Origin of the sequence: Bifidobacterium apri (genome assembly GCF_009299485.1) — a bacterium.
GTDB lineage: Bacteria > Actinomycetota > Actinomycetes > Actinomycetales > Bifidobacteriaceae > Bifidobacterium > Bifidobacterium apri.
The window spans coordinates 57,672-115,342 of record NZ_WBSO01000005.1 but is presented as its reverse complement, the minus strand read 5'-3'; the positions used below and the strand labels follow the sequence as shown (position 1 = coordinate 115,342).

The following is a 57,671-nucleotide window of genomic DNA, read 5'->3' as shown; positions in this document are numbered from 1 at the left end:
GCCCCAAAAGTATACAGGAATCATGTCAGAAACGTTGGAAACAAACACATCAGTGACGAGCTTGCCAAGAGCATCAAGCATGTACGACGCTACGAAGAAGGTGCACAAGCATGACACATGGCCAACAAGACGACCCCATCGCAAGAAGGAGCGTCACGCACTCAGGACATGACACCGGCACTGCACCACGTTCCAGCAATGGGATGCGCCCAGCGGCCTTCATCAGAGTAGGCTGAAACCATGAGCGAACTCCATACGAACACCATCGGCACCGCCGGTGACAGCCCAAACCACACGGCTTACGGCGCACCCAGCACACCCATGACATCAGGCACAGCATCAGGCGTCACACCAACATCAGATACCGCATCCGCGGCACCATCGGCCATCGAACAGTTCCCTGAACGCAAAGCCCGAAGCTTGCGTTTTACATGCGGAGCACCACGTTCGGCGACCGTCATCGCAGACGGCTCCCGAGCATTATTCCTGCGCTCCGACGGTCCGGAAGACACAGTCACCTCACTATGGTTGAGCACATTCGACACCGCCACCGGCAAGCACGAAGAAATCCTGCTCGCCGATCCACGCAAGCTGCTCCCCAACGCCGACGCCGAAGAGGTTCCCGCCGAAGAACGAGCACGCCGCGAACGAGCACGCGAAGGCGGGCAAGGCATTGTGTCGTATTCGGTTGATGCGGCAGGCGAGCGCGTCGTATTCACCATCAACAGCCAGCTGTTCCTCACGCAAATCGACAAGGACGGCCATGGGTCGCGCACACGCCAGCTTGCCGTTGACGCCTTGGCCGCGCCATCGGATGACACCGATATCACGGAGATCGATTCCGCTCACGGCCTGCATACTTGTGCGGACGAGGACGACGAAGACAGCCTCGCACCGAACGCCAATCCGGACGACCTGGTACCGGTACTCAACCCCCGCATCTCGCCGGACGGCCGACACGTGCTGTACACCACCGGCGAGCATCTGGTCATGGTGGATATCGCGGATTGGCCGCAAACCGGCGAATCCGACGGAAGCGGCAAATCTTCCCTCCACGACGGCATCCATGCGATCTGGGGCGTGCACAACGGTCCCGACCCCGCCCAACGCACGTGGACCATCGGATTGGCGGAATTCGCCGCAGGGGAGGAGATGAACCGGTACGACGGATTCTGGTGGTCGCCCGACTCCAATGCCGTCATTTTTGAAACCTTCGACAGTTCCGCGGAACCGACGTGGCATATCAGCGACCCGGCGAACCCCGATCGCGACGCAACCGCGCGCCGGTATCCGCAAGCGTTGACCCGCAACGCGGACGTATTCCTCACGTTGGTTGACCTTGAATTCGACGGCAACGGCCGTTACAGCGGCATGGACGCCCGACGCATCGCTTGGGATCGCAAGGCTTACGAGTATCTCGCCGTCGTGCGTTGGGAGGCAGGGCATCGCCCGCTGCTGCTCGTACAGAACCGTCTGCAAAACCACGATCAGGTGCTCCAAGTCGAACACAACGGCACCACCACCGTACTCGAAGAGCACACGAATCCCCAATGGCTCGACCTGATCGCCGGAACACCGGCATTCACCCCGAATGGGCGACTGGTATGCGCATTCAACGACATGGACACAGACACCAATCGACTCACTGTTGACGGCAAGGCATTCACCCCGGTCGGATGGCAGGTGCGCACGGTTCTGGACGCCGGCGATACCGACGTTCTCGCCGTAGTGCAGCGCACGCCTGACAACCCGCAAGCAGCCGACGTACCGGATATGTGGGCCAATCAAGCGGACCTTCATGACGCCCGCAGCTTCGACGTGGTGCGGCTCGGCTTCGACGGTTCAATCACGCCGGTCACCATATCGCCCGGCGTATGGACCGCTTCACGAAGCGGTCGAGGAATCGTCATGTCCGGCAGGGATATGGATCATGCGCAATCAAGGATGGTCCACTTGTTCGCGCTCGATGCCGATGGCAATCCCGCAACCGCAGACCGGTTCCCCTCCCTAGATGACCATCTGCGCGCTGACATCGCCAATCATGCGGCCACACCGGGATTCACGCCGAATACCCGGTTCGTCAGGTTGGGCGAACACCAGCTGTATACCGCAATCACCCGGCCGAGCCTCGACAGCCCATATGCGAGCGCGGAACGTCTGCCCGTCCTGCTCAAACCATACGGCGGTCCGGGCCACCAGGAAGTCACGCTCAGCCAATCCGCATATTGGGACGCGCAATGGTGGGCGGATCAAGGATTCCTCGTCGTCACCGCCGACGGACGCGGTACGACCGGTCGCGGTCCACGCTGGGACAGGGAGATCTTCCACGACATGAAGCGGGTCACGCTCGCCGATCAAGTCGAAGCCGTGCACGCCTTGCAGCAAGCCGCTCCGGAAGCGGACACCGACCGCGTGGCGATGATCGGCTGGTCGTATGGCGGGTTCCTGTCAGCGCTGTCGGTACTTGACGCGCCGGAAACCGTCCACGCGGCATGCGCTGGCGCCCCGCCCACCGACTGGACCCTGTACGACACGCATTACACCGAACGGTATCTCGGTCTCGACCCGGAAACCTATCGCGCCAACAGCATTATCGAAGACGCGCCTGGTCTGGATCGCCCGCTCATGCTGATTCACGGTTTCGCGGACGACAATGTGAGCATCGCCAACTCGCTGCGCCTGTCCCAGGCTCTTATGGCAGCCGGCAAGCCACATACGTTCCTGCCGCTCACGGGCATCACCCATATGACCAATGACCCAACGGTCGCCCGCAACTTGTTGATATTGCAACGCGATTTTCTGATTCAGGCATTAGGAATGACGCCGAGGGTATCAGACCGGGCATAGCGAACGGACATAGAGGAACGCATAGGGCGCACATCGGGCAACCTGCCAGCGAACAACCCGACATACAGCCGGCATACCGGCGTATTGGTCATTCGGCATCGATTTGGCCAATATGCCGGTATCGCCGGTTCGACTACAGTAGATGCCATGACCATTCCGCTAATTGACGAGAGCCATTATCAGGCGCAGATGGATACCGTAGTCATGCCCGCATTGAAGCAGTGCAGCACCGAGGGGTGGATGGATCCCGCACAAGCGCCTAGGCTCGGCAAGCCGGCGAAAGAAGGCAAACTCCATTACGTCTGCTACGACGCCAAAGCCTTCGACAAGCTCAACGTCGAAGGCGCCACGGCGATGTTCAATGGTGCAATCGTCATTTCGCACGGTTTTACTGAATTCGCGACCAAATACAGTGAAATGATCTGGTATTTCCTCCTTGCCGGATATTCCGTGTGCTTCTTGGAACACCGCGGACATGGCCGTTCTGTACGAGACATTGACAATCCGTCCCTTGTTTGGATTGACGATTGGCATCGATATGTCGCCGATCTCAACAAATTCGCCTTTGAAGTGGGCCGGGAATACGCGGGAGGACGGCCGCTGTTCCTGTACAGCCATTCGATGGGCGGCGGTATCGGCGCCGCATTGCTTGAAACGTATCCGGACACCTTCGACCGTGCCGTGCTGTCCAGCCCGATGATCGCCCCACAGACGGGAATGCCGAATTGGATTGCGTACCTTGCCGCGAGCCTGATGTGCACCTTCGGCTTGGGCAAGCATATCGTGTTCGGACAAAGCGAGTTCACTCCCGAATTGAATATGAACGACTATCCGGGGGCGTGTGAATCGCGAGTACGCTGGTATCAGCAGCAACGAATCGGCGACGTGCATAATCAGACGTATGCAGCGACATTCGAATGGGTGCGTCAATCGCTCAAACTGTCGCACGCCGTACAGAAGCCACAGTCGTGCGCGAATATTGATACTCCGCTGCTCCTGTTCCAGGCGGGGCGCGACCAATGGGTGCTGAACGAAGCGCAAAACCGGTTCATCCACTGGGTGAACAATGCCGGGGGGAATGCGAAGCTCGTGCGTGTTCCCGACGCATTGCATGAAATCTTCAGCATGCCGAATGAGATTCTCGGACCGTATCTTCAGCAGATTTTCGCGTTCTATGCGGATGCGGACGAACTGGCCCACGATTGATGCTCCGGGGCTTTGCCCGGATTCGCAATGCCGATGAGGTCTGACATGTCTCGCATATCAGCGCATCGGGCATGTCGGGTGTGCTCGGTGCGTCCGACATGCCCGGCGTGTCCGACATGCCCGCAAACCTAGCGAGCCCGGACACCCGGTACGTACTGCGGTGTGCCGACCGAGGTATCTGCTTGTGCTGCGACAGGATTGTCGCACGGCAGACGAATAGGTCGGTCGGCCATCAATCAATCAACCGACCGACCAATCAATCGCTCACTCGTCGTCGTTGCTGTCAAGAATCGACTTGAACGGTGCATCCGGCAGAAATCCGTCATACGAATGCCAACGACGTTCAAGCTCCTTGTTCACCTCATCATGCTCACGTTGACCGCGCTTCGCGTACTCCCGCAACTCGTTCGGCCCCATCATCTTCACATCTGCCATGTCTTCCATGCTAGCCGCAACAAGACCGGCGATATGCCGCCGACAGCGAACGCAGGCAGCGCACGGCCGCACCTGACGTCAGCGGTCAGACGGCAGATGCCAGACGGCAAACGTCAGACATCAGAAGATTCGAACCATCCCGAACACGGTACACACACGTACACGCACACGCATCTCAGAACACGTATTCGCGCAGTCGTCGGATCGCCTCACGCACACGGATTTCCGGCAGCGCCACATTCATCCGAATGGTGTCAGGCATGCCGAACATCACGCCATCCTGCCATGCGACACCCACATCCCAACCGCGCTTCTCAAGCTGTCCGATGGTCACGCCATGCTCCCGACACCAACGCGAGCAATCCACATACAGCATGTACGTGCCTTCCGGCCGGGCGACCTCCACACCGTCAACCGACGACAGATAGTCGAACATCAGCCCCACGTTGCGCGTCAACACGACAAGCAACTCATCAAGCCATTGCCGTCCCTCTTGCGTGTAGGCGCCGATCAACGTGTGCATGGCCAGCACATTCGCCTCGTTGTAGTGCGATTTCGACGCCTGCGCCTCGACCCGGTCACGCAGATACCCATCATAGATGATGTGATATCCACCGACGAGGCCGGACACGTTGAAGGTCTTGCAGGGCGCATACAGGGCGACCGTGCGTCGCTTCGCATCCTCACTGACCGCCTGCGTAGGGATATGCCGATGACCATCAAGCACGATATCCGACCAGATTTCATCGGAGATGACGATGCAGTCGTTCCGACGGAACACCTCCATCGCCTCTTCGATCTCCCAACGCTCCCATACGCGGCCGCAAGGATTGTGCGGACTGCAGAACACCGCCACATGGATGTGATGCTCCTTGAGACGGCGATCCATATCGTCGAAATCCATACGCCACACGCCATGCTCATCAAGCCTGAGCGGACTGTGCTCAATGGCGTATCCCGCATTGTCCAGAGCCATGGTGAATCCCACGTAGGTGGGGCTGTGCAGCAGAATCTTGTCACCCGGAGCCGCAAACGCCGCGACCGCGGACATCAGGCCGCCGAGCACGCCGTTCTCATATCCAATCGCCTCACGCGGAATGTCGGTGACGCCATTGCGGTCGCGCTGCCAGCCGGCAATCGCGTCGAAATATGCGTCGCTCATCTGGAAATAGCCGAAAGCCGGGTGCTTCGCACGCTCGATAATCGCCTGCGGGATGGTGGGAACTGTGGGAAAGTTCATGTCGGCAATCCACATCGGAATGACATCGAAGCCAGGTTTTGGCGGGTCTGGAGTAAATCCGGGCTGAGACCCCAGACCATCGATAGCGAGAGCGTCCTTGCCGTGCCGTTCCATCAGCGAAGTGAAATCATAAATCATGCAAATTCTCCTTGGGTATCGTTTAGGTATCGCTTGGGGTGTGAGGGGCATGCACGTACCTGAGCTCTAGCTGTAGTGCTGCAGTAAGCAAGTATCATGTCATGCGCATTGCCGACATGTCACACGGCCGCGCGGTGCCGCGCGCAAAACGACACGAGCCGTAGGCACGTCACAGGAATGTCACAGGCATGCCGCGAGCGTGCCAACCGCATAGCGCTGTGTCTACCATGCCGGAGTGGCATATGCACGACTGTACGCTGCGGATGCGCCGCCATCCGGACACATACCTGTATGATGTGGCCGTCGATTGAATGGCGGGAGCCACAACACCGCCACGGCGCAACGGCACACGAGGCTTGGAAGTACGACGGTTGATACGACGGTTGATACACGGAAGTAAGCAACGGTACCTAGATTCGAGACGGTTACCGTAACACGACACCATGTACGCCGACCGAAACCAATCGGCGCACGTGCTCAGTCGTCAACCTTCGCGCGGTAGAAATTGATATACGAGCGCGATGGGGTCGGTCCGCGCTGTCCCTGATAATGCGAGCCCGTGCCTTTGGATCCGTATGGATGTTCCGCGGGGGAGCTCAACTGGAAGAAGCACATCTGACCGATTTTCATGCCCGGCCACAGTTTGACCGGAAGCGTGCTCACGTTCGACAGTTCAAGCGTGATATGCCCTTCAAAGCCGGGATCGATGAAGCCGGCCGTGGAATGGGTCAGGATGCCCAAGCGGCCGAGCGAGCTTTTCCCTTCCAAACGGGCTGCGATGGTCGGGTCAAGCTTCACGTACTCCCAAGTGGAGGCGAGTGCAAACTCGCCCGGATGAAGAATCCATGGCTCATCAGGCTGAACCTCGAACTGCTCGGTCAGCGCCCCTTGGTTTTCCGCCGGATCTACGTAGGTGTATGCGTGATTGTTGAACAGGCGGAAGAAACGGTCCAGACGCACGTCGATGGAAGCGGGCTGCACCATCTCGGGCGTCCACGGGTCGAGCGAGATATGACCGTCGGCCTGCGCGGCGAGGATGTCACGGTCGGACAGCAGCATAAGATTCTCCTTGACAATTGATGCTCTCATCACGGTCATCACGTGTAGGCGTGGCCGTTCATTCACTGTATGTCAGTGTACGCGGCGGCGCGGCCATCACGGATTGCGTCCGCTTCGGTACGATTGCGACGCTTATACAAGCCTGCCCAGCCGTCTGGATCCGATCTCGCTCGGCCGCACCAGCATCAGCACGATTTCGACACGGTATTGGCAGAATACTTTCAGGAAAACTTCGAGACGCACACAGCATCGTGGACTCTAATAGAACATGTCAGCAAACAACTGATCAGGAACATGAGTTCCCGATAATTCAACCCTTTTCTTCTTCTCTCTCCTTTCTCTCCTCCCCGGCGGCACCCACCGCCGGGGTTCTTTTTGGGTGATGCAGGAGATTGTCGTGGAGTCGTATAGGTCAACACATGTTCCGGCACCGGCGCTCCTGTAGATCGCAAACCGTGCATCACACCTTCTACCGATGCTGAGGGACGTCTCAGTGTCGGTAGAAGCAGACCAATAACCTTCTGCCGACGCTTAGGAACTCCTCAGCGTCGGCAGAAGCAGGCCGTCGGCAAGACATCTCCGTTTTCGGGGCGTCGTGTCCGAGAAATCACGACATCGGAATCACAGCATCGCGAGACTGAGAGCTCAACGCGAACACGCCTCACACGTCATACCGCCAGCTTTTATCGGTGAGCACACGCGCCATCACCAGTCCAATCGGCAGGCAGATAATCACCATGAACGCGCGGAACGCCCAATCCAGCGCGTGTAACGTGTCGAAAGCCCCGAGATAGAACATCGCGCGATACATATACATACCGGGCACCATGATCACAATGGACGGCACAGTCATGCAGATGCGCGGATATCCCAAGTGCGGCGGCAGCAGTCCACGCCGAACCGAAGACCTCCACGCGGAGGCGAGCAGACCTGCAAGCAGCGCGCCGATGAACGCCCCAGCCTCGGCAGGCACACCCATATCCACGATTTCGAGACGCAAAGTGTCGGTGATCATGCCGATGACGGCGGCGACCAAGCACATGCGTTGCGGCGAGTTGAACATCACCGAGAAGCCCCACACACCAATGAACGCGAACACCATGCGCAGCAGGCAGTTGACCACCGGGTTGAGACCCAACGGCTCGAATCCCTGAGGATTGAGATGCACGATCGACGCGACCATCCAGCCGGCGAGTGTGGCGATCAGCACGATGCACAGCACATACGCCACCCGTTGAATGCCGGAAGGGAAGTCGATTTTCGCCATATCCAGCCCGCCCGTAATCATCGGGAATCCAGGAATGACGAACAGCATCGCCCCGATATACGCCGTGTCATGCTGCAAGGCGACAGGGTCAAACAGGCCGATCAGACGCAACATGCCCGTGCAAGCCAGCGCCGCCACGCTCACACACACGAAAGTTACGAAGAATTGATTGAGATGGTGGACGAACAGCCGCCGGCGCAGCCAATGGCCGAGACCGGCACCTACGAACGCACCGATCATGTCGTAGGGACCGCCGCCGAGCAGAAACACGAAGGCCGCGCACGCGCACGCCGAGGCGAGCCCTGCGAACGCCGGAGAATACAAGGGTTTGCGATGCTCAATCATGTCAAGCCGCTCGTGCGCCTGACGTACGGTAACCCCACGCCGGTGTTCCGGACGTTGGCCGACATGGTCGAAATGGCTTGCGTACTCGCCTTTCGGTGGATGCTGGGTGCGTTCGAGACGACGGGCGATACGACGTTCCCGGACTTCATCGCAACGCTCACGGCGAGACGGCGCGTTGTGCTCGCGTTCGGCGCAGTATTCGGCGCGGTATTCGGCCTTGCGCTCTTCCTGGCTGTTGTGTTCATGTTCCGCACGATTGATGTCGCGCATATCCAGCGGTGCCGCCGTCTGAGCATGCTCGCTGCCGGAACGGGCCCGTTCGGCTTGTTCGAGCGCGTCAAGCACGGGATCGTCATCGGCTTCGGCAGCCTGATCCCACATGTCGTGCCGACTCTTGTTTTCCTTGCGTTCTTTGCGCAGCTGTTTGGACAGATCGGCGGACACCTGGGATGCGTCGCGCTGGTCGAGATGCTGCATCAGCCCTTCGGAAACTTCAGTGCGGCTGTGGTACATTGATCCGCTGCCGAGATTCACATTGAACCAGTCGGCGAAATGCTCAAGCAGCCAGATTCGCTCAGTATTGACACCGGTAGTGGGCAGATCCACCACTTCGGTGATTCGATCATGCCCGTCCGTGCAAGCGGCCTCGATATCGGTAAGATTCACGTCTGCACGCACGTGCACGCCCAAGGGGTATGCAATGCGATGCATCATCTCACGAACGCGGAAACTTCCGGTGCCCGCCCCCAAATCCAGCATGCCGACACGCACAATGACGCTGGCTTTCGCCGCGATTCCCGCTTCTGTGATCGGCTTGTCCCAGTCTCGCTCAATATCTTCCATATCAAGCGGAATGGAGTGCGTATGGTATTTCCTCACCGCAGCCGCGGCGTTTTCGATACCGCTTGTCTGCGCGTTGTCCCGCAGTCCAGTTTGTGGATTTCCTTGCTGTTGTGAAGGCTGTTGTGAAGTCACGGTTCCATTACTATCGCAAGCCGTACCCGTTCGCTTGCATTGCAGGCACGGTCTCGCGCGATGGAATTGGGGAGCGATTGCGCGAAAAACCGCCGATCCAGTGTCATGTCCACCATATGGTCAAATCGCGGACAGATTTCGGACATGTAACATAACCGTCGAATACGCGGCCGTATAATGCCACTGCAACCGCTGAACCGACGGCTTTGGGTTCGCAACGGCCGGCACCACAACCGTGGAGGAGCCACGGAAGACCGGCAGACCGAACAACCGAAGGTTTGGAAAAGGAGGTTCAATGACAACAGAAAATCAGCAAATCACGCCAGCCGACGCCGCTATCGTGACGTCCGGCACGGGCACCAAAGGCCCGGAAGAGCGTGCTCTCCCTGATTCGCTGAAGCACGACATGGATCTGTGTCTGCAGATCGTGCGCGAAGTGCTCGGCGAATTCGATCCCAAACTGCTCGAGACATTCGATACCGTCCGCCAATACGTGGCCGACGCCAGTGCCGAGCATTTCACCAACGTTCACTCAGATCCGAGCGAAGGACAGCGTGAACTGGACAAGGCAGTCGAAACCATCGACGCGATGAATCTGCACGATGCACAACTGCTCGCCCGCGCGTTCACCACTTACTTCCATCTGGCGAACCTGTGCGAAGAGAACTACCGCGTATCCGTGCTGCACAAGCGCGAAGCCGCAGTCGTCGGGAATGAAGCCGTCGATCCGGTCAACGAGATGACCAACGCCTATCACAAGCTCATCGTCGAGATGGGCCCGGCAAAAGCGAAGGAACTCCTCAACAAGCTCGAGTTCCACCCTGTGTTCACCGCGCACCCGACCGAAGCCCGCCGCAAGGCAGTCGAAGGCAAGATTCGTCGTATCGCCCAGCTGCTTGAAACCAACAAGCTGCTCGGCGGCTCCGACAAGAAGGAAAACTACCGTCGCCTGTACAACGAGATCGACGCGCTGTTCCGCACCTCGCCGATCGCGTTGAAGAAGCCGACGCCTGTCGAGGAAGCCGACACCATCCTCGATATCTTCGACAACACGCTGTTCGAGACGATTCCGCTCGTCTATCGTCGTTTCGACGATTGGATTCTCGGCGACAAGGCCGGGCTTGTCCCGCCGGTATGCCCCGCGTTCTTCCATCCAGGCAGCTGGATCGGTTCCGATCGCGATGGCAACCCGAACGTCACCGCGAAGGTCAGCCGTCAGGTCGCACGCAAGTTCAGCGATCACGTGATTGCCGCCCTTGAGGAAGCCTGCCGCACTGTCGGCCGCAACCTCACCATGGAAGCGGGAACCACGCCGCCGAGCGCCGAATTGAAGAACCTGTGGAACCACCAGAAGGAAATGAGCGAACGGCTCACATCCAAGGCGGCGCTGATTTCCACCAAGGAATTGCACCGCGCCGTGATGCTGGTGATGGCCGATCGTCTGCATTACACGATCGAGCGTGACGCCGACCTCATGTACAAGTCCTGCGACGATTTCATCGCGGATCTGCAGGTCGTGCAACGTTCCCTCGCCGCCGCAGGCGACCCGCGTGCAGCCTATGGCCCGCTGCAGGATCTCATCTGGCAGGCGCAAACCTTCGGATTCCACATGGTGGAGATGGAGTTCCGCCAGCATTCAGTCGTGCATTCGCGCGCGCTCGAGGACATCCGCGAGCATGGTTTGCACGGCGAACGCGGCGAATTGCAGCCGATGACCCATGAGGTGCTCGACACCTTCCGCGCGCTGGGTTCCATCCAGAAGCGCAACGGCATCAAGGCCGCCCGCCGCTACATCATCTCCTTCACGAAGTCCGCGCAAAACGTGCGTGACGTGTACGAGCTCAACCGTCTCGCCTTCGCCCATCCGGAGGACGTGCCGACCATCGACGTGATCCCGCTGTTCGAACAGCTTGAGGATCTGGAGAACTCGGTGGACGTGCTCGACGAGATCATCAAGATCCCGGAGGTGCAGGCACGCCTGAAAGCCACCGGCGGCAAGATGGAGGTCATGCTCGGCTACTCGGATTCCTCCAAGGACGCCGGCCCGACCACATCCATCCTCGCGCTGCATGAGACCGAAGGCCGTATCGCCAAGTGGGCCAAGGAACACGATATCGATCTGACGCTGTTCCACGGTCGTGGCGGCGCTGTCGGTCGTGGCGGCGGCCCGGCGAACCGTGCGGTGCTCGCGCAACCTGCCGGCTCGGTCAATTGCCGTTTCAAGCTCACTGAACAGGGCGAGGTCATCTTCGCCCGCTATGGCAACCCGGTGCTCGGCATCCGCCACATCGAGTCTGTCGCCGCGGCAACGCTTCTGCAGTCCGCTCCGAGCATCGACAAGATCAACACGGAGATGACCGCGAAGTACAAGTCGATGGCTGATGAGCTCAACGAGACCTCGCACGAGCGCTTCCTCGATCTGCTGCACACGCCGGACTTCGCCGAATGGTTCTCGACCGTCACCCCGCTTGCCGAGGTCGGTCTGCTGCCTATCGGCTCCCGTCCTGCCAAGCGCGGCCTGGGCGCCAAGTCGCTGGACGATTTGCGCACCATCCCGTGGGTGTTCGCATGGTCGCAGGCGCGCATCAACCTCGCCGCATGGTACGGCCTGGGCACAGCGTGCGAGAAGTTCGGCGACCTCGATACCCTGCGCAAGGCGTATGAGGAATGGCCGCTGTTCTCCACCTTCATCGACAATATCGAAATGTCGATTGCAAAGACCGATGAGCGTATCGCCAAGATGTATCTGGCACTCGGCGATCGCGATGATCTGCGCGACAAGGTGCTCGACGAGATGCGTCTGACCCGCAAGTGGGTGCTGCGCATTGTCGGCGACGCTTGGCCGCTTCAGCACCGTCACGTGCTTGGTCAGGCCATCAGGGTGCGTTCCCCGTACGTGGACGCCCTGTCCGTCACCCAGGTGCTGGCGCTGCGTTCGCTGCGTCGCAAGGTGGACAAGGAAGAACTCAGCCAAAGCCAACAGGCAGAGTTCATCTACCTGATTCTGTGCACCGTTTCGGGTGTCGCTGCAGGCCTGCAGAACACGGGCTGATTCCGATTTCCGACCAGTGCAAACGAGAAGGTCTCGTACCCTGTGGGGTGCGGGACCTTCTCGCGTATTCGGTGCTTTTGCGTGTGGCTGGCGGGCGACTGGCGCGTGACTGGCGCGTGACTGGGGACGATTGGCGGCGATTGGTCGGCGATGGTCGAGCGCGATTGGCGCGTGATGGTCGGCTGCATGGTCTGGATTCCGTCTGCTGCACGATTCGCATCCAACGACATACACAACACTTCAGAAACCCTGACCAAGCAGCGCTGACAACCACAACAACCGTGTTGCGATTGTGACGGCATACACAACACCCTCCAAAAACCCTGATCAAGCAGCGCCAACAACCATCAAAACCATGTCACGCATACGACGACATACGCAACACGCCAGATCCGTCGCAGTTTTGCCCGCAGCCGCACAAGCGCCCTAGCACATCATCGGATACCGTCTATTCCCCGGCATCGATATGGGATTTCTCACGCGATGTGCGATTCGGCTCATAATCTCCCATCGGGCTGATGAGGGGTGCTCCGTCATTCCAACGTTTTTCTTGGCGGATTATCACCGAATCCGGCTCTCACAGATAATCTCCCGGGAGATTATCCGCCGCAGCGCAATCATCGACAAAAGTCCCGCCATCACCATCGAAAACCGACCGCCGCTCGCTAAACAATCGCGCCCGTCGTATGGGATGATACCCACACGACGGGCGCGATTCGGCGTATAGGAAAAAACGTGGTGCTTTAGACTTCGTTTTTGGCTATCCGACGTGTCCTTTGCGGATGTGGAATCCAGTCTCGACGGCGGGGTCGTCCCTGTTGTACGACTGGATGCCGTTGTCGTAGTTGCTCCCGGTTTTGGGTTCGTCCTGCACGGCCGGTGCGTCCGTTCTTCTTCATCGGCGTGCCGCAGACAGGGCACCTGCGTGCTTTTCTTGATTTCGTCCTAATGCGATATATGCAACGACGACGGGCGGCACGACATCCCCGATAGGCGGGGATTAATAAGCGAATGATTAATCACCTCGCGACACACTTACTCCTGCAAAGGCTCGACCGCATCATTAGCACCACGTTTTTTCCTATACGCCCGCGATTCAGATGGGTGCGATGCCAACCCAACATCTGCACGAAAGAAATCAGGCTCCCAGCAGATCAAGCATCTGCGGCACCGACTTCTTGCCGAACTCGATGGTCGGCGAACCCGCGGCATCAGCATCAGCACCGGCACCATGCCGAGTGATGACCATGCATGGCACGCTCATCACATTGAACTTGTCCTTCAGCTCAGGGAAATGCGCGATATCGTATGCTTCCGCCCGCACATTCGGGTTCGCCGCAGCGATCCGCTGGGTCGCGAGCACGGTTTCCGGGCACATCGTGCAGGTGAGCGAAACCAGCAGCATGACGTCAACCGGCGTGCTGATGGAAGCAATCCGCTCAGCGGTGTCTTGATCAAGCGCCTGCCCAGGACCAGCCACATTGTACAAAGCAAGGACGAAGGAGTTGAACTCATGCCCGCTCGGAACACCATGGAAGGCGATACCGGTTTCCTGCGGCTCGCCGTTCGCTCCGACCGTGCACAACCGCACGTTCGGCCGCGCATCCGGCAGGGAGTCATCGAGTGACGTCTCACCAGCATCAGCCGAAGCCGTATCGACCACGGTACTCAGCTTGCCGCCGCTCAACGCCACCATTTCACCGATGAACGCTTGCAATTCTTTGGACAGCGGCGAATCATCAAGCTCGAGCTTCAACACGAGCGGACGCGCCATCCGCGAGAATACGACCGCAAGCTGTTGACGGATCGCATCGTCGAAGAACGCATGATTACCGGCGCCCGATGCGGAAGAAGCACCGCCGGCACGCTGTGGCGCCGGAGCCGGAGCCGGAGATGTTCCCGACGCGCTGGCGGCCTTCGCGGCCTTCTCCTCCTGCTGCTCGTATGCGGATGTCGTCGGGCGCGGCGGCACCAGTCCGGTCTTCTCACTCAGCTGCTTCGCATAGCGTTCCAGCTCAACCGCGGCAATCGCGCCATCGGCAGTCGCCGTGACCACTTGGCGCAAGTTCTTGACCCGCAGATCGCCTGCCGCGTACACGCCAGGAACCGAGGTCTCCAAGTAGCCGTGCGTGACCACATATCCGTGGTCGTCAAGCTCAACAACACCGCGAACCAGCTCGGTCTGCGGCACATAGCCGGCGAACACGAACACGCCGAATGTCCCACCATCCGCAGGCTTCCATACGGTGGTTTCGCCGGTTTGCGTATCGCGCAGTGTCGCCTCGGTCAGCCCGCCAGAACCGGCGGCGACCCCTTCGAGCTGCGTATGGTACCGCACTTCGATCTTGGGATGGTTCTTGGCTTCGGCTGCGACAGCAGCGTCACAGGTGAAATCGCCTTCACGCACGAGGATGGTGACTTTGCTGGCGTATTTTGTCAGGAATACGGATTCTTCTGCCGCCGCGAACCCGCCACCGACCACGATGACCTCACGGCCATTGAAGAATTCACCGTCGCACGTGGCACAATACGCCACGCCACGCCCGGCATACTCTTGTTCGCCGGTAAAACCGATTTTGCGCGGTGAAGCGCCGGTCGCGATAAGGATGCCGAAACAGCGGATATCCCCACGATTGGTGTGGACGACTTTGATGTCACCGTCCACGTCCAACCCTGTTGCTTCGGCGACTTTGAATTCCGCTCCGAAATTCTGCGCCTGCTTGCGCATGGTCGCAGTGAGTTTTCGGCCGTCAGTGCGTTCGACACCCGGATAGTTCACCACTTCGGATGTGATGGTGATCTGCCCGCCGAAATCCGCCTTTTCCAGTATCAGAACGCGATATCGTGCACGCGCCAAATACAGGCCTGCGGTCAGACCGGCAGGGCCGCCACCGATGACCACGACATCATACAAATCATCTTGCTGTTGCATTGTCAGCTCCTCGTATCGTACCGATTACGGGTTCATATGACGGGTGCCGCCGCCTGGCGCAGCCACAAACCTGACTGGTTGCAATGGCGCGACCGGCGACGGCACCCGGGGTAGGGATTTTCAGCTGATCGGCCGGATGTCACAGCTGGCCGACAAGGTCAAGCGACGGCGCGATGGTAGCCTCGCCCGGCTCCCACTTGGCGGGGCACACTTGATCGCCGTGCTCGTAGACGAACTGGGATGCCTGCACGCGGCGCAGCAGTTCTTCGGCGTTGCGTCCCACGTTGGAGGAAATCACCTCGTAAGCGACGACCTTGCCTTCCGGGTTGATGATGAAGTCGCCGCGTTCGGCCTGGCCGAGCTCCTCGTTGTAGGTGTCAAGGTCGCGTGCGAGCAGTGCGGTCGGGTCAGCGAGCATCGGATATTGGATTTTAGCGATTTTCTCGTTCGCGTCATGCCACGCCTTGTGCACGAAATGCGTGTCGTGGGAGACGGAGTAGATTTCGCAGCCGATCTTCTTGAACTCTTCGTAGTGGTCCGCGAGGTCTTCAAGCTCGGTCGGGCAGACGAAGGTGAAATCAGCCGGATAGAAGAAGAACAGGGACCAGTGGCCGAGCACGTCAGCCTTGGTCACTTCGTGGAAATCGTTGTCCTGGAACGCCTGGACAGTGAAGTCGGTCAGTTCATGTTGCAGTAGTGTCATGGTGCACCTCGTCGTCTCGTTGTTCGATGCTGACGGGCTTTGCGCACGGCCCGCCTGTGTACGGGCCCGGAGGTTCCGGCCCCGCGTGGCTCCCATGCTAGACCATGACCGATGGAAAAACTCGGATTTCTGCTGTGGCAATCATCACACTGTGTCGTGCTTGACATCCATGCGCTGCACAGCGATACTGTCGTATTTTCAAGCCGATGATGGCAAGAGTCTCGCCACCGTAACCGGTGGAGCGGTTGCCGGTTGCCGTCATCCCGCCGGATGCACACAGTTTGGACGCGTTGAATCTGCTCAGCCCACGGCATAGCCAAATCCGCGATACGATGGCAACGCACATCACAGGCAGGAGATTCCATGGCAGACCAGACACACAATGATGACGTCCAGCACGAACCGACCGCAACTTCGACGTGGAGCCGTCTGCTCGCCGGTAACCGGCGTTTCGCTCAAGGCAAGATGACACACGCCTGGCAGGATCGTGAAACCCGTGAATCATTGCTTGATTCTCAGCGTCCCGATGCGGCTGTGCTGTCTTGTTCGGACTCCCGGGTGCCGCCGGAGATTATCTTCGATGCCGGTCTCGGCGATATGTTCACGGTTCGGACAGCGGGGCAGATCATCGATGATAGTGTGCTTGCCTCGCTCGAATACGCTGTTGACAAGCTGCATATCAGTCTGCTGGTCATTCTCGGGCATCAGCACTGCGGTGCCATCCAGGCCGCGGAAACGCAGCTTGGAGCGCTGGCGACGCGTGTGAGGCATGGCGATGATTCGCTCGAAACCGCGCAATCGCTGGCATCCATCATCGATGAAATCGAAACGATGAATGACGCGCAAGCCGCAGAAAGCGCGCAAGATCAACTGGAAGAATCCTTGGAACATCTGGTCGCCGAAGCGCCTTCCCCGATTGTGCGGTCAGTCGGCCCGTCCGTCCTTCAGGCATATGAGGCGCAATTGCGCAATCACGAGGATATCGAACGCGTGCATATCGCCCATACCATCGAGGAACTGGTCGATCGTTCGCAACCGATTCAGCAAGCTCTGGCGGATGAGCGCCTGATGCTTGTCGGGGCACGCTACTGCATGGATTCCGGCCTGGTGGAAGTGTTGAGCTTCTAGCGACCCCACCCCGTAATTTCGGACGAAAGCTCCACGCCGACCATCTGGATTGCCACGGCGTTCCCACTCGCCAGCGTCTCACAGTCTCGCACGGCAGGATCGCCGCTTGACCGACGCTTCTTCTAGAGTGGAAGCCATGTCGTCACTGTGGTTGAATGTCCTGCTGATCTTCGTATTTCTCGTGCTCGGATCGGTGTTTTCAGGCACCGAGCTGGCTTTAGTGAGTCTGCGCGGGTCGCAGCTTGATCAGATGGAGCAGGAGGATGCCCGTGGGGCGCGTGTCGCACGAATCGCACGCGACCCCAACACCTTCCTGTCCACGGTGCAGCTCGGCGTCACCCTGTCTGGATTCCTCTCGGCGTCCTTCGGCGAATCGGCAATATCTCCAATGATCGTGCCTGTTGTGGTCGGCTGGGGTGTTCCGCAGCATATCGCCGCACCGCTGACCACCATCGTGTTGACGCTTATCATCTCCTACTGCTCAATCGTCATCTCGGAAATGGTGCCGAAACGTATCGCCATGCAGCGCACCGAACAAATCGCACGCGCGGTGGTGCCTGCAATCGACGTGTTCGCGACCATCTGCAAACCGATCAACTGGCTTATCGGCAAGAACACCAATGGTTTGGTCCGTCTTCTCGGCTTCGATCCGAACGAGACGGAGAGCGAGGTTTCCGACGAGGAGCTGCGTGTGCTGGTCAACACGAATACGCGACTCGGCAAGGATGAACGCACCATTCTGGACGACGTATTCGACGCGTCTGAAACGATTGTGGCCGAAGTGATGCGACCGCGCGCCGATGTCATCTTCCTCGAAGGCGACATGACCATTGAGGATGCCGCCGCATACGTGCGCGAAATGCCGTATTCCCGGTATCCGGTCACCGGCAAGGATTTCGATGACGTCCTTGGCTTCGTGCATGTGCGCGACCTGCTGGATGTGCGCGACCCCCATGCGAAAACCGTGGCGGATATCACACGCGAAGGCATCTCCCTGCCGGGCACGTCGAAGTTGCTGCCCAGCCTTGAACTACTGCGCAAACGCGGCATTCACCTTGCCGTGGTCATCGACGAATACGGCGGCACGGACGGCATTGTGACCCTCGAGGATATGACCGAGGAACTGGTCGGCGATATCCATGACGAGTATGATCTGCCGGAAACCAAGGACGGTAAAACTGCTCCAGATACGGCTTTCGTCAATGGTGTGGCGACGATCGACGGCGGCATGACCATCGAGGATTTCGCAGATTTGACCGGTATCGAGCTCGAAGATGGGCCGTATGAGACGGTCGCCGGGTATTTTCTCGCGCACACCGGCAAGATGGGCGCTGTGGGCGATATTCTGCACTCTGATGACGGCTATGACATGATTGTCACGAAGGTCGACGGACGTCGGATTGAGACCATCGAAGTGCGTAAAAGCGGTTCGCCCGACCATGTGGAGATCGCCGACAACGACAAATCCTCAAAGGCGGGCGAGCCAAGCGACAACATCGCAGGTTAGGCAGCACTCACGCACAGCCTTATAGCACGGCGTATTGGTTGAGTTCCCGACGCAGGTCACGCCATCCGGGCAGGAACCGGTCCATCAGCTGCTGGAACCTCGGTCCATGGCCGCCCACCCACAGGTGGGTCATTTCATGGACCAGCACATATTCCAGGAATCGCGGTTCCATCAGTCCCAGTTGCAGGTTCAGCCGGATTCGCCCTGTCGCGGGGGTGCACGACCCCCAGCGCGACCGCATGATGCGGAATGTGATGCGCGTCGGCGAGCGCCCGATTACGCGCGTCCAATGGTCCAGCAACGCGGGAAGCCGCTGTTCCAGCGTGTGCCGGGCATACCGTTGGACTTCATCGGTCCACACCGTGGCATCTGCGTGTCCGCTTCTTGGAAGCTGTCTGTCTGGATTGTGCTGTCCGTCGTCTCCCGAATGGCTTTCCCGCCCCGGCTGCCCGTCGGCTTGTGTCACTGTCTGGGTTTGGGATGGCAACCGTTCACCGGTTGCTATCCGCTTATCGTCTTCGTCCACGGCCTCGATCAAATGCCGCGTCTCGCGTTGCATGTACTGGATTTTTCGTTGCTGGGCGCGGATCCACTCCTGTCTTGCATGGACGAATGTCACGATTTGCCCGGCGGATATGCGTGCGGGGGCGGTCACCCGGATGTCGCCGTTTGGCGGCTGGACACGCAGATACATATTGCGGATCGGCTTGCGGATCACCGTGACTGTCATTCCGTCGATATCGATGGTGTCGGTCGAGATGACGCGCCTTGAGACGCGGCGTCGGTAGGTCACGGCATGGGTCCTTTCTGTTTTCCGGTTCCTCATACGGTATTCGTATGCGACCGGATGGTACGGTCCGCGGTCAGAAGCGCAACATCATGTCATCATACGGCTCGGTGAGTTCCGGACCGTCACCGTGCAACGGCGCGACACGGTGGCACGCCAGCAATGTCTGCGACAACGCCGCCCCGCGTGAGGATGCCGCGGGGAGAATATCATCTCCGGGAATGTCGCGATTGAGCCATTCCTGAGCGTGTTGCGTGTCGGTCAGCACTGGCATCCGATTGTGTACCTGCGCGGCGATGCCGACCGAGTCACGCGTCAGGATGGTTGCGGTGAGCAGCCACGTGGCATGTGCTTGTTCCCGGGGCTTCCACCAGGAATACAAGCCAAGCAGCAGCAATGGATGGTTGTCGTTCGCATGGAAGTAGTAGGGTTCGCGATCCGGCGTCCACTCGTAGTAGCCAGATACGGGGATGATGGCGCGATTATGTTTGGCAGCTTGTGCGAAGGTCGGTTTGTCAAGCGCCGATTCGATGCGCGCATTGAATGTGGGGTAGGGGAGTTTCTTTGATTCGGCGGCGGGCGGAATCAGCGACCAGTAAGCCGGGGCAAGGTGATTGACGCCATGCGCGTCTTGTCCGACGATTGCTATGGTTTGAGTGGGACTGATGTTCCATGACCGTTTCGGCAATCCGGCGGACGGTTGTGCGTGCAGCATCTGTGCAATTTCAGGGTAATCAAGCTCTGCCGCGAATCGTCCACACATGCCCATCAGCGTAGTCGATGCCGAAGAAGTGCCGGCGTCTAAGCATTGCATGCCGGGGTTCGCGCGGGCACCGTTAACGGTGCTTACCGCCCGATGTGCTGCAGGGATGCCCGTCATGACATCGATGCATCAGCATGTCCGTCAGGTGCGAATAATCAGACAACAACCGATCAGATCCAATCCCGACACGCCGGATGGACCCAGGTTGACGGAAGTCCCAAATATGGTATTATATCTGCTTGTGCGCTTTTAGCGTATGGATCGGGCCCGTAGCTCAGGTGGTTAGAGCGCATCCCTGATAAGGATGAGGTCGGAGGTTCAAGTCCTCCCGGGCCCACGTCGAAAAAATCAGCGGCCAGCGAGCCGCTCTTTTTTTCACACGGGGCTATAGCGCAGCTGGTAGCGCATCTGCTTTGCAAGCAGAGGGTCGCCGGTTCGAACCCGGCTAGCTCCACAACAGAAACCCCCGGAATCCTGAATTCAGCAGAGTTCCGGGGGTTATCGTATTTCCCACGTATTCCACCCACAAACCAGCTACGCACAACCGCCGCCTATCGAATTCCCAACCTTCTGCCGACACTGACAGGGCTCTCAGCGTCGGCAGAAGCAGGCGGGGACGACAGTTCCAGTACATCCCTGCCGCCCACCCCCACAAACCAGCTACGCAAACAGCCTCCCAAGCGTAGACAGTTTGGAATCTCTCACAAACCAGCCACGCTCAAGAGCCCTCCAACATCACCAGTTTGGAAACACCCACAAACCAGCCACGCTCAGGAACCCGCCAACATCACCAGTTTGGAAACACCCACAAACCAGCTACGCAAACGGGCACACAGGCGTAGACAGTTTGGGAAGGTCGGGGTTCAGGGTTCAGGGTTCGAGGTTCAGAGGTTCAGAGGTTCAGGGGTCAAGGTTCAGGGTTCGGGGTTCGGGTTTCGCGTGTCAGCGCACGCCAGACGGAATATCTGCGGCGGCTTCCCCATTCTGCTTGGCAAGCTGGTCACGGATCTCACGCAGCAACAGCACGGTCTCTTCGTCGTTGCTCAGCTTCTGTTCCTGCTCTTCTTCAGCCTTGGCGTCCGCTTCGCCTTTGGCCTTGGCAATCAACGCCTCCGACATATCCCGCAGCTTGTTGATCGGCACCAGAATGCAGAAGTACACAGCCGCCGCAACAATCAGGAAGTTCAGCAGCGCGCTGAGAATCGCGCCGAAGGACACGGTCGCACCATTGAAGGTGAAGGCGAGCAGCCCGTCCATATTGGGTTTGCCGAAGATCATGGCGATGAGCGGGTTGATCAGGTTGTTGACGATGGAGTTCACCACAGCGGTGACTGCAGCGCCCATCACTACACCGACGGCCATGTCGATCATGTTGCCACGGGCGATGAATTTCTTGAATCCGTCTATCATTGTTGTTCTCGATTCGTATGAATGTGACTGATGGTCATACTGGATGGTTCCAATGTTGTCCGTTTACCGGCATTCAGGACGACAATTCGTCAGGTGGTGCGCCGCCGGCGTCCGCCAAGGGAAATGCAGTCGACGTGGGCTGTGGATACAGCGCCTGGTTGCCATCGTACCGTCCGGCGGGCAGGGATTGGTGGCGCGACACGCCTGATGAAGCCAGACCTTCCCGTATTTGTGTACATTTCACCGTCTGTCTCATGTCCAAAGGGCGGAAATCGCCGCACATGCTCTTGCCGGCATATACGCCCGCGCTTAGAATAAAACCGTCTTATCAATAACCCGACCAATGAGGGGAGAGCTATGCTCACTGAAGAGTATGTCAAACGCGTGTATGCGCAAGTGGAACGTCGCGACGGCGATCAGCCTGAATTCCTGCAAGCTGTCCGTGAAGTGTTCGAAAGCTTGGAACCGGTCGTCGCCAAGCACCCTGAATATGAGCGTAACGGTGTGCTGGAACGGTTCGTCGAGCCGGAGCGTCTGGTGAAGTTCCGTGTCGCTTGGACGGACGACGAAGGCCATGTCCAGGTGAATCGCGGCTACCGCGTGCAATTCAACTCCGCCATTGGCCCGTATAAGGGCGGTTTGCGCTTCCACCCGACCGTGAACGAATCCGTAATCAAGTTCCTTGGTTTTGAACAGATTCTCAAGAATTCCCTGACCGGTCTGCCCATGGGCGGCGGCAAGGGCGGCTCTGATTTCAATCCGAAGGGCCGTTCCGACGGTGAGGTGATGCGCTTCTGCCAAGCGTTCATGACCGAGTTGCAGCGTCATATCGGCCAGTTCACCGATGTTCCCGCCGGCGACATCAATGTCGGCGCCCGCGAAATCGGCTACCTGTTCGGCCAATACAAGCGCATCCGCGACGAATACTCCGGCGTGCTCACCGGCAAAGGTTTGGAATTCGGCGGCTCGCTGGCACGCACCGAGGCGACCGGCTACGGGCTGTGCTACTACACGCAGGAAGCGCTGCGCGTCCTGCGCAACGATTCCTTCCGAGGCAAGACCGTCGTCGTCTCCGGTTCCGGCAATGTCGCGATTTTCGCGATTGAAAAGGCACAGCGTCTGGGCGCCAAAGTCGTCACATGCTCCGATTCGAACGGCTATGTCTATGATCCCAAGGGCATCGACCTGGATGTGGTCAAGGACATCAAGCTCGGTCACCGCGGGCGCATCAAGGAGTATGCGGAGCGTGTTCCCGGTTCCGAATATCACGATGATTGCCGTAATGTGTGGACCGTGCCGTGCGATATCGCACTGCCGTGCGCCACGCAGAACGAAATTGACGGTGAATCCGCCCGTGCACTTGTTGACAACGGTTGCACGGTCGTGTGCGAAGGCTCGAATATGCCCAGCACGCCGGAAGCCATCGCCGTATATCAGGGCGCAAAGCTGCTGTATGGCCCCGCAAAGGCCGCCAACGCGGGCGGTGTGGCCGTATCCGGCTTGGAGATGAGTCAGAACTCGTATCGACTGAGCTGGACCTTTGACGAGGTCGATGCCAAGCTCAAGCAGATCATGGAAGACATCGTGGCGAATTCCCTGAACGCCGCGAAGGAGTATGGTCACGAGGGCGATCTGATGCTCGGTGCGAATGCCGCCGGCTTCGTCAAGGTCGCGAACGCGATGGTCGCGCAGGGTATTTTCTGATCCTCTTCTGCTGCTGTCTACGCTGGCTGGCTGTTCAGCGTAGACAGCAGCAGACTGGGCTGTGTTTGCGGGGTTTCCGATTTGGTTCGGGAGCCCCGTTTTTGTTGCGTTTTGCGGGTTTTACTTGGTTTGTGATGGTTTGGTGTTCGTGTCTCGGTGGCTCTGTTTGTGTCGGTTTGCGCGCCTTGGGGTATCATCTGGGGGTATCGCCGGCCGTTGCGGGAAGGCTAGCCCCGTACGCAGGAGAAGAGGTTTGAGCAGACGGTTCGGTTCAGTGGTGAAGAGGAAGAACCGCAATGGCGTGCCCACGTATCTGTTGGCGCGGTATCCCAATCCGAAGGAGCCGGGCAAGAGGGGGGGCAGGAGGTTCCCTCTTGGCGCGGAGGCGTTGGCGTATGCCTAGCTGGATGGCTCTCGCGGCTCATCGAGGCAAGGGACAGGTCGATCTACAACTCCAGCAGCAGCCGCGACATCGAGGTCTACTACCTGTACGGGCAGACGGGCGTGGGCAAGACCTCCTATGTGATGAACAAATATGCGCCCGAGGACGTGTACCGCGTCAGCGACTACCAGCATCCCTTCGACGGCTACGAGAACCAGAAGGTGCTGCTGATGGACGAGTTCGCCGGCACGCTGCCGTTCGACCAGCTCTTGAACGTCACCGACCGGTGGCGCACCACTCTGGCCGCCCGCTACCACAACCGGATCGCCATGTACGATACCGTGTGGATCGTGAGCAACCTGCCCCTCAACGAACTGTATAGCGAGATCGAACGGCCCCAACGCAAGGCGATGTTCAGAAAGTTCCGCCAGGTCATCTACATGACCAGACAGGGCGGCATGCACCGCTACGACCCCAACGAGATCTCCGACTACCTCGGCGACCCCGAGCAAGCCCCGGCCGGGCGCTTCCATCTCATCGGACTCGACGACAGCCTGAGGGCCGAGGACATCATATGAGCGCACACCGCCCTCCGACGAATCCCGCCACCGTTCCGCTGGTTTTACCGTCGAACACCCACGTGCCCCACGTGTTCGCGGGAGCCTTCTTATTGAGGGTCGCTGTCTGATTGCCAATCCCGGTGAACGTCAACGTCACCGGGTCACCCAGCTGCACGCCTCCGGCCTTCTCGATATTGGTGAGGTAAGCCTTGAAACCGGCGTCGGTCTTATCGCCCGTATATTGACGTTGCTTGAGGATCACGTCCTTCGAACCGGTGAAGTAATACCCCTTCGCCGTGATGCTCACGCCGTCAGCCCACTTGTCACCCAGCTTCAAGCCGACCGTCACCTTGTCGGTGATGGACTGCCCCTCCTGAATGATGTGAGGGGCATCGGTGGAGATGGTGGGGGTGAACTTCACAATCGGCGCAGCAGGCTGGTACTTGTCCAGAACGATCACCACGATGCTCAACTGGTTTATAACGGCTTTATTTTCTGCCGGGCAAGAAGCCGCGTTACCGCACACCCTCTCGTTCATTATGCCCTGGACGGACATGCTCTTATCGTCTTCAAATGGCGCATAAACATGGTAGCCCCGGGTGCCGGCATAGTTGTACTCAACTGGCTTGATGTATTGATCCCAATACGTGACCCAGTGGGACGCTATGTCCTCCTGCCAAGAAGTGCCGTGGTACGCGTTGTCGCCCAACATGGCACCGACCGCGACCACACGGCAGTCGCCGTCACCCTCACCCGGATGACGCTGGTGGAAGCCGTTCACGCACTCGTTATAAGCCTGCTCGCGAGCCGCCGTAATCTTGGTCGGTCCTTCGGTATCGACCGAAATACCCGCTTCTTTAAAGGCCTCGTAGACCGGCGCATCAGATGCGGCAGACCCGAACGAGCCTGAGGTCACGTCATTCGGGTTGGAAAGCGCCTGATCCTTGTATGTCCACCAAACATCACGGCTTTTGCTCGGGGTTCCACCCGGTCCAGCCGTTTCGTTGCCGCCGCCACCGCCAGCGTAGGCTGTGGAAGCAATGATGCCGCCCGTGGCAAGAGTCGCCACAGCCGTGAGAAGGGCAATACCCTTCCTCAACCACTTCGGCTTGCGCTCGGGCGGAGTCTTAGAATTATGCTTCTTCAACTGCATAACGCTCCTTGAATCTTGACTACATAGGCAAGGCCACACAAGCGGCCTGCTCGCCGTCAAACAGGCAATCAAGAGGCAGGTATTACGCAGGGAGAATGAAGTACTGGGGGCAACCGTAGCATTAATAGGGCTGCGATGCATATGAAAAAAGCCTCACCTTCGATGGGAAGGTGAGGCTTATCGGAGAGGAACGTTATCAGCGCACAATCGGAGCGTCAGGGTCACCCGGAGCGTTAGGGTCACCATAAGCCCTGCACAGCGGGCACCCACCGCCGCTTGTTGAGCCACTCGTTGAGCCGCTCGTTGAGCCGCCGCTGCTGGACTGCTTCGGGGCGGTGTAAGACCGCTGCGGGGCGGAATACCCGCTGCTGGACTTCTTCGGGGCGGTGTAGCTCTTGCTGGAGGAATACCCACGGGTGGAGGACTTGGAGTAGGAGCGCTGCGACTGCGCGGCTGCTGCGGCTGCTTGGGCGGCTGCCTGCGCTTTCGCTTCGGCTTCCGCTTGGGCTTTGGCTGCGGCCTCGGCGTCGGCCTTCTCCTTCGCGGCCTTGGAGTCGTTCACCTGCTTGACGGCGACGTCGAGCTTCGCCTGCTGGCCGGTGTACGTCTTCGGGTCGGACACGTCCTTCTTGCCGATGGTCTTGTTCGCCTCGTCGATGGCCTTCGTGAGGCTGTCGCGGGTGGCGTTGTCTGCCACCTTCCCCTCCGTGTCCTTGAGGGTCCGGCTTGCGCTGTCAATACCCTGCTTGAGCTGCGTCTTGGCGGTGTCCAGCTCCTTCGCCAGCTTGCTGTCCTTGACGGCCTTGAGCGCGGCATCAAGCGCCCTCGCTTGGGCATTGGCCTCGTCCGCGTCCGTGGCATTGGCCTGCTTCGCGGAGGCGAGCTGCCACACCAGCCACTCGCCCGGCTGGTCCTCGTGGACGCCCTTGAGCGCCTTCGCCTTCTTGATGGCGCCGTCGAGCTTGTCCAGCAGCTTCGGCTCCTTGAGCTGATCCGCCTTGTACTCGGTCGCGGTGGCCTCGTCCACCGTCTTCGAGAGCGCCTTGTCAGCCGCTTCCGCCTGCGCGACCGCCGCACGGTATGCAGTCAATTCTTGATGGGTGCAGTAGGCGTAGCCGCCGCCAATACCCACCAGCGCCACGACGATGACGGCGATGATGATGGCGGTGAGCTTCTTGTGGTTGCGCTTGGGCTTCTCAGCTGTGGTCTCAGTCTCCCCGGACTCGCCCTCGAGCGTATCCTCCGGCACGTCCTTGATTTCGTCGGACATCGTTCCTCCCGGTCTGTCGTTCTGCTCTTCCAAGGCCATCACAGACCACGGAATACTACATTTATGAAGTAATCATATATGCAGTGGTGCACTTGGATGGAACCATGCACGAGCGCATATCCGACGAACTCACCTGGCGGCAGTACGCCATGGGGCTCGGCATACGCCTGCGCCGCCTGCGCGACCAACGTGGCCTCAGCCAAGAGCGTGTGGCCTCGGACGCCGGACTCTCCACGGTGCAGTACCAACGACTCGAATCGGGAGGCTTCGCCGGGCCCACGCCCAACCCCACCTCCAAGACTCTGATCGCCATCGCCCAGATCCTCGACGTCACCATCGACGAACTCCTACCCCCGCCATGGCCCGACCTACGCACCAAATGATGTGTCACGAAGCATCCCCATGTGCTAGAACCAGCATCGTTTAAGGTTCACATAGCCGCCTTGGATATAAAATACCCAATGATTCCAAGCCTTGCGAAACCCCGACATATAGCCCGGTGGGCTACACATCATTGATGTTCTTGCCGTTGCACAGTATCTGCAGATGCCGGTGCGGCCGCTGACATAGGAGTCATGCCGGCGATTCGTGGTGCGGATTGCGGTGCATCGCCTATCTGTCCGCCGTCCGGCTCACAGTCCAACCCACTGCCGCTGCCGGATATGGATTGCGCCGATACGCCATCATGCCCTGTGCGGGCGTCTCCCGGCGCATAATCCCACGGCATCTGTTTGAATATCAGGGCAAACACCGCGACCGCGATGACCAACAGTCCGCTGTGCGTATCTTTTTGCAGCAGCGTCAGGAGGAACCATCCGCCGATAATCACCGTGCGAATCGCATAGAACACCGCCCGCCGCCATCCATGACGTTCGCGGGTCTCCATACTCATGTGGGTGAACATGCCGCCGAGCGTCTGCCCGTGGTGCGTCGCCGGAATCCACAGCTCGAACACCAGGAATGACACCATGCCAAGCACCGTGACCACGGTATTCAAGGAGTCGACGTGCACCATGGCGCCTGCCAGCTGGAATGTCCCGTCCGGCAGCGGTTTGGCGAGCGCATGGAACAGCCAGACGACGGCGATACCCAACGGGTAGTATCCCACGGTGACGATGATCATGTCGATGGCGAAGGTCACCCCGCGGTGCACGATCCCCGGCCGATGATTGATTTCCGCCCGGTCAACCGGTTTTGGCGGCCACCGGCGATCGCAGAGCTTCGCGATGCCGTAACCGACCAGCGCACCCAAGGTGTTGGTCAGCAAATCGTCGACATCGAATTGCCGGTATGAACATGGATAGATGCCCCAGAATCCGCTCAATTGCGTCAGTTCGATCGCCAGCGACAGCAGAAAACCGACGACCACGGCATGTGTCATGCTTCGCCTCAGAAAACGCATGAGCAGGAATCCGAGCGGTATGAACAGCACGATGTTGAGCAGCAGCTGCATCACTGCGGATACGCCGCCGGTGGCGATGTCCTGAATGAATTCCACGGGATTGAGTTGCGGCGAAAGATGATGTACGGCGCAATACCGGTCCGGCTCGTCGGGCATCGGGTACTGGGTGAAGGTCAGCAGACCGACCACATAGAGCACGCTCAAATACGAGCCGATGGTCGATGCGAGCCGAAGACGGTGCTCTCGGTGGTACAGCAAGGCGAGGATCGGCAGTGTCAGGAACGCTGCGAGAACCGGCCAGAGTAGCAGCGCAATCAGCAGTGGCGTGCCGAAGGTCTTCGCATACAAGGTTACGATACTCATCGTGCATCAACACTAGCGCATGAGCTGAGGAAGATGTTCCCAACGACATGATGATTTCTGACCATACGCTTGCAGAAAACGCATCATTGCCAAGAAGAACCGCCATTATCCACTGCGGAACTCTTGATTATTGGACTATTGACTACTCGGTTTTACCCACCGATTTCGGCAAAGCACGTATCCGCGCCATATCGCCGCACCGCTGCAGGCATCTGATCCGATTACAGCCTTGCCAATGCCTCATTCACCCATGATGCGGGTATGACCCGCCGCCATGCCATCATCGACGCCCATGTGGTGACGATGCGGAAGTACTTGCGCCGCGCATCCGGCTTGGACATGCTCAAATCATGAAGCCCGCCACGAATGGTCGCCAACGCGACGACATCGCCCAAATGCAGTGCCGCCTGACGGATCGCGGTGACGTCCAGTACACTGTCCGCCTCACGCATGCCTTCATCCCATGTGGATTGCAGCATCATCGACTTGTCTGACGTGCACACGAGGATCGGGATCTGAATATCAAGATTCTTCGCGATCTCGTCCTGCCCGCTGTAAATCGCTTGCATCCAGCCGGCACGGGTGAGGAATTCGACTCCAGGATTGAGCGGATGGTCGAGGTAATCCCACTCTCCGCCGGTCGAGCGTTTGATGCACCGGGCGTAGAATCCCGGGTCGCGCATCGGCATCACGGTTTTCCCGCCCCGCAGGCGATACATCTGCACGACGGGCGTGGACAGCAGACGGAACATGCGGTTGCCTTGCAATTCAAGCCATGGCGAATTCAGCGACAGCGCCTCGACATGATGGGGATGTTCGGCATTGACCCACAGTGATGCGCTCAAACCGCCCTGGGAGTGGGCGATCATCAGAATGCGGACATCGTTGCCCTGCTCTTTGACGATCTGGTTGCGCAATGCGTTGAATTCCAAACGATATTCATGCAGATTCTCGATGTATCCGGGGGTCTGGTAGGAGCGGTAGGAACGCCCGAATTTGCGTAAGTCCACGGCATAGAAGGGGATTCCCAACGATTCCCAATATTCGGAAGCATGCCGACGGTAGAAGTAATCGTTCCACCCATGCACATACATGATGGCCAGACGGTGACCGCGCAGTTTGTAATGCCAACGTCGCCAACGTTGTTGCAGGGAGAGCTTCGAAGGGTCCTTGCGCACGAATGTCGCCACGATTTCCCCTTCGTCGTCCTCTCCAAGATGGACGGTCGCCTGTTGATAGCCTTCTAGCACGGTATCCGGCTTCCACGGGTCCACATAGGAGTATGAGGCTTGAGGGTCAGTGGTGTGCTGTCCCGCAAGCGCATCATCCGGCAATGATTTCGGCGATGAGGCGGATGTTGTGGGCATATTGACCGAATCTACCGACGTTCCTGTCATAGCCGACACCTCCTCTTTTGTCGTACGGAGCCATCTACCGGCTATCTTATTCGCGGCACATGCACGTTCGCCATAAGCATGTGCGGTTCCGGCATCCGCCAACGCCGACAGACCGTCCAACCTCGGCAAACGCACAGCAGCAGGGTGCTTGACTCATCGGCATATGCAATCGGCGTGAAATCGTCCCCAAGATAGACAAAGGGACGGCTCGGAATGCCGAACCGTCCCGTAATGTCGTTGAATCGCAGATGCCGTCAGTCATCACCCAAGGTCACATGGACGCCGCCGACAAGCGAGCTGACCACGTTGTACAGCAGCGCGAAAATCGTCGCCAGGAGGGTTAACAGCACGACGCCGATGATGGCGAGGATGGTCACCGTGCTGAGCACCGTACTCAGCGAGAGCACGTCGGCAAGATTGAATCCGCTGGAATCAAGGCCGGTCGAGGAGACGATCTGCGTGACTTGGTCGAACACGCCCGCCATGTTCAGCACCAGCCACACGAGTGCCGCCGCCACGATCTGGATAATGCCCCCGGCCACACTGAGCAGGAAGGTGACTTTTGCTACCGACCAAGCGTCCACTCGTGTCAGAGACAGGCTCATACGCCTGGCTCGCGGCGTATGGTGGCGACGCTTGTTCGCAGCCGCGGCACGCGCTGCAGATGGCAGCGGGGTCTCGTTACCGGTGCTTATCGGCTGATTCGAGACGGTCCTGCCTACGCGTGGTTCGCGGCGCCCCTCTTCGTCGACGTATTCGCTCATTGTTTCTCCTTGGACGTTCCGACTGCCTTCGCCTGATTAGTGAACCTACCAGTGTTCGGGGACGATTGCCGCTGGTATGGCAAGGTCTGCACACTATCTGGCGGGCCGTACCTGTTGCGCTGGTACGGCCCGCCTTCAGCTCATTGCTGCACGTCCTGTGCAGCCGCAGCCGCAGCCTCATCGGCGTGCTGATCGTGCTGATCGGCATCGTTCTGATCTTGTTCTTCGTCGTCATCCTTCTCGGCATTGCGAGCGATGGCAAGGATTTCGTCGCCCTTATCAGGCTTGGCGAAGGTCACGCCCTGCGTGGTCCTGCCGGTCCGCTTGACTTCCGCCACGTCGGATCGGATGACCTTGCCGGACTTCATGATTGCCATGACCTGGTCATCTTCGCTGACCACGAGCGCGCCGACGAGCGAACCTCGACCTTCAGCCAACTGCAATGCCTTGACTCCGAAGCCATTACGTCCTTGCAGACGGTATTCGCTGATGGCCGTGCGCTTGGCGAAGCCTTCGTTGGTGACCACGAACAGGTCCTTGTCGCTGTCTCCCCAGATGACGTCCATGGACAGCAGCTCGTCGCCGTTGCGGAACTTCATGCCTTGCACACCGGCGGTTTGGCGGCCCATCGGACGCAGCTGTTCGTCATCCGCGCGGAACTTGAGGCTCATGCCGTACTTGGAGACGAGAATGATATCGTCCTCCGGGTTGCACAGCGCGGCACCGATCAGCTCGTCTGCCGGCTCCCCGGTCTCGGGATCCGTCGCCAGACGCACGGCGATCAGGCCGCCCTGGCGAGGCGAATCATATTCGGAGAGGCTGGTTTTCTTGACTTTGCCGGACCGTGTGGCCAGCACCAGATACTTGGCGACGTCATAGTTCGGAATCGACAATACCGCCTGGATGGTCTCGTCAGGCGCGAACTGCAGCAGGTTGGCCACGTGCTGCCCCTTGGAATCTCTCGATCCTTCAGGCAGTTCGTAAGCCTTGAGCCGGTAGACGCGTCCCTTGTTGGTGAAGAACAGCAGCCAGTTGTGCGTGCTGGTGAGGAAGAAGTGGTCGACCACGTCGTCCTCGCGCAGCTTCGTACCCTTGATGCCCTTGCCGCCGCGATGCTGGGCGCGGTATTCGTCGGCCTTGGTGCGCTTGATGAACCCGGAATGGGTGACCGTCACGACGACGTTCTCCTCAGCGATCAGGTCTTCGACGTTCATCTCCCCCGAGTACGGCAGGATGCGGGTACGGCGTTCATCGCCATACTTTTCCACGATTTCGTCGAGCTCGTCGCCCACAATCTGACGCTGACGTTCCGGCTTGGCGAGAATGTCGTTGTAATCGGCGATTTTGCGTTGCAGTTCCTCATGTTCATCGAGGATCTTCTGCCGTTCGAGGGCGGCGAGACGACGCAGCTGCATCGCGAGGATCGCGTCCGCCTGCACGTCATCGACGTCCAGCAGGTCTTTCAGGCCTTCACGGGCGGTATCCACGTCTTTGGAGGAGCGGATGAGCGCGATGACTTCATCGATCATGTCCAGAGCCTTGAGATAGCCCTGCAGGATGTGATCGCGTTCTTCGGCTTCGCGCTTCAGATACCGGGTGCGACGTTCGACAACATCAAGCTGGTGGGAGACCCAATGGCGAATGAACGCGTCCAGGCTCAGCGTGCGAGGCACGCCGTCGACCAGGGCGAGCATATTGGCGCCGAATGTCTGCTGCAGCTGGGAATGCTTGTACAGGTTGTTGAGTACGACCTTCGGCACGGCGTCGCGCTTGAGCACCAGGACCAGACGCTGACCGGTACGGCCTGAGGTCTCGTCACGCATGTCGGCAATGCCTTGGATCTTGCCGTCACGCACCGCTTCGCGGATGGAGACGACCAAACGATCCGGGTTGACCTGGTATGGCAGCTCGGTGACCACCAGGCACATACGCCCGTTGATTTCCTCCGTGTTGACCACGGCACGCATGGTGATCAAGCCGCGGCCGGTGCGGTATGCCTGTTCGATGCCTTTATGGCCGAGGATGGTCGCTCCGGTCGGGAAGTCCGGTCCTTTGATCCGTTCGATCAGCGCGTTGAGCAGTTCTTCCCGGCTCGCGTCAGGATGGTCAAGCGCCCAGTGCACGCCGTCCGCCACCTCACGCAGGTTGTGCGGCGGAATGTTGGTGGCCATACCGACGGCGATGCCGGCGGAACCGTTGACCAGCAGGTTCGGGAAGCGGCTCGGAAGCACGGTCGGCTCTTGGGTCTTGCCATCGTAGTTGGGCACGAAATCAACGGTGTCTTTGTCGATGTCACGCACCATTTCCATGGCGAGCGGGGCCATGCGGCATTCGGTGTAACGCATGGCGGCTGCCGGATCGTCGCCGGGAGAGCCGAAGTTGCCTTGTCCGTCCACCAGCGGGTAGCGCATGGACCACGGCTGTGCCATGCGCACGAGGGTATCGTAGATGGCGGCATCGCCGTGCGGGTGATATTTACCCATGACGTCACCGACGACGCGGGAGCACTTGTTGTATCCGCGATCGGGTCGGTATCCGCCGTCGTACATCGCGTAGATGACACGACGATGAACCGGCTTCATACCGTCTCGCACGTCTGGCAGTGCGCGTTCCACGATGACGGACAGCGCGTACGCCAGGTATGATTCGCGCATTTCCTGCTGCAAATCGATCGGTTGGACGCGCTGGCCTTTCATCAGGCCGTAATCGGTGTTGTCGGCTTCCTGCGGGCTCAACGGCTCGCGGTTGTTGTCCAGCCCGTTGAGCTGGTCGTCATTGCTTGACCCGCCGTCTTCCGGGGTGTTGGTGTTGTTTTCGTCTGCCACGGTAGATCCTTCGTTTTCTTGTCCATCCTCGTGGGATGGCTAGCCTGATACGCGGCTAGTGATGAAGTGTGCTGGTTTCCGTGCCGGGACCTGCGAAAGCCGCGGATCCCGGCGTTGTACGGTCACGCGTCGATGAATCGTGCGTCGTGCGCGTTGCGCTGGATGAACAGGCGACGGGGCTCGACCTCATCGCCCATGAGCATGGAGAAGGTCTCGTCCGCCTGCGCCGCGTCCTCGATATGGATTTGTTTGAGGATGCGATGATCAGGATCCATGGTGGTTTCCCACAGCTCCTGATAGGTCATTTCGCCCAGGCCCTTGTACCGCTGGATGCCTTCGCCCTTCGGCAATTGGCGGCCGGCTTCCTTGCCTTCACGCAGCACGCGGTCGCGTTCGGCGTCCGTGTACACGAAGGAGTGCGGCCCCTTGGTCCATTTGATGCGGTACAGCGGCGGCATGGCGACGTAGACGTATCCGGCGGTGATCATCGGCCGCATATAGCGGAAGAACAGCGTCAGATTCAGCGTGGCGATATGCGCACCGTCGACATCGGCATCAGCCATGATGATGATCTTGTGGTAGCGCACCTTGCTCACGTCGAAATCTTCGCCGTACCCGCCGCCGATCGCGGTGATCAGCGACTCGATGGTGTCGGATTTGAGCATTCGGTCGATGGACGCACGCTCAGTGTTGAGGATTTTGCCTCGCAACGGCAGGATCGCCTGGGTGATCGGGTTGCGTCCCTGGATGGCGGAGCCGCCTGCGGAATCACCCTCGACGATGAACAGCTCGCACTCTTCCGGATTGTTGGACTGGCAATCCTTGAGCTTGTCCGGCATGCCGGCGGATTCGAAAATCGACTTGCGTCGGGTCGATTCGCGAGCTTTCTTCGCTGCGATGCGGGCGCGGGACGCCTCGATCGCCTTCTGGATGATGCTTTTCGCGTCCGAAGGGTGCGAATCGAACCAATCGCCGAGCTTGTCGGTCATGACACGCTGTACGAAGGTCTTCGCCTCGGAGTTGCCCAGCTTGGTCTTGGTCTGGCCTTCGAACTGCGGGTTGGTGAGTTTGACGGAAACAACGGCGGTCAGGCCTTCGCGCACGTCGTCGCCGGAGAGGTTGTCGTCTTTCTCCTTCAGGATGTTCTTCTCGCGTGCATACCGGTTGACGAGCGTGGTGAGCGCCGCGCGGAAGCCTTCCTCATGGGTGCCGCCTTCGGTTGTGGAAATGGTGTTCGCGAAGGTGTGTACCGATTCAGAGTATGCGGTTGTCCATTGCATGGCGATTTCTGCGGAGATGCCGATTTTGAGGTCTTCCGCCTCGAAATCGATGACTTCCTCTTCGATCGGGTTGGTTTTGCGGCTTTTGACCAGATAGGCCACGTAATCCTTGATGCCGTGCTCGTAGCAGTATGTCACCGAGCGGTGCATTTCCTCGACCGGGTTGTCGCCGTCGCCGGTCACTTCGTCGCCCGCCTGGTCGATTTCACGCAGGTCGGTCAGGGAGATGCGCAGACCGCGATTGAGGAATGCCATCTGCTGGAAGCGCGAACGCAGGGTCTCGAAATCGTACACTGTGGTTTCGAAGATCTTGGGATCCGCCCAGAAGGTCACGGAAGTGCCGGTCGATTCGCCGTCTTCCATCGGCTTACCTTGGGCGAGCGGCGCCGTCGGATGCTGGTCGATGTACGTTTGGGTCCAGTGGAAGCCTTGCCGGCGCACCTCGATTTCCATACGCGTGGACAACGCATTGACGACGGAGATACCTACGCCGTGCAGACCGCCGGAAACGGCGTAACCGCCGCCGCCGAATTTGCCGCCTGCGTGCAGCTTGGTCATCACCGTTTCCACACCAGAGACGCCTTCGCCCGGCACGATGTCAACCGGGATGCCTCGACCGTCGTCAACCACCCGAATGCCGTTGTCCGGCAGGATGGTCACTTCGATATGGGTGGCGAAACCGGCGAGGGCTTCGTCCACCGAGTTATCGACGATTTCGTAGACCAGATGATGCAGGCCTCGCGGACCGGTCGAGCCGATATACATGCCCGGGCGGATACGCACCGCCTCAAGCCCTTCCAGCACGCGCAAATCACTGGCGTCGTAGTGGTCCGGGGACAGTGAATCGTCAAGCTGGGCGTTCTCGAGCTTGTCGTTGGCAATGGCGTCGTTGACCTTGTCGTTGAGTTCGGCCTTGGATTCATTGCCTGTCTGTGATGGTACCCCGCCCTGCCCGGGCGCAGCATTGTTCAGCGAATCAGCTTCAGCGTCTGCCACACAAATTCCTTCCAGCACACCGCGCAGCGCCCCTGCTGGCACGGTCGATATACCCTAGAACGAAAATAACGGGGCCTTCTAGGCGTTTTATAGTACTGTACGTGATTCTACACATCAAGGGGGACTTTGCGGCTCTGAGGGCAATACACGGGATTCCGCGATTTTTCGCGACTTTGAGCACTTGATACCGTTCAGCGACGGTAGCCGCCATGGCGTCCGCGAGCAAACGGATGCGCCTGCGGCCCCGTCACGCGAATCTGGGAGATATTCAACCCGTCAAGACGCTCCCTGATGGTATCAGTCAGCTGCGGAATCATATAGGTCAGGGTCGTGGTCCATGCGGGAGATTCCGTCTGGATCACGAGAATACCGTCCTTGAACGAAGAGACCACCGAATGCTGGGCGATTTGCGGGCCGACGACCTGGTCCCAATGGTTGCGTAATTGAGCAAGTTTGAGATGGGGAGTCCAATTGCCGTTCTTGGCCAGCAGGGAGACCAACGACCCGAGTGTGTTAGGATCCCTGCCCGGTTTGCCGAAACTCTCCCAGGCTTTTTCCTCGCGTTCCTGTCTGTCGCGCATGATCCCCGCTCGCGCGGCATATCGTTGGAACACCTGTGCCGGCAGTTTTCTCGGATCAAGCTTGAGCATCTGCGCAATTGGCTTGTTCATGCCGACGCCTCATCGCCCGCATCGTTCTGTTGCCGGGCGGCTCTGATCCGCGAGACGGTTTCGTCTGTCAGCAGCTGATCGGATTGCATGCCTTCGCTTTCATGCCGCAGAGCGGCGATATCGACGATCCGCGCGTGTGCGCCATACGGCGACAGGTCAGGCACGTCCCCTGCCGCGGCAGCGGTGATCAGCACCTGATCGCGTCGGACGGCGAATTCGAGGATCTGCCGGCGGCGCGTCTCGTCAAGCTGGGCGAACACATCGTCAAGAATCACGATGGGAGCGTTGCCTGTTGTCTGCTCGATCAGCGTGGCAAGCGCCATCTTGAGTGCCAACGCCATCGTCCACATCTCGCCGTTGGACGCGAATTCTTTGGCGGGGACGCCTTCCAAGGTCAGTACCATGTCATCGCGGTGAGGGCCGATCAGGTTCTGACCACGTGCCACCTCGCCGGGATAGATGCGCTGAAAATGCCGGCTGATCAGCTGGTGAGGCTCGTCCTCTTCCAACACCTCATCGAATGAGGGAAGATACGCGAGCGAGACGTGTTCCCCGCCTCCCGACAATGCATCGTAATTCCGGGAGAACAGGGGAGCGAGCTGATCGATGATGCGCTTGCGCATGCGAGTGAGCCTGATGCCCGTCTCAATGAACTGTCCGGTCCAGATTTCCAGTCCGTTCAACGCCGGTTGCAATGCGTCTGCGTGCTCAGCGGCACCGGCGGGCCCGCTGTACATGTTCTGGTTGCTCTGGTCATACCCCGAGTGCTGTTCAGCAGCAGGCTTTCCGAGTTGTTTCAGCAGTGCCGCTCGCTGTTTGGCGATTTTGGCGCATGCCTGGTGCACTTCGTCATATCCGGGGATGAGCAGGGCTCCCGCCTGGTTGATGAATCCGCGTCGCGTCGCAGGGTCCCCCGACACCAGGCGTTGATCCTCCGGAGTGAATGAAATGCTGGGGAGCCGGCCGAGGATGTCACGCATGTACATTGAGGCGCCGCCGTCAATACGTGCCCGGTTCGCCCCATGGGCGCGGATGGTCAGTTCGATGGTGGTGTATGCGGTGGAGCCGTCGTCTCTGTCACCGCCGTCGGCGACCTGCTGTGGTGCGGCGTCGCGCTCAGATTGTAAATCCTGATTTGAATTCAGTTTTTCATTCGGCTGTTCCGAACCCGCCTCAAGGGAATTTGATGTCGATTCAGCATTCGCCGCGGCGTCGTCCTCTGGCCGCGAACCGGTGGCGTTGAGACCGATATCCACGATATTAGCCCGGATCGTAGCCGATTCATATCCGCGCTGGACCAGGGGAAGAGAGCCGGACGTTCTGTGGCTCGATCCGGTAGACAACACTTCAATCGCTTCGACCAGGTTGGTTTTGCCCATGCCATTGGCGCCCTGGATCACAGTGACTCCTGGAGGGAAGTCAATGATGCAATGGTCCCACGATCGGAAATGGTCGAGCGCCATGCGCGAGACGATCACGCTCATCGCCACCCGTCCTTTCTGGAAACGTTGGGAATGGTATGTATCTGCCGAAGCCTGTGGATAACTGCAAATTGGTCGTGTGCCGTGTCTGAGAAGGATTCTCGTGGACAGGTGTTGGGCGAAACCGACGCGCCAGGCGCCGGGCAACACCGTTACCGTTCAGGACAATCGCTTTCAGACAAGGTTTTCGCCGTCGTCAAGGTTATCCACACCACCTTGCCGACGGCGATTTCCAAATATCGGGATCAGGACGCCGTTCCTGATCAGTTGCTGAAGCGCATCGGCACCAACAGATACCGGTAGTCCATCGATTCGTCGGAATCTTGTTCCTGCTGCCCGTTGAATTCGACCGGCTTAACCGCTGTCGTCATTTTCATGCGCACGAATGGTTCGGCAATCGCGCTCAACCCTTCGATCAAATAGGAAGGATTGAAGGCGACCGTGATGTCATCGCCATCAAAATCGACGTCAAGCACATCGCTCGCCTGATTTTCATCGGCGACACCGGCGCTCAGCGTCAACTCGTTGCCGGAGAACGCCATGCGGATCGGTGCGTTGCGCTCCGCCACCAGGGACACTCGTTTGATCGAGTTGATCAGCTGCTGTTTGTCGATAACCGCCTGAATCGGATATTCATCTGCGAACAGTCGGTCGATGGCGGGGAACTCCCCGTCGATCAGCTGGGAGGTAGAAACCCTGCCGGCGTTTTCAAAACCGATCAGCGAAGGGTTGTCCTGGCTGAAGTTGATGGTGACGTTCTGGCTTTCGTTCAACGTTTTGGCGATATCGCGAAGCAGTGAACCGCGCAGCAGCGTATTGGTCGAAACGTCCGGATTTTCAGGTGACCAGGTGAACGTCGCCCGGGACAGGCGGAATCGGTCGGTCGAGGTCATGACGACCTTGTCACCTTCGAATTGCATGTAAACGCCGGTCAGAACCGGGCGGGTTTCCTCGCGCGAAACGGCCACGCACGCCTGATCTACAGCCTGATGGAAGGTCTCTCCATCAACTTTGCCCAAAATCGGCGGAACGACCGGCAAATCGGGGTATTCGCTTTCCGGCATGAGCTGCATGGTGAACCTGGTCTTGCCCGACGTGATGACAAGCGTCGAGTTTTCTGTGGCCAAATATGTTTTTTCTGAAGGCAGCGACCTGGTGATATCCGCGAGGATTTTGCCTTGAACCACCGTGCTGCCTGACTCATCGACACCAGCTTCGATATGGTCGCGTGCCGAGATTTCAAAATTGAACGCAGACAGTTGGAGTGTTCCATCAATGGCTTCCAGCTTGATGCCTGCAAGAATAGGGCTTGCCGGACGTGCATCGATGACCCTCGTGGTCCATGCGACAGCGTCCGCAAGCGAGGTGGTATTCACTTCGACTTTCATGCTTCCTCGTTTCGGTTGGTGTTCTGTGGCTATTCTAGCCGGACTTCACCGTCGAATTTGTCGCGTGAACCGGTCGGCATGAATATCGTGATGATGAAACGTAAGAGAGAACAATAGCCTTCGTAATAATCCCGGTGGATAGTGTGGATAAGTGTACGCAAGCCTACGGGGACAAGACGTCACCGTGAAGTCTCCATTGTGGATAACTCCTGAATATCATGTGTATAATCCGGGAAGTTATCCACCGCGGAAAGGTCGTCGAAAAGTTATCCACCGCGAAGGCGAAATCATCCACGAGTTATCCACATGTTTTTCGGGGTTGCCCACGAGTTATTCGCACGATTTACCCACAATTGTGAATAACGTTGTGGATAACTTTTTTCTGATTTCTCCACAACCCCGGTGTGTCGTATCCACCGTTGTGGACGATTGAAAAACTCGGGAAATCCCGTTGTGGGCGGCATTGTCCTCGACGGGAATACCGGTATGACGGATTATTTTTCGGTGGAATGATGCTTGAGACGGACGGTCAATTCCATGACGTAGTTGTACGTCTCCTGCTTTTCTTTCATCTCATCGCTGATACGCGTGTAGGCGTGCATCACCGTGGTATGGTCGCGACCGCCGAATACTTCGCCGATATCGACCAGGCTCATGCTCGTCATTTCACGGGCTAGGTACATGGCGATCTGCCGTGCGAGCGCGATATTCTTCGTCCGCGCGCGGCCGACAAGATCATCAAAGGTCAAGTGGAAATATTTCGCCACCTGGGTGATGATATCCGTGGGTTTGATCTCCACGTCAGTCGAGAAGAAATCCTGCAGGGTCTGCTCGGCAAGCGCGCGGGTCACCGGCTGATTGTTCAGCGATGCCACCGCGGAAACGCGTGTCAGCGCCCCCTCCAGCTCACGGATGTTCTCGGTGAACCGTTCGGCGATGAGATCGAGCACATCGTTCGGGATCTTCATATGGTTCATCGAGGCGATCATCCGCAAAATCGCGATACGGGTTTCCAAATCCGGCGGCTTGACATCAACGGTCAAACCGGATTCGAAGCGTGAAATCAGACGGGCTTCGAAGCCCTTGAGGTTCTTCGGCGCGACATCGGATGCGATGACGATACGCTTGTTCGCCTGATACAACGTGTTGAAGGTGTGGAAGAAGCTGTCGAGTGTCGCTTCCTTGCCGCCCAGGAACTGGATATCGTCGATGAGCAGGACGTCGACTTCACGATACCGGCGGTTGAAATCAGCGATCTGGCCTTGGGACTGGTTCGGATTCTGCAGCGCCTCGATGAATTCGTTGGTGAATTCCTCACTGGTGACGTATCGCACCTTCAGCGAAGGATCCTTAATCAACGCATAATTGCCGATGGCGTTCAGCAAATGGGTTTTGCCTAATCCGGAGCCGCCGTAAATACACAACGGATTGAAATCCTTGCCGGATCCTTCGGCGACGGCCATGGCGACAGTGCGTGCGAAACGGTTGGAATCACCGGGAACGAAGGTTTCGAACGTCGCGTTCTTATTGAGGTGGGTTTCCGGATCGAGCGCGGGGCGATGCTGATCGATATTGAAATGCTCCCGATCGGGCACGCCGGTCTGTACGGTTCCAGGAATATCAGCCTGATCCGGGCTGACAGCAGCATGGATGTGATTGGTCGCCGACGGCATGGCCGCGCCGGGGCCAGCGTTGCCCGGGGCATAGCCTGTCGACGGCTGTTCATACATCGCAGTCGCGGGGGATTGGCCCATATTGTGCGGCTGGACCGGTGGTTGCGGATAGCCGGGGATGTACGAGCCGTATGCGTTCGCGCCCTGCTGTTCAGACAGCCCGGGTGTCTGCCGGTATTGTCCAGCTCCCTGATTGCGGTCCGTGTGCATGGGAACTGTCGCCTCGGGCTGCATCGGGGACGTGGTCTGAGACGGAGACGTCATTGCCGGCTGCTGGAATTCGGCGAATTGGGGCTGCGAGGCCTGTCCCGAACCCCATGAAGCGGCGGGTTGCTGACCGGATTGAATATTGGAATGACCAGAATACGTGGCTTCTTCGCCAGATCCTTGTCTCGGCTGCGCGTCGGGCATGGTGATGTCCGGCTGCGGGGCAAGCGGTTCAGGGTGCGGTTCGATTTTGAACGCCGGGAACATGTCCATCCCGGTGCACAACTTGAGCGCCTTGAGCAGCGGCTGATTGAGATCGGTCTGCAACGCCTTTTGCGTCGCGGCATTGGTGACGGTGAGCACGATGGTGGTACCGAACACGGCTTCAGGGATGACGCCTTCGAACCATCCTTTGTCGCGTGCGGTCAATGACGCGTCATGCTTGAGTACTGCCAGGACATCTGACCAGATATGCACGGCCTGGGTCGCCGGATCTTGCGAACTGTTCGCCATGCGGCCACATCCTTTCCTGCATATTTGGTGTTCCTGTCTGTCTTGGAACAATACCGTAGTGTATGTTTACACCGATTTTAGAAAGTTATCCACAGCCTTGCGTGTTGAAATTGCTGAAATGTGAATAACATCATTGTAATTTGTGGATAACTTTCTCCTCCATATCGTTGTGATTGCAACGTTTTCGAGAGGTTCCCGTGGATACATCGTCGGTTGTCGCGCGATGTGGAAAACTCTGCAGAATTGTCCACATGTTGTGTCGTGTTGACGAATGGGTAGGGGTGAGAGTAGGTTAGTAGAGCTTGACTCATGAGGAGCCATGCTTTTGCATGGCTAAAAAACCGGGAGCGTAAATTATGAAGAGGACATTCCAGCCCAATAACCGCCGTCGTCACATGAAGCACGGGTTCCGCGCACGTATGCGTACCCGTTCCGGCCGCGCCGTCATCAACCGTCGTCGCGCCAAGGGCCGCAAGACCCTGTCTGCCTGAACTGGCGAACTGAGCAGTGGAGCGGCTTACAAGTCACCGTGACTTCGTCACCGTGCTGAAACGTCGCCGGAAAGTCAGCGACCATGACATCGTCGTGCACTATTTGGTGCGCGACGATTCACATTCGCACGCGCAATCGACCGTCAGCTCCAATCCGAACACTCCGACCGCTCACCGGGTCGAGAGTGCGGGTTCCATGGACTCCACGCTCGGAACACCATCACACAGACGTCTCGGACTCGCCGTATCCAAATCGGTGGGCAATGCCGTCACCCGTAACAAGGTCAAACGCAGATTCCGCGTCTTGGCACGGCAATATGAACAAGCATTGCCTGATCATTGCGATATCGTCATGCGAGCCAAACCTTCTGCCGCGCACGCGCAATTTGAATCCCTCGACCATCAGGTCGAGCGTCTGTTCGCGTCCGTATGCCAACGGGCTGCCCAAGACAGGTAAGAGGTCGGCATGGCATCTGCAACACAGGCCGCAGTTCGCGCTATTCACTGGTATCAGAAGAATATCTCAGCGAACACTCCGGCCAAGTGCAGGTATTACCCGACATGCTCGAACTATGCTTTGGAGGCCATCGAACGGTTCGGCATCCTACGTGGTGGCGTGCTGGCGATGTTGCGTCTGTTGAGATGCCGTCCGTGGAGCCGCGGCGGTATTGATGACGTTCCACAGCGGTTCTCGCTGTTCTATCGATATTCCTGGTCGAAGGCCCACGAAGAGCCGCGACTGACGCCACTGGCCTCGCATACGAAGGAGATGGCCTGATCGATGAATACCAATACCGACCAGTTCTTGCTTGACAATGGCTTCTGGGGTTGGCTGTACAAACTGTTGACCCCAGTCGAATGGCTGATGACCCAGATTATGGCCATCTTCCATAAGTTCCTGACGTTGCTCGGCATGCCTGCTGTCGGCACCTCTTGGGTGCTGTCCATCATCTTCTTGGTGATTGTGGTGCATGCGTGCATCCTGCCTATCTTCATCAAGCAGATGCGCGCGATGCGCAAGATGCAGGCACTCCAGCCGAAGATGCAGCACATCCAGAACAAATACAAGGGCAAGAACGATCAGGCCAGCAAGGACGCCATGAGCCGTGAGCTCATGAAGCTGTACCAGGACAACGACGCCAATCCCGCCGGTTCCTGCCTGCCGATGCTTATCCAGGGCCCTGTATTCATGTGCATGTTCTACGTGCTTTCTGCGATTGAATACATCGCCAAGGGCAAGAGAGCCCCGCTCGGCGCCTTTGACAAGGCGACGGCTCAGCAATTCGCTGACAGCTCGAACTTCGGCGTCAACATCACGACACGCTTCATGCATGCGGATACGCACGCGAAGATCATCATCGGCATCTTCATCGCCTTGATGTGCTTCTTCATGTGGCTCATGCAGTTCTACAACATGCGGCGAAACCTGCCTCGCGCATCGATGCAGGGTCAGCAGTACCGCATGCAGCAGGCAATGACCTGGATGTTCCCGATCATGTACATCTTCTCAGGTCTGAACTTCCCATTCGCCGTGCTGATTTACTGGCTGACCAACAACGTGTGTAACTTCCTGCGATCGCTGTGGCAGATCTACACGTTCCCGACGCCCGGATCGCCTGCTGCGGAAGACAAGGAAATCCGTGACCACAAGCGCGAAAACGCTCGCCGGAAGCGTGCCGGGGAGCCGTCGCTCGAGGAGGAGCAGCTGCAGAAGGCCAAGGATGACGCCGCTCGCCGCGAGACTGAAGGCTACCAGCGCAAGCAGCCGAAACGCAAGAAGAAGAAATGACCCCTTGGTGGCGTCGGTATGTCAGGTTATACCGGCGCCACCAATGTGTTGTGCGGCATGACATTTGCCGCAGAACGGGCGATATATCACCTGCCCGAAGCCTGAAAACCCGACACCCGAACGAGGATGGTCGCCGTGTTGCGCATCGATTGATGTGACGGTATTTCCATCCATCCATTAGACTTGACCTATACAGCCGACAAGGAGTACCACATGGCACAGGATGATGAAAAGACGATTGACCAGCTCAATGAAGAAGCTGACATCGCCGCGGATTATCTTGAAGGTCTTCTTGATATCGCCGATTATGACGGGGATATCGAGATGGGCATTCGAAACAAGCGACCCGTTGTGCAGATCGTTGCTGATGACGACAGCGACATCAAACATCTGGTCGGCAAAAATGGCGAGGTGGTGGATGCTTTGCAGCAGCTGTCACGGCTCGCTGTGCAGCAGAAGACGGGAGAGCGGTCGCATCTTATTGTGGATGTTGATGGCTTCCTCAAGCATAAGCGCCAGCATTTGCGTGATGTTGCGCTTGACGCCATCGATGAGGTTCGTGAGACCGGCGAGCCTGTTGATTTGCAGCCGATGAATTCCTTCGAACGCAAGGTGGTTCACGATCTGGTTCGTGAAGAGGGGCTGCGCTCTCGCTCGCACGGTGAGGAACCGAACCGTCATGTCACGATTTATCTCAAGGCTTCTGCGGTTGATGATGAGCAGAATATTGATGATGAATATGATGATGAGGTTGATGAAACCGACGAGATTGAAGCCTGATTCTGGCGAGTTTGGCTCGTTCTCTGGGAGATGAGTCACTGCCGATTGATGCGGTTGCGCGAATATGATGCCATATGCGTTGTATTTGCGTAACCGCATCATTGCTTGTGGAACTCATGCCGTACCGGTAGACCTGATAGTAACTTAACAACTCCTGAACATAAGCTGTATATATATCATCCTTTGATTTGAGTACATTGAAATCATGACAGAAAGAAATACACCCATGGTTGTGCAAGACAAGACACCGGATCGGACAGATGAAGATGCGAGATTCGACGAATTGGACAATTCCGAACTTCCTCAGCGAATCCTCGCCGATGCATATCCGGTGTTGAAGCAGTTCCACGATAAGCTCATGGCCGAGGGGGAACCTCGCGGCCTGATCGGACCGCGTGACGTGCATATTGTATGGGAACGCCACATTCTCAATTCTGCAGCAGTAGTTCCCTTTATCCGCAAGGCCGTGTCACATGATGCCAAGAAGCGTGTTGCCGATGTCGGCAGTGGCGGTGGTTTCCCCGGTATTGTGGCTGCTGCATGTCTGCCGGATTGTGAGTTCACCCTTATTGAGCCTATGGAGCGCCGGGTCGAATGGCTTAACGAATGTGTACGGCAATTCGGGCTCGACAATGTACTGGTTTTGCGTGCGCGATCCGAGGAAGTCATCAACCAGATCCGCAAACATGATCTTGAGCCTTTCGGTGCTGTCACCTGCCGTGCGGTAGCGCCCATGACCAAGCTGTCCGGTTGGACTCTTCCTCTTCTGAAGTCGCATGGACAGCTCATTGCGCTGAAGGGTCGTTCCGCTCAAGTGGAACTCGACAAGGCTGAGAAGATGATTCGGAAGTATCATGGTGCCCATGCTCGTGTCTGTCTTGCACCTGTGGGGGAGGGGCTTGAACCCACCCATGTTGTCCTGGTTGACAAGATGTAATGTGAACAGCGGTTTCACTTCCCGTAGGCGTTGCTGACAGCGGCTCTGCCCCGGACATGCGTGGTGTCGCGTACCGCTGTTGGCTGATTGTGACGTACTGTGTGAGGTACTTGTTGGTGGGGATGTTTCACGTGAAACATCCCCACCAATGGTGTATCGGAGTTTGACCATTCTCGTGCCCTGTCTTGTGTCGCTCGCGATCGTTGCTCACTGTATCGATCATTTAGGTCCATCGTTTCAATTCTTATGATCCGGACCCATTCTTGCGGATAAGCAGATATTCATCGCCCCTGTCCCTATGTCGATATTCGTATTGCTGATGCGGGGTAACGCATCGTTTTGCAGTACCCTCCTGTAGGCCAATCCCCGTGTCTGATGCATGATGAATCAAGCTTGGCGGCCAGCGCATGGCAGTGTTGTATGCTCTTATCTATATGGTCTTTTCCGGACACGCCTCTCGCGGCATATCAACTCGTATAGCCTACGTTTCCTCTCATTCTGATCAATGACTCAATCATCCCATTTGTTGCTGGCATTGGACTATCGCGATTGTATCCAGTTGGTCGATATAGATCTGTATGCGATTCGGAGGATGATCGTTGTTTCAGTGTCATAACGGACGGTTGCATGATTCGGATTCGCACGCCTAGTTCTTGTGGTAAGCCATGTCTTCTTGCAACTATGAACTGAGCCTTCATGTTCTGGTGTGTTGCCGATTACCTGTTAGACCAGTGACTCTGTTGACATGGTGATTTGGATGTCGCCGCCGGTTGTTCTGGTAGCTGTGTTTGGTATGCATGTACGTCTTATCTCATGCGAAAGATGCGGCCTGTGTTGTTGTTTTTGTTGTTGTCCGCTGTCGGTCAACACGTCGAAATGTGAATGGGCGGATGTATTGCCAGTTTCCTGGTTGCCTATGTTGCAGGGATGCTGCATTCATCACCCGGATGGTGCATGGTGAGGCGTGGCAACAGCCATATGATCACCATCTCACGTCGTTGTCTTCCTGCCGATAGCATGGTGATCCCCTTGTGGGCGCGTGAGAGGATTCGCACCACCATACCACGGTCCAGTATGGTTATGTGTCCGCTCGTGATACTTTGCAGGAATGCTTTGCTTGTAGGGAGATATTTGATTATCTTGCCCCGCATATCTTGGTATAGGAGTTCTGGTGATCGTTCGAATGATCTCCACGTGGTGTAGTGATGAACTTCTGCTCCGTTGATGTTCATATGCCTGGTGCTATCTGCGTACTGAAGTTGGCATGACAAAGCGTGTCTCTGCAGAATGGAATCGAACGATGGATATGGTGTTTCACATGAAACACCATATCCAGGCTGTCCCTGTTGAATGAGTGGTTGGCTGTGGCGAACCATTGGAAAGAGTATATGGGAGCATCAGTTGGGTAATGTTTCAAGTGAAACACACTTGTCGTATTTTCTCGTATTGATTCGCCCTTGCCGGTTCCACGGTTTACTAAGGTGCATGTCCAGGCAGGCTCTGGCATGGCAATGTTTCACGTGAAACATTCAAACCGTCCTGCGATTATTAGATAACGCTTGAATGTGATACTCCACAGGAGGGTTTAAGACATAGGGAGCTTCGCTCGAGTATGTTTCACGTGAAACATGTATATCAACGATTTCTGAAAACAATCGTTGTAAGCGATGGGGTGGGTGGATGAAATTTGAGGGATGAGTTGGGTGAATGGGTGGCGTGTGCTGAATATATACTTCACACGTCCCTTTGTCTGCACTTTGATAGATATCGACTCATTCATGAATGACAGTTATATGGGTGCCTGCAGCTAGGAATGTTCCACGTGAAACAACTGCATCTGTGTGTTCAGTGGATATGTGCTCTTGAAAGTGCCCACGGTGGTGAATGCATCAGAAATGGGACACTCTCTGGATGATGTTTCACGTGAAACACACGATCCATGCTGATGCTCAAGGATGGTCGTGCTCATGATATGTTGTCGCAGTAATATGCGCACCTGCATTTGAAATTGGTATAGGTCGTATATCCGTATTGCTTCGCATCCAGATGACGCCAGTGCAACCATTATTTGGATTATTTTGCTCAGTGATGTTTCACGTGAAACATCGGATATCATTCCGGCCTCGTCTCATTAATCCAGAGAGATAATTCGGTCTTGTGACATACAAGAAGGTATAGTTATCCACATTTTCAGAGCATTGAAAAAATTATCCACAATGTTGGCGTTTACCTGTTGTACACATGGTTTCCTTGAGCTTCGGCGGTTTCCGCTGGAAGTGACGACGGGTTATCCACATAGTTATTCATTGTTGTCCACATTTATCCACATTTTTGTGGATAGGTGGTTGGGCATGTCCAGTGCAATGGGGAAACTGGAACAACTGCATATCAAGGAGGAGCTTTGTCGACGGCTGCACAACGTTCAACAAGTTCAGAGCAAGGGGGTCGTTCCATGAATTCCGCTTCGGATATCATCCGTCGGATTTTTGGTGACCAGGCGGATTCGCTCGGCAGTGAGATCGCCGAGGAAACTACCAGGTATCAAGCCCTCCATATGGTGACATTTCCTAAGCCGACTGCGACGCGAAGAATCGCTGTAGCCAATCAGAAAGGCGGAGTGGGCAAGACCACGACGACGGTCAATCTTGCAGCGGCACTCGCGGAAAGCGGAGCGAGGGTGCTTGTCCTTGATATGGATCCGCAAGGCAATGCCTCCACTGCTTTGGGTGCCAAGCATACGTCGGGAGAGCCTTCGATTTACGATGTCATCGAAGGTCGTACCACCATCCGAGAAGCTATCCAGCAATGCCCATCATTTGACCATATGGATGTGGTCCCTGCTTCGATAGATTTGAGCGGGGCGGAGCTTGAAATCGCTGATCTCTCCAATCGTACTGATCTGTTGAAACGTGCTCTGGATGAATATCTGCAATCCTGTGATGAACCCTATGACTATGTCTTTGTGGATTGCCCTCCAAGCTTGGGTCTTCTTGTCATCAATGCGATGTGCGCGGTGACTGAAGTATTGATTCCTATTCAAGCCGAGTATTATGCACTTGAAGGTCTCGGACAACTGATCAACACCATCGGCCTTGTCCAGGACAATTACAACCCTGTGCTCTTAGTGTCCACGATGCTGGTCACCATGTTTGACAAGCGTACGATTCTCAGTCGTCAAGTTTATGATGAAGTGAAGAATCACTATCCGAATATTGTGCTTGACACGACTATTCCCCGTTCGGTCAAAATCTCGGAGGCACCCAGTTTCCAGCAAACCGTGATTGCATATGATCCGCACGGCATGGGAGCGATCGCCTATGGGGAAGCGGCCCTGGAGATTGCGCGGAGATCTCCGGCTGTTCTGGCAACGTTAGAAGCAAAACGAGGTGAGCACTGATATGGCGACGAAGTCACGTCTGGGCAAGGGGCTTGGTGCGTTATTCCCTGCATTGCCGGGCGATCCCAATGAACCTGCACAGCAAAACGATGCTTTGGATCACGAGCAGGCGTCTGCTGCTGATGGCAATGAGCCTATCGCACATGATAAGGCGTTGGTGGACGGGCCTGAGAACAGGCAGCGTAGCGATGCGAATCCGACGCAGGATCAGACGACATCGGCGAAGCAACAGCGCGGTGGGAAGATTCGCGAACATGTTTCACGTGAAACATCGCAGCATGCGGCATCTTCATCTGCGAATACCAAACATGCTGCGCATGGAGTATCCCGCTTGCCGCATAGGATGAGCATTCCTTCCCTTGAGGAGATGACCCATCCGAGCGACGTATTCTTCGGAGCCATGCAATCGACGGAAGCAACCGTTGAGAAGCGGGTCGACGAGGGCAAGAGTGGATCACGGGAACAACAGCCTGACATGAACACCGTATCAGCCGGTAAGAGCCAAACGGTTCCTCAAGGACCAGTGACAACAGCTACCGCTGATGAACACACCACACCGGATGGAAATGTTTCACGTGAAACATCGGCGAGCGACGGCGCGGAGAAGCAAGACCTGAAACCTGTACAGGGTGGTTATCTGGCCGAATTGCGGCTGGATGAGATTGGTCCGAACAAGGAACAGCCGCGAACGATTTTCGATGAAGATGAGTTGCGGGAACTCGCTGAATCGATTCGGGAGGTCGGTGTGCTGCAGCCGATCGTGGTCCGGAAGCGTCCGCAATCACAGCTGGCTGCAACGTCGGACCATCAATCCGAGAGCAATGATATCAACGGCGTGATGCACAGGACCTACGAGCTAATCATGGGGGAGCGTCGATGGAGGGCATCTCAGCTTGCAGGCTTGGAAACCATTCCGGCGATTGTCAAAACGACCTCAGACGATGAGATGCTTCGTGACGCTCTGCTGGAAAACCTGCATCGTGTAGCGTTGAATCCGCTTGAAGAGGCGGCGGCATATCAGCAGATGATTGATGAGTTCGGATTGACCCAGGCCCAGTTGTCGAAATCCGTGTCGAAGTCCAGACCGCAGATTGCGAACACCCTGCGATTGCTGAATCTTCCGGCATCAGTGCAAAAGAAGGTCGCAGCCGGCGTATTGTCTGCCGGGCATGCTCGGGCATTGCTTGGACTGTCCAATGAGGAAGATATGGACAAGCTTGCCAACAGGATTATTGCCGAGGGTCTGTCTGTGCGCAGCACGGAAGAGATTGTCGCGTTGAAGACGATGGCGGGGGAGCAGCCGAAGAAGGAGAGCAAAAAGACTGCAAATCCTTGGACTGATTCTCCGATCCGACAGCATCTTGAGCAGCGCTTGGATACCAAGGTGACCATTAGAGGCAGCCAGAAGAAAGGGCGGATTGAGATCACCTTCTCATCTCCGGATGATATGCAGCGGATTCTGGACATCCTGATGCCCCAGCAGCAGGAGGGGAATGCGCCTGCAGCCGCTGATGGGGAATCTGACTGGGTGTGATGCAAGGCGGATTCCTGGACTCCTGAGCTAATAACGCGGTGCGGCCGCAATCCAAGGTTTCCCCGGATTTCTGATTTGCAGCAGAAATCCGGGGATTCTGTTGTTCACTAGGTGATGACGACCGCACTGTGTGTGGCCATGCTTGAATTCGGTCGGGAATCTGCCGTTATACGGCGTGCCATGTCGTAAGTGGATCTGAGACATTTAGAACAATCAGATAACGTTATGGTAACTCTCAGTATCGAATACAATTCAATTAGCGTTGCGCTGTGACAGATCACGGAATACGGGCTGGTACGGGTACGTGAGAATCTCAGCTGGCGATATCTGACGACAGTCGGATTGTGGATGCCGCTGCCGGCAATCAGTGGGGGTGAAGGAATGCCTCTGCTGATGATGGCGGAATTCGTCCGTATTGCAAAAACCAACAATCTGGTCACTCCGGGGCCACTGCGTAACCAGATTGAGTAAGTGCACAATCTGGTTACGCTGACTGGGCTGTTTGCATAGCTGGTTTGGATTGATATACAAACTATCTACGCAGGGGTCGTGCTGAGTGTAACCAGTTTGAGATATCACACGATCTGGTTACATTGACAAGGGTATTTGCGTAACCAGTTTGTAGAGATGGGGTGGGTGGGGATTGCGGTGCTGGGGCGAATACCTGCCGAATGTCTTGGGCGCCGAATGACTTAGGCTTGCCCGGTAAGATACGCCTGTGCATCCAACGCAGCGCGGCAACCCATACCAGCCGCCGAAATAGCCTGGCGATACACGCCATCCACCACATCGCCCGCAGCAAATACGCCAGGCACACTCGTGCGTGTCGAAGCACCATCAACACGGATATACCCATGCTCATCACATTGAAGCGCGCCATCAAGAAACTCAGTGGCCGGTGTGTGCCCAATCGCCACGAAAACACCGTTTGCGGGAATGTCGCTCGTATCGCCATTCACCGTATCGCGTATCGTCACAGACTGAGCGCCGGATTGATCATCGCCGTTGACCCGCTCGACAACGGCATTCATACGGAACGTGATCTTCGGATTCTGCTGAGCACGATCAACCAAAATACGCGAAGCACGGAACGCATCACGCCGATGGATAACGGTGACCGACGAACCGAAACGGCTCAAGAAATCCGCCTCGGTCAACGCGCTATCGCCGCCGCCGACCACAACAATGGGCTTGCCACGGAAGAAGAAACCGTCACACGTAGCGCAATACGAGACGCCGCGACCGGAGAATTCGGCCTCGCCGGGCACGCCGAGTTTGCGCACCCGCGAACCTGTAGCCACAATGACGGCGCGAGCGGTGTAGGTATCCCCGCCATCAAGTGTGACGCGCTTGACATCGCCGTTCACATCCGCAGCAACCACGTCATCGTAGACGATTTCGGCGCCGAAACGCTCAGCCTGCTTCCGCATCGCATCCATCAGATCGGGGCCGAGAATGCCATCAGGGAACCCGGGGAAATTCTCGACCTCAGTGGTATTGACCAACTGTCCGCCGGGCGTGAGCGCACCCGCAATCACCACCGGATGATACCCGGCGCGGCCAAGATAGATGGCGGCAGTGTAGCCGGCAGGTCCGGAACCGATAATGATCACGTCAGTCGTCTGTTCAGTCATGCGTCCTAACCTAGCACGTCCGAACGGTCATGATTGTGCTGTCAGCGCAGTGGTGAGACTTCGCCATACAACACACGACGAAGGTGATGAAGCAATGCATCCTCGCGCTCCGGGCAGCCACCGCCACCAGCACGGAGGAATTCGCCGGGACACATACAACCGGGGCGGCCGCCCACAACACGTGGAAACGAGCCGCCCCGGAAACGGTCCGACGCCGTCAGTACAACTGGACCGAATTGATATACAGCTGGTTGCCCGGCAGGCTATCCCGAGGCACCCACATCAGGAAGTCCTGGCTCTTGACCGTCTTTGTGAGCTTCACATCGGTCGTTCCGCTCGCATCGAAGGAGAACTGGGCAACCTGCTCGCCCTGCGTCGGATCCGCCGTCGTATTGGCGTACAGATAACCGGTACCGCCGGAAGACCTGATTGACACCACGAAGCGGTACACGCTTTCCGGCTCGCTCAAATGCATGTAATAGCCGTACCCGTCCTGTCCACCGGGCTTGGTGAGGAACTCCTGCTTGTCAATCGAATACGGGGTGTTATTCTCCGGAACCGTCGGCGTAGGCACCGCTGAAGCATCCTTATCTTCAGTGATGACACTCGTCTTGCCGGAAGAACTTGAGGCTGACGCGTCGCTGGTAGGCGTACTGCTGCCGAACGGCACCTTGTCAAGATTCTGAGAAGGCCATGCGCCCGATTGCTTCGCCACACCAATCGTCGTGCCATCGGAAAGGCTATGGAGCGCGAGCCCTGCCGCCGCGGCCACGACCAGAATGACGACGACAATCGCCACGACCTTCGTGCTGAATCGGCCGAACAGCTTCTCATCGGCCACATCGTCTTGAGTGACCGGATTGTAGCTCTCCTGCGTCTCCTTTTCCGGTTCCACAGTAGGCGTGAAGCTCGGCGGACGGCTCACAGGAGCATTGGCAGCAAGAATCTGCGTCTGCTCATTCTCCAATGCGCGTCTCGATTCGTCACCGGGAGGAAGCGGCAGTCCATTCGCATCGTAGACGGGAATTCGGCTCGTTGATTCATTCACCGACGGCGGCTGGAGACGGTGAGCTTTCTTCGCCGCCTTTCGGGCGAAATCGAACCGGAGCGTCGCCTGCGTATCGGTATACGGGCTGGGCGGCACATTGAAGTTCGGAAAAATCGCGTTATCCGGATCAGGCACAGAAGGAGCCATGATATTGGCCACCTCGGCCGCGGCGATGTCATGAAAATCGTAATCGCTGCTATCAGTGACCTCAGGGTGGGGGATATCCTGCCTGGCAGGATTGCGAGGAACCGCTTGGCTGTTCTTCATCCATTCGGCGGATTCCTGCTGCATCGCCTGCTGAATGGCCTGCTGACGGGCGGCGAGAGCTTTGTCATGGTCCGCGTTCTCACTGTTGGCGTCCGGCGTCGCAAGGGCCGATACCGGCATGACGCTCGCCTGTGCCGCTTGCGCGTATGAGTGCTGTTCGAACGACGAGGAAAGATCTTGCGGGAAATCAAGAATGCGCGCGGGATCAGGCGTCTTGAGCGTCGCATTGGCGATCGAGCATTCGGCATCGATGCTTGGCAGGGCGATATCGCTATTCTGCAAATGCGAAAGCGGCTCCCAATCACCCAGCAAAGCGGTGAGTTCGGCAAGCGACTCCATAGGAACGACGTTGCTGTTCCCGTCAGATTCCAAACCGCGATGGCAGATCAGACGGAATTCGCCAGGAACATCCGGGCCGAGCTTGGACAAATCAAACCGGGTGTCCACCGCCGAAGGAGTGCGAGTGATCAGGGCATACAGCACGGCAGCGAGCTGACGGGTCGCCAAACGTTCCGCTCCCAGACCTTCCGGGGCATGCGAAGTGTCCGCAAGCATCGGGCTCAGTGTCGCGTCGGCAAGCTGAACGCCGTTCGCGGTCAAACGGATGGTGTCCGTGCTCAAAGCGTAGTGCGACAGTCCATCCACCAGCAGCTGACGCATCGCTGAGGCAGTTTCGCCGAGGATCGACCGCATGGCGGCATTGCTGAGGGTCCCGGATGCCGGCCCATGGAAATAATCGGTCAGAGACAATCCATTATCGACAGCGGTGATGATAATCGACACCTCGCCGCGATGCTGGAGCTGAAGAACCTGGGTAAAACGACGGTTACGCGACAATGCCAACGATGATGCGATCGCATCGACCTTGGCGATTGCACCAGCGTCGGTGACGATGAACAGCTGGCAGTCGCGGGCGAGGACACGATCATTCGCCTTCCACGCTTGTATGCCGGGTTCGTCACGCAACAGTGACACCAACGTATACCGGTTGATAACGGTATCTCCCAGTTGAGGCTTCATAGTTCCTTCGGCTCCATAACGAGAAATTCGCGTGCTCGCGGGTGATGTGATAGTAGTCATTCTAACGACTGGAGTGGTCGAAATGGCTGCGGGGACTGCCGTGTCTTGCACAAGACCGACATGTTGGCCGGTATCCGTCTGGGCAAGGCCATTGCTGGGCGCCTCATCCGGATTGCCAGTGGCAGCACGATCAGTTGCGGCACCGGCCGGTTGACTGTCATCCTGACCGGCGGCCGGGGTACCGTCCGAATCGTCATGAGAGTCGGCATCATCATCGGCCGTTTCGGAACCATTCCCACCCTCAAGATGGGACATTGCATCATCGGCATTGTCGGCGATACCCGCCGCATCCGGAACAACGGCCGCACCGCTCTGCCGGCGGGCGGCAATGCGCGCCTTGAGCGACGACACCATCGTGACCAATTCCTGCGTATGCATACCCCACAAGGCACCCACATAGACCGCGATGATGACGATGCCGAGGACAACGCACACGCCGACGGACTGCAGCCAGTTCATATGGCCGCCTGACGGAGTGAGCTCCGCGCCGAGGATATGCTCAACAGGGGTGCGCAGCCATATTCCGACAATCGCGGCGGCGACAGCAGCAACAGTCGCCTTGATATAGGACAAAGCGATCCGCCGGCCGTCCAGGCGATTCTCAAAGCGTTTGCGCAACATCCATACCAGCAACGGGAAGGAGAGCGTATACGCCAAAGTGACGGCGACACCGCGCATCGTCGTCCACTGCAGCGGAGAAAAAAACTTGGTGACGATCAACAGCGTAATCATCTGGATACTGAGCTGGACCGCCATGAAAATGAACGGGGAACGCCCGTCCTCAAAGGCGTAGAACGTGCGCTGGATGATCAGATAGGAACTTGACAATGGCAATGACAACGACAGTGCTATCATCGGCCCCGACATCAGCTGCGCCTCGCCCACGCTGATCGACGGCAGCAAGGCGAGTGAAATCGGGACGGACAGGACGACGAATACCGCGGAGAAGAAACTCATCAACAGCGTGACATTCCGCAGCGCATCACTCAAATCATTACGGGCGGCGGCCAGGTCGTTGTCGGCAACCGCTCGGGAAATCCTCGGAAATACTGCGGTCGCCACGGACACCGCAATCAAAGAATACGGAAGAATATAAATCGTAAACGCATTCTGATACGTTGCATTGCCCGCCACCAGCGTCTCGTCGATGCCGAACAGCTGATGCGCGCGCAGCGGGGCATTCGTAGTGATACGAGTCGAAATAATCGTCAACAGCTGGTCGATGCCGACAATCCCCAAACTCCATGCAGCAATCGAACCCATGGAACGCAAACCAATGCCATGAACGCCCCAGCGCCAACGGTACCGCAACCCCAATTTGAACAACGGCACAAACAGCACAATCGCCTGAACGGCCACACCCAGCGTCCACGTGCCGGCGGTCAGCATGATCTTCCCCGTCGTCCAGAAGCTCAACGGCTGGTTGTCAGCCTTGCCGAACATCACAATGAACAGCGTGAATCCGGCACAACTGACGATATTCGCCGCAACCGAACTCCACGCGTACATGCCGAAATGATTCTTCGCCGCCAGAATCTGGCCGAGCACCGTATACAAGCCATAGAAGAAAATCTGCGGCATACACCACAATGCGAACGCATTGGTCAACGCCAGCATATCCTTGCCGCCGTTCGCATACAGATGCGTGAACGCCGGAGTGGTAGCCGTCAACAGCATCATCGCCAGCGTAATGCCGGCAAGCAGCGCGATTGCGAAGGTGATGAGCTTATTCAGCCGATCCTCGGCGTCATCCTCTTTGAGCGTGCGCACAATCTGGGGAACGAGAACCGCATTGAAAATACCGCCCGAAATCAAGGTGAAAATCACCTGCGGGATCATCGAACCGGCCTGATACGCGTTCGCGGCCATACCGGTCGTGCCGACCGCAGCGGCGAGCAAAATCGTGCGGATCTGGCCGGTCAGCCGGGAAGCCGCCGTACCGACGGCCATCACGAGGGAATTATGTCCAACCGAGGAACTCATTCGTCAGGATCTTTCTTCCGATGGAATTGACGCCACAGGCCAAGCACGCCGAGCAAAAAGGCCACACCGATAAACGCGATGCCGGTCTTGTCACTGATTTGCAGGGAACTGGTGATGGTTGTCGTCTGTGCCGACGAAAAACCGGAACCCTTACGGTCCAGAAGCGTCAGATGTACAGAGGTGGAACCGGAAGTCGCCACGCGGATGGTGAAAGTGACCTGCGCCTCCCCACGGGCAGGAACCGTAACATCGGCGTACCGGCTGGTCACAATTTCCATGGAGTCGGTCAGCGAAGACACGCGGACCCGCACCGGATACGGGTTCGCGTTCGTCACAGTAACCGGCAGACTGGCTGTTTCACTGACCACCGTGACCGTATCGGTTTGGGTGATGGACACATTGTTCAACAGTGTAGACGACAAGCCCGTCGCGGCATCGCCCATGCGCTGGATAACCGCCGCGTTACCGGATAACGCGAGCACACCCATACGCGAATGCAAAGAAGCCAGGCAATTCATCCACGTGGAAGGGCCTTTCGCATTGTTCTCCGCGACCTTCGTGGCATCATGCCGTGCCAGTGATTGCTCGTCACCACTATTGGACGTACTGGCGGTCGCGCTCGCAGACGGCGACGACGTTGAATTGGCATACAGAATATGTTCCTTGAACTGGCTCAAACTCCGCGCGCTCGCCGCAAACGTCGACAATGCGGCTTCCAGACGTTTGCGCGCCGCCTCACTCAAACCGGAGGATTGGGGGACGAGGCTCGCGGCATCAGCGCCGCTGGCATAGGCGTCTGAAGCGATAAGGGTATTCAAATCAGTGAGATTCAACCATGTGGATTGTTCAATAGCGCTCATCAGGGTGTCGATCAGTGCCGTTGACGCCCCAGACTTGAGACAGACCAG

41 protein-coding genes and 2 tRNA genes (2 of these 43 cut by a window edge) are annotated in these 57,671 nt (G+C 57.6%); 18 read left to right on the top strand and 25 right to left on the bottom strand.

All coding sequences use genetic code 11. The annotated features are described in order from the left end of the window. On the bottom strand, positions 1 to 81 hold the 5' portion of the coding sequence (locus DSM100238_RS09625) for a hypothetical protein (RefSeq protein WP_276608012.1). The gene continues 54 nt to the left of window position 1, outside the view; the window shows 81 of its 135 coding nt (coding positions 1-81); its start codon is at positions 79 to 81; its stop codon lies beyond the left edge, outside the window. Between the two features lie 159 nt (positions 82 to 240). Here DSM100238_RS09625 and DSM100238_RS05080 point away from each other — a divergent pair, with 159 nt between their 5' ends. After that, positions 241 to 2,847, top strand: coding sequence for a S9 family peptidase (locus DSM100238_RS05080; protein WP_152355602.1), 2,607 nt, complete (start codon positions 241 to 243; stop codon positions 2,845 to 2,847). Between the two features lie 147 nt (positions 2,848 to 2,994). Then, complete coding sequence (locus DSM100238_RS05075) at positions 2,995 to 4,053, top strand: alpha/beta fold hydrolase (protein WP_152355601.1); 1,059 nt, start codon at positions 2,995 to 2,997, stop codon at positions 4,051 to 4,053. Between the two features lie 264 nt (positions 4,054 to 4,317). On the opposite strand, the gene DSM100238_RS05070 is transcribed toward DSM100238_RS05075, so the two are convergent. The 4 genes from DSM100238_RS05070 to DSM100238_RS05055 form a co-directional block, all read right to left on the bottom strand. Further along, entirely contained in the window at positions 4,318 to 4,488 is a 171-nt protein-coding gene (locus DSM100238_RS05070) for a hypothetical protein (protein WP_240812356.1), read from the bottom strand. Between the two features lie 175 nt (positions 4,489 to 4,663). Continuing rightward, entirely contained in the window at positions 4,664 to 5,866 is a 1,203-nt protein-coding gene (locus DSM100238_RS05065) for a MalY/PatB family protein (RefSeq protein ID WP_152355599.1), read from the bottom strand. A gap of 477 nt (positions 5,867 to 6,343) precedes the next feature. Then, positions 6,344 to 6,925: a dCTP deaminase gene (gene dcd, locus DSM100238_RS05060; protein ID WP_015449560.1), complete on the bottom strand. Its 582-nt coding sequence runs from the start codon at positions 6,923 to 6,925 to the stop codon at positions 6,344 to 6,346. Positions 6,926 to 7,586: 661 nt separating this feature from the next. Further along, a complete protein-coding gene (locus DSM100238_RS05055) occupies positions 7,587 to 9,380 on the bottom strand; it encodes a threonine/serine exporter family protein (protein ID WP_240812359.1) in 1,794 nt (597 codons plus the stop codon). Between the two features lie 427 nt (positions 9,381 to 9,807). Between DSM100238_RS05055 and DSM100238_RS05050 the strand changes: the two genes are divergently transcribed. After that, the gene (locus DSM100238_RS05050; RefSeq protein WP_152355598.1) at positions 9,808 to 12,564 is read left to right on the top strand and encodes a phosphoenolpyruvate carboxylase; all 2,757 of its coding nucleotides are present in this window, start codon (positions 9,808 to 9,810) and stop codon (positions 12,562 to 12,564) included. A 1,138-nt stretch (positions 12,565 to 13,702) separates the two neighbouring features. On the opposite strand, the gene DSM100238_RS05045 is transcribed toward DSM100238_RS05050, so the two are convergent. Beyond that, positions 13,703 to 15,496 (bottom strand): FAD-dependent oxidoreductase, encoded by a 1,794-nt coding sequence (locus DSM100238_RS05045; RefSeq protein ID WP_152355597.1) that lies wholly within the window; start codon positions 15,494 to 15,496, stop codon positions 13,703 to 13,705. Between the two features lie 139 nt (positions 15,497 to 15,635). Continuing rightward, the gene (gene ahpC, locus DSM100238_RS05040) at positions 15,636 to 16,199 is read right to left on the bottom strand and encodes an alkyl hydroperoxide reductase subunit C (protein ID WP_152355596.1); all 564 of its coding nucleotides are present in this window, start codon (positions 16,197 to 16,199) and stop codon (positions 15,636 to 15,638) included. Positions 16,200 to 16,562: 363 nt separating this feature from the next. Between ahpC and DSM100238_RS05035 the strand changes: the two genes are divergently transcribed. Then, positions 16,563 to 17,327 (top strand): carbonic anhydrase, encoded by a 765-nt coding sequence (locus tag DSM100238_RS05035; RefSeq protein ID WP_152355595.1) that lies wholly within the window; start codon positions 16,563 to 16,565, stop codon positions 17,325 to 17,327. A 136-nt stretch (positions 17,328 to 17,463) separates the two neighbouring features. Further along, entirely contained in the window at positions 17,464 to 18,834 is a 1,371-nt protein-coding gene (locus tag DSM100238_RS05030) for a hemolysin family protein (protein WP_152355634.1), read from the top strand. A 19-nt stretch (positions 18,835 to 18,853) separates the two neighbouring features. Here the strand turns inward: DSM100238_RS05030 and DSM100238_RS05025 are convergent, their stop codons facing one another. Both DSM100238_RS05025 and DSM100238_RS05020 read right to left on the bottom strand, forming a co-directional pair. Then, entirely contained in the window at positions 18,854 to 19,627 is a 774-nt protein-coding gene (locus DSM100238_RS05025; RefSeq protein ID WP_240812355.1) for a M48 family metallopeptidase, read from the bottom strand. Positions 19,628 to 19,697: 70 nt separating this feature from the next. Next, positions 19,698 to 20,435, bottom strand: a complete 738-nt coding sequence (locus DSM100238_RS05020; protein WP_240812354.1) for an SOS response-associated peptidase — start codon at positions 20,433 to 20,435, stop codon at positions 19,698 to 19,700. A gap of 212 nt (positions 20,436 to 20,647) precedes the next feature. Between DSM100238_RS05020 and DSM100238_RS05015 the strand changes: the two genes are divergently transcribed. Both DSM100238_RS05015 and DSM100238_RS05010 read left to right on the top strand, forming a co-directional pair. Further along, a tRNA-Ile gene (locus DSM100238_RS05015) sits at positions 20,648 to 20,721 on the top strand. 44 nt (positions 20,722 to 20,765) lie between these two features. Beyond that, positions 20,766 to 20,838 (top strand) — tRNA-Ala (locus DSM100238_RS05010). Positions 20,839 to 21,326: 488 nt separating this feature from the next. On the opposite strand, the gene mscL is transcribed toward DSM100238_RS05010, so the two are convergent. Then, positions 21,327 to 21,794 (bottom strand): large conductance mechanosensitive channel protein MscL, encoded by a 468-nt coding sequence (gene mscL, locus DSM100238_RS05005; RefSeq protein ID WP_152355594.1) that lies wholly within the window; start codon positions 21,792 to 21,794, stop codon positions 21,327 to 21,329. A 357-nt stretch (positions 21,795 to 22,151) separates the two neighbouring features. Between mscL and gdhA the strand changes: the two genes are divergently transcribed. Continuing rightward, the gene (gene gdhA / locus DSM100238_RS05000) at positions 22,152 to 23,498 is read left to right on the top strand and encodes an NADP-specific glutamate dehydrogenase (protein WP_152355593.1); all 1,347 of its coding nucleotides are present in this window, start codon (positions 22,152 to 22,154) and stop codon (positions 23,496 to 23,498) included. Between the two features lie 423 nt (positions 23,499 to 23,921). Beyond that, complete coding sequence (locus tag DSM100238_RS04995; protein WP_338071666.1) at positions 23,922 to 24,458, top strand: hypothetical protein; 537 nt, start codon at positions 23,922 to 23,924, stop codon at positions 24,456 to 24,458. Here the strand turns inward: DSM100238_RS04995 and DSM100238_RS04990 are convergent. Both DSM100238_RS04990 and DSM100238_RS04985 read right to left on the bottom strand, forming a co-directional pair. Then, positions 24,451 to 25,593 (bottom strand): hypothetical protein, encoded by a 1,143-nt coding sequence (locus tag DSM100238_RS04990; RefSeq protein ID WP_152355591.1) that lies wholly within the window; start codon positions 25,591 to 25,593, stop codon positions 24,451 to 24,453. The genes DSM100238_RS04995 and DSM100238_RS04990 overlap by 8 nt on opposite strands. A 196-nt stretch (positions 25,594 to 25,789) precedes the next feature. Beyond that, complete coding sequence (locus DSM100238_RS04985) at positions 25,790 to 26,863, bottom strand: colicin transporter (protein WP_240812353.1); 1,074 nt, start codon at positions 26,861 to 26,863, stop codon at positions 25,790 to 25,792. Positions 26,864 to 26,955: 92 nt separating this feature from the next. Between DSM100238_RS04985 and DSM100238_RS04980 the strand changes: the two genes are divergently transcribed. Continuing rightward, complete coding sequence (locus tag DSM100238_RS04980) at positions 26,956 to 27,246, top strand: helix-turn-helix domain-containing protein (RefSeq protein WP_240812352.1); 291 nt, start codon at positions 26,956 to 26,958, stop codon at positions 27,244 to 27,246. A gap of 128 nt (positions 27,247 to 27,374) precedes the next feature. Here the strand turns inward: DSM100238_RS04980 and DSM100238_RS04975 are convergent, their stop codons facing one another. The 9 genes from DSM100238_RS04975 to dnaA all read right to left on the bottom strand — a co-directional run bounded on the left by DSM100238_RS04975 (position 27,375) and on the right by dnaA (position 41,823). Continuing rightward, positions 27,375 to 28,628 (bottom strand): VanZ family protein, encoded by a 1,254-nt coding sequence (locus tag DSM100238_RS04975; protein ID WP_152355589.1) that lies wholly within the window; start codon positions 28,626 to 28,628, stop codon positions 27,375 to 27,377. Between the two features lie 221 nt (positions 28,629 to 28,849). Beyond that, the gene (locus DSM100238_RS04970) at positions 28,850 to 30,025 is read right to left on the bottom strand and encodes an alpha/beta hydrolase (RefSeq protein WP_240812351.1); all 1,176 of its coding nucleotides are present in this window, start codon (positions 30,023 to 30,025) and stop codon (positions 28,850 to 28,852) included. Positions 30,026 to 30,279: 254 nt separating this feature from the next. Further along, positions 30,280 to 30,789 (bottom strand): DUF3566 domain-containing protein, encoded by a 510-nt coding sequence (locus DSM100238_RS04965; RefSeq protein WP_152355588.1) that lies wholly within the window; start codon positions 30,787 to 30,789, stop codon positions 30,280 to 30,282. 140 nt (positions 30,790 to 30,929) lie between these two features. Beyond that, a complete protein-coding gene (gene gyrA / locus DSM100238_RS04960) occupies positions 30,930 to 33,614 on the bottom strand; it encodes a DNA gyrase subunit A (protein WP_376830993.1) in 2,685 nt (894 codons plus the stop codon). A gap of 122 nt (positions 33,615 to 33,736) precedes the next feature. Next, positions 33,737 to 35,776, bottom strand: a complete 2,040-nt coding sequence (gene gyrB, locus DSM100238_RS04955; RefSeq protein ID WP_205730692.1) for a DNA topoisomerase (ATP-hydrolyzing) subunit B — start codon at positions 35,774 to 35,776, stop codon at positions 33,737 to 33,739. Between the two features lie 305 nt (positions 35,777 to 36,081). Beyond that, positions 36,082 to 36,561, bottom strand: a complete 480-nt coding sequence (locus DSM100238_RS04950) for a DciA family protein (RefSeq protein WP_152355586.1) — start codon at positions 36,559 to 36,561, stop codon at positions 36,082 to 36,084. Then, positions 36,558 to 38,039, bottom strand: coding sequence for a DNA replication/repair protein RecF (locus DSM100238_RS04945; RefSeq protein ID WP_152355629.1), 1,482 nt, complete (start codon positions 38,037 to 38,039; stop codon positions 36,558 to 36,560). The genes DSM100238_RS04950 and DSM100238_RS04945 overlap by 4 nt, the downstream gene beginning before the upstream one ends. Before the next feature lie 266 nt (positions 38,040 to 38,305). Then, the gene (gene dnaN, locus DSM100238_RS04940; protein ID WP_152355585.1) at positions 38,306 to 39,430 is read right to left on the bottom strand and encodes a DNA polymerase III subunit beta; all 1,125 of its coding nucleotides are present in this window, start codon (positions 39,428 to 39,430) and stop codon (positions 38,306 to 38,308) included. Positions 39,431 to 39,924: 494 nt separating this feature from the next. Further along, the gene (gene dnaA / locus DSM100238_RS04935) at positions 39,925 to 41,823 is read right to left on the bottom strand and encodes a chromosomal replication initiator protein DnaA (RefSeq protein ID WP_152355584.1); all 1,899 of its coding nucleotides are present in this window, start codon (positions 41,821 to 41,823) and stop codon (positions 39,925 to 39,927) included. Between the two features lie 356 nt (positions 41,824 to 42,179). Here dnaA and rpmH point away from each other — a divergent pair, with 356 nt between their 5' ends. The 6 genes from rpmH to rsmG all read left to right on the top strand — a co-directional run bounded on the left by rpmH (position 42,180) and on the right by rsmG (position 45,820). Next, entirely contained in the window at positions 42,180 to 42,314 is a 135-nt protein-coding gene (rpmH, locus tag DSM100238_RS04930) for a 50S ribosomal protein L34 (RefSeq protein WP_015451361.1), read from the top strand. Between the two features lie 16 nt (positions 42,315 to 42,330). Next, a complete protein-coding gene (gene rnpA / locus DSM100238_RS04925; protein ID WP_152355583.1) occupies positions 42,331 to 42,771 on the top strand; it encodes a ribonuclease P protein component in 441 nt (146 codons plus the stop codon). A gap of 9 nt (positions 42,772 to 42,780) precedes the next feature. Further along, positions 42,781 to 43,092 carry a membrane protein insertion efficiency factor YidD gene (gene yidD, locus DSM100238_RS04920; RefSeq protein ID WP_152355582.1) on the top strand — a complete coding sequence of 104 codons (312 nt, stop codon included), beginning with the start codon at positions 42,781 to 42,783 and terminating at the stop codon, positions 43,090 to 43,092. Between the two features lie 3 nt (positions 43,093 to 43,095). After that, positions 43,096 to 44,103 carry a membrane protein insertase YidC gene (yidC, locus tag DSM100238_RS04915; protein ID WP_152355581.1) on the top strand — a complete coding sequence of 336 codons (1,008 nt, stop codon included), beginning with the start codon at positions 43,096 to 43,098 and terminating at the stop codon, positions 44,101 to 44,103. A gap of 213 nt (positions 44,104 to 44,316) precedes the next feature. After that, positions 44,317 to 44,883 (top strand): Jag family protein, encoded by a 567-nt coding sequence (locus tag DSM100238_RS04910; protein WP_152355580.1) that lies wholly within the window; start codon positions 44,317 to 44,319, stop codon positions 44,881 to 44,883. A 226-nt stretch (positions 44,884 to 45,109) separates the two neighbouring features. Next, positions 45,110 to 45,820 carry a 16S rRNA (guanine(527)-N(7))-methyltransferase RsmG gene (gene rsmG / locus DSM100238_RS04905; protein WP_152355579.1) on the top strand — a complete coding sequence of 237 codons (711 nt, stop codon included), beginning with the start codon at positions 45,110 to 45,112 and terminating at the stop codon, positions 45,818 to 45,820. Between the two features lie 914 nt (positions 45,821 to 46,734). Here the strand turns inward: rsmG and DSM100238_RS09330 are convergent. Continuing rightward, positions 46,735 to 47,052 carry a hypothetical protein gene (locus tag DSM100238_RS09330; RefSeq protein ID WP_167511045.1) on the bottom strand — a complete coding sequence of 106 codons (318 nt, stop codon included), beginning with the start codon at positions 47,050 to 47,052 and terminating at the stop codon, positions 46,735 to 46,737. Positions 47,053 to 48,272: 1,220 nt separating this feature from the next. Between DSM100238_RS09330 and DSM100238_RS04900 the strand changes: the two genes are divergently transcribed. Together DSM100238_RS04900 and DSM100238_RS04895 are read left to right on the top strand one after the other, a co-directional pair. Continuing rightward, positions 48,273 to 49,217 (top strand): ParA family protein, encoded by a 945-nt coding sequence (locus DSM100238_RS04900; protein ID WP_152355578.1) that lies wholly within the window; start codon positions 48,273 to 48,275, stop codon positions 49,215 to 49,217. Position 49,218: 1 nt separating this feature from the next. After that, a complete protein-coding gene (locus DSM100238_RS04895; RefSeq protein ID WP_152355577.1) occupies positions 49,219 to 50,751 on the top strand; it encodes a ParB/RepB/Spo0J family partition protein in 1,533 nt (510 codons plus the stop codon). Between the two features lie 692 nt (positions 50,752 to 51,443). Here the strand turns inward: DSM100238_RS04895 and trxB are convergent. The 3 genes from trxB to DSM100238_RS04880 form a co-directional block, all read right to left on the bottom strand. Continuing rightward, positions 51,444 to 52,385, bottom strand: coding sequence for a thioredoxin-disulfide reductase (gene trxB / locus DSM100238_RS04890; RefSeq protein ID WP_152355576.1), 942 nt, complete (start codon positions 52,383 to 52,385; stop codon positions 51,444 to 51,446). A gap of 217 nt (positions 52,386 to 52,602) precedes the next feature. Further along, positions 52,603 to 56,763: a murein biosynthesis integral membrane protein MurJ gene (locus DSM100238_RS09530; RefSeq protein ID WP_240812350.1), complete on the bottom strand. Its 4,161-nt coding sequence runs from the start codon at positions 56,761 to 56,763 to the stop codon at positions 52,603 to 52,605. Next, positions 56,760 to 57,671, bottom strand: the final stretch of a protein-coding gene (locus DSM100238_RS04880; RefSeq protein ID WP_152355575.1) for a DUF6049 family protein. Its footprint extends 1,395 nt past the window's final position; only the last 912 of its 2,307 coding nucleotides appear in the window; its start codon lies off the right edge, out of view; its stop codon occupies positions 56,760 to 56,762. Before DSM100238_RS04880 ends, DSM100238_RS09530 begins: the two co-directional genes overlap by 4 nt.

Coding starts and splice junctions, on each gene's coding strand:
- DSM100238_RS05080 (WP_152355602.1), top strand. CDS start 241: ATGAGCGAACTCCATACGAACACCATCGGCACCGCCGGTGACAGCCCA.
- DSM100238_RS05075 (WP_152355601.1), top strand. CDS start 2,995: ATGACCATTCCGCTAATTGACGAGAGCCATTATCAGGCGCAGATGGAT.
- DSM100238_RS05070 (WP_240812356.1), bottom strand. CDS start 4,488: ATGGCAGATGTGAAGATGATGGGGCCGAACGAGTTGCGGGAGTACGCG.
- DSM100238_RS05065 (WP_152355599.1), bottom strand. CDS start 5,866: ATGATTTATGATTTCACTTCGCTGATGGAACGGCACGGCAAGGACGCT.
- dcd (WP_015449560.1), bottom strand. CDS start 6,925: ATGCTGCTGTCCGACCGTGACATCCTCGCCGCGCAGGCCGACGGTCAT.
- DSM100238_RS05055 (WP_240812359.1), bottom strand. CDS start 9,380: ATGGAAGATATTGAGCGAGACTGGGACAAGCCGATCACAGAAGCGGGA.
- DSM100238_RS05050 (WP_152355598.1), top strand. CDS start 9,808: ATGACAACAGAAAATCAGCAAATCACGCCAGCCGACGCCGCTATCGTG.
- DSM100238_RS05045 (WP_152355597.1), bottom strand. CDS start 15,496: ATGCAACAGCAAGATGATTTGTATGATGTCGTGGTCATCGGTGGCGGC.
- ahpC (WP_152355596.1), bottom strand. CDS start 16,199: ATGACACTACTGCAACATGAACTGACCGACTTCACTGTCCAGGCGTTC.
- DSM100238_RS05035 (WP_152355595.1), top strand. CDS start 16,563: ATGGCAGACCAGACACACAATGATGACGTCCAGCACGAACCGACCGCA.
- DSM100238_RS05030 (WP_152355634.1), top strand. CDS start 17,464: ATGTCGTCACTGTGGTTGAATGTCCTGCTGATCTTCGTATTTCTCGTG.
- DSM100238_RS05020 (WP_240812354.1), bottom strand. CDS start 20,435: ATGCAATGCTTAGACGCCGGCACTTCTTCGGCATCGACTACGCTGATG.
- mscL (WP_152355594.1), bottom strand. CDS start 21,794: ATGATAGACGGATTCAAGAAATTCATCGCCCGTGGCAACATGATCGAC.
- gdhA (WP_152355593.1), top strand. CDS start 22,152: ATGCTCACTGAAGAGTATGTCAAACGCGTGTATGCGCAAGTGGAACGT.
- DSM100238_RS04990 (WP_152355591.1), bottom strand. CDS start 25,593: ATGCAGTTGAAGAAGCATAATTCTAAGACTCCGCCCGAGCGCAAGCCG.
- DSM100238_RS04985 (WP_240812353.1), bottom strand. CDS start 26,863: ATGTCCGACGAAATCAAGGACGTGCCGGAGGATACGCTCGAGGGCGAG.
- DSM100238_RS04975 (WP_152355589.1), bottom strand. CDS start 28,628: ATGAGTATCGTAACCTTGTATGCGAAGACCTTCGGCACGCCACTGCTG.
- DSM100238_RS04970 (WP_240812351.1), bottom strand. CDS start 30,025: ATGACAGGAACGTCGGTAGATTCGGTCAATATGCCCACAACATCCGCC.
- DSM100238_RS04965 (WP_152355588.1), bottom strand. CDS start 30,789: ATGAGCGAATACGTCGACGAAGAGGGGCGCCGCGAACCACGCGTAGGC.
- DSM100238_RS04950 (WP_152355586.1), bottom strand. CDS start 36,561: ATGAACAAGCCAATTGCGCAGATGCTCAAGCTTGATCCGAGAAAACTG.
- dnaN (WP_152355585.1), bottom strand. CDS start 39,430: ATGAAAGTCGAAGTGAATACCACCTCGCTTGCGGACGCTGTCGCATGG.
- dnaA (WP_152355584.1), bottom strand. CDS start 41,823: ATGGCGAACAGTTCGCAAGATCCGGCGACCCAGGCCGTGCATATCTGG.
- rpmH (WP_015451361.1), top strand. CDS start 42,180: ATGAAGAGGACATTCCAGCCCAATAACCGCCGTCGTCACATGAAGCAC.
- yidD (WP_152355582.1), top strand. CDS start 42,781: ATGGCATCTGCAACACAGGCCGCAGTTCGCGCTATTCACTGGTATCAG.
- yidC (WP_152355581.1), top strand. CDS start 43,096: ATGAATACCAATACCGACCAGTTCTTGCTTGACAATGGCTTCTGGGGT.
- DSM100238_RS04910 (WP_152355580.1), top strand. CDS start 44,317: ATGGCACAGGATGATGAAAAGACGATTGACCAGCTCAATGAAGAAGCT.
- rsmG (WP_152355579.1), top strand. CDS start 45,110: ATGGTTGTGCAAGACAAGACACCGGATCGGACAGATGAAGATGCGAGA.
- DSM100238_RS09330 (WP_167511045.1), bottom strand. CDS start 47,052: ATGAACATCAACGGAGCAGAAGTTCATCACTACACCACGTGGAGATCA.
- DSM100238_RS04900 (WP_152355578.1), top strand. CDS start 48,273: ATGAATTCCGCTTCGGATATCATCCGTCGGATTTTTGGTGACCAGGCG.
- DSM100238_RS04895 (WP_152355577.1), top strand. CDS start 49,219: ATGGCGACGAAGTCACGTCTGGGCAAGGGGCTTGGTGCGTTATTCCCT.
- trxB (WP_152355576.1), bottom strand. CDS start 52,385: ATGACTGAACAGACGACTGACGTGATCATTATCGGTTCCGGACCTGCC.
- DSM100238_RS09530 (WP_240812350.1), bottom strand. CDS start 56,763: ATGAGTTCCTCGGTTGGACATAATTCCCTCGTGATGGCCGTCGGTACG.